Below are 57,671 nucleotides of genomic sequence, written 5' to 3'. Positions count from 1 at the left end.
CGAGAATGCCGGCGCCACCTATAGCCAGTGCGACGATTACGAGGTTGGCATTACCAGCCATCGCAGCGGCAACCGCGCGCTCAAGCCCGAAACCAGCAAGTCGATCAACGCCGGGGTGTTCTGGCAGCCCGATCGCGCGGTCGATGTTTCGGTCGATTACTTCAAGGTCACGCTGGAAAACCAGGTGCTCGATCTCAGCAAGGATGAACTGCTACGCCGCGAATCCGATTGCGTGCTGGGCGAAACCGTCTCGGGCGCGGCGGTCAATGCCAGTTCACCCACCTGCCTCGATGCCATCGCGCGGGTGCAGCGCTATGCTTCCGGCGCGTTCGCAGGGCAGCTTCAGGGGGTTTACGTCAACCCGATCAACGTGGCGCGCGAACAGACCGACGGCATCGACGTGGCGTTCCACTGGCGCGCCTCGGAAATCCAGGGGCTGGGCTTCCTCACCTTTGCGCTGGGATACACCTATGTGTTCAATCACACGTTCCGCCAGTATGCCGGCGACGCGGTGATCAACAAGCTGGCCTATGACAGCGGTTATGACATCCCGCGTGACAAGGGCACGGCCAGCCTCACCCTGGTCAACGGCAAGTTCACCACCACGCTCCAGGGCCAGATGCTCGGCCGCCTGCCCAATTATGACGAAACGGCGTTCATCAAGCCGACCACCACCTTCAACCTTTCGGCCCAGTACAAAATCACCGACCATGTCCAGGTTTCGGGCACGGTGACCAACCTGTTCGATACCAGCCCCAATGTCGATCGCACGTATGGCAGCTATCCCTATTACGACATCTCGTGGTTCGATGGCGTGGGACGCAGCTTCTATCTACAGCTGACCTGGAAGCTGGGCGGGAAGGGGCTTTAACCGGCGAGCCGCATGCAACAGCGGGCGGCGTGTTGGTACACGCCGCCCGCCTGAATGTGGTCAGGTTTGCGATCCGCGCTTAGCGGCAGATGCGCACGCGTTCGTGGTGGCGCCACACGATGCGGCAATCGCGGGCATAGCCATGGCGCTCCCAGCGGCGGTGTTCCCAGCGACGGCTTTCCCAGCCGCGGCGATCACCGCGATGGTCCCAGCCGCGGTTGTTCCAGCCCCGATTGTCCCAGCCGCGGTGATCTCCGCGGTGGCTGTGCTCCCAACCTTGCGGATGCGCCTGCGCGGCAGCGGGGGTAAGCAGCGCGGCGGCCAGGGCCACGCCAGCGATCTTGGTCAGTTTGGCTAGCATCGTGTTCTTCCTGCGTTAGGTCCTCAACGTAGGAAAAAACGTCTGCGCCTTTCAGGATGTTCCCAGTCTGAATGGATCGTATCGGGAGCGTACAGACTTCGCCTGGACCCGTTCAGCCACACTGGCCGCGATGCAGCAGCTTCTGGTCGGCCAGAACCAGCGCCATCATCGCTTCCACCACCGGCACGCCGCGAATGCCCACGCACGGGTCGTGACGGCCCTTGGTGAACAGGTCGGTCGCCTCGCCGTCGCGGGTGATCGTGGGCATGGGGGTTAGGATCGAGGACGTTGGCTTGAACGCCACGCGCACTGTCACCGGCTGGCCGGTGGAAATGCCCCCGGCAATGCCGCCGGCATGGTTGGCCAGGAATTCCGGGCCAGTCACGCGGGTGGGGTTGCCGCCATCGCTGCGCGGGCGCATCGGATCGGCATTGCCTTCGCCGGTATTGGCGGCCGCAGCAAAGCCATCGCCGATTTCTACGCCCTTGACCGCGTTGATGCCCATCATCGCATGGGCGAGTTCGGCGTCCAGCTTGGCATAGAGCGGCGCGCCCCAGCCGGCGGGCACGCCCGTGGCCACGCATTCCACCACCGCGCCCAGCGAAGAGCCGGCCTTGCGCGCCTTGTCCACCAGGGCTTCCCAGCGCGCGGCGGCCTGGGCATCGGGGCAGAAGAACGGATTCTGGCTGATCTGTGCGGCATCGAAATTGGCCATGTCGATGGCGTCGCCACCGATCGCGCTGACCCAGGCCAGGATCGTCACTTCCGGGATCACCAGCCGCGCCACGCCGCCCGCAGCCACGCGTGCGGCGGTTTCGCGTGCCGAAGACCGCCCGCCGCCGCGATAGTCGCGAAAGCCGTACTTGGCATCATAGGCATAGTCGGCATGGCCGGGGCGATAGGCTTTGGCCACCTCGGAATAGTCCTTGGAGCGCTGGTCGGTGTTCTCGATCATCAGGCTGATCGGGGTGCCGGTGGTGCGCCCTTCGAACACACCCGACAGGATCTTCACCTGGTCGGGCTCGTTGCGCTGGGTGGTAAAGCGCGACTGGCCCGGCCGGCGCGCGTCCAGATAGGGTTGGATCATCCCTTCGTCGATCGCCAGCCCCGGCGGGCAGCCATCCACCACGGCGCCCAGCGCCGGCCCATGGCTTTCCCCCCAGGTGGTGAAGCGGAACAGGTGTCCGAAGGAATTGATGCTCATGGGGCCAGCGCTCTGTCTTATGGCGCGGGAAATGTCCACTGGTCGATGGCCGCGCGGCGCACTAAGGCGCTTGGCCCATGTACCTCGTCGTCTTCCGCAACCGCAAGCATGCCGGCATCGATGCCGCCGCTTACGCCGCCGATGCCCAGGCGATGGAAGACCTGGCGCGTCGCCAGCCCGGCTTCCGCAGCTTCAAATCCTATGTCGCCGACGATGGCGAAGTGATCGCCCTGTCGGAATGGGACAGTGAAGCGGCGGCACGTGCCTGGCGCACCCAGGCCGATCACGCGCAGGTGCAAGGTCGCGGCCGGTCTGATTACTACGAAAGCTATACCCTGTTCGCCGGCACCCCCAGCCGCATCCACCATTTCGAGAGGACCAAGGCATGAGCCTGACCGTCTATGGCATCCCCAACTGCGACACCGTGAAAAAGGCGCGCACCTGGCTTGATGGGCAGGGGCTGGCCTACACCTTCCACGATTACAAGAAGCAGGGCGCCGATGCAGGCCAGGTGGCGCGCTGGGTGGCGCAGGCCGGGCTGGACAAGGTGCTCAACAAGGCCGGCACCACGTTCCGCAAGCTGCCCGAGGAAGACAAGGCCGACCTTACCACCGCCAAGGCCGTGGCCCTGATGGTGGCGCAGCCCTCGCTGATCAAGCGGCCGATCGTGGAGCATCCCGGCGGCCTGCTTGTGGGCTTCAAGCAGGCCGAATGGGAAGCTGCGCTGAGCCCTATGTGACTCAGGCCGGCGTGACCGTGACGATATAGTTGAGCGCCAGATCGTCTGACAGGTGCAGGCCCTTGGCCGGGTTCCAGGCGATGCCTTGCGGGTTGCCCATCTTGAGGCCGGCGGCGTCGAGCAGGTCGTGCAGTTCCAGCGGGGTGATGAAATCGTCCCAGTGGTGCGTGCCGCGCGGTACCATGCCCAGGCGCTCGGCCGCCTCGATCATCAACAGGCGCGAGGCGGGGGTGCGGTTGGGGGTGGACAGCACCATCAACCCGCCTTGGCTCAGCGTTGCTGCCAGCGCCGCCACGAAGGCGGGCTTGTCGGCCACATGCTCGATCACTTCCATCGAGGTGACGAGGTCGAACCCGGCCAGGCCAAGGTCCGCCAGTTCGCCATGGCGATAGTCGATCGCCAGGCCGGCTCCCTCGGCATGGGCGCGCGCGGCCGCGATGTTTTCCGCCGCTGCATCCAATGCGGTGACATCCGCGCCCATGCGGCACAGCGGCTCTGCCAAGAGGCCCGCGCCACAGCCCACATCGAGCGCGCGCTTGCCCGCCAGGGGGCGCAAGGCGCGGGGATCGGCGCCGAAATGCGTATCGATCGCGGCGCGGATGAAGGCCAGGCGCACGGGATTGAGGCGATGGAGCATGGCCGATTGGCCCTTCGGATCCCACCAGTCGGCCGCCAACTTGCCGAAATGGGCGGCTTCTTCCGGGCGGATGGTCTGGGCGTTCAAGGATGTTGCATTGCTCATGCCACCTCCCTAAAGCGCCGCATTCGCATGGTCCATGGGCCATGCGGGCAAGATTCTTTCTTTTGGCAGGTGGACAGGAGCACAAGCGTTGGCCCGGATCGTGATGAAATTCGGCGGCACCTCGATGGCCGGAACCGAGCGAATCCGCCGCGTCGCGCGGATCGTGCAGCGCCAGCAGGCCGCCGGCCATGAAGTGGCGGTGGTGGTTTCGGCCATGGCCGGGGAAACCGATCGCCTGGTCAACTTCTGCCGCGAAGCCAGCGCGCTCTATGATCCGGCGGAATACGATGTGGTGGTGGCCAGCGGCGAGCAGGTGACCTCGGGCCTTCTGGCCATGCATCTCCAGGCGCTGGGCTGCAAGGCGCGCTCGTGGCTGGGATGGCAATTGCCGGTGCGCACCGACGATGCCTTTTCCAAGGCGCGCATCGAAGGCATCGATTCGGCCGAACTGCTGGCCAGCATGGGCGCGGGCGAAATCGCCGTGATCCCCGGCTTCCAGGGGCTGACCGAGAGCAACCGCATCACCACGCTGGGCCGTGGCGGATCGGATACCTCGGCCGTGGCCGTGGCCGCCGCGATCGGCGCCGACCGCTGCGATATCTATACCGACGTGGACGGGGTCTATACCACCGACCCGCGCATCGTGGCCAAGGCGCGCAAGCTCAAGGCCGTGACCTATGAAGAAATGCTGGAACTGGCCTCGGTCGGTTCCAAGGTCCTGCAAACCCGCTCCGTCTCGCTTGCGATGAAGGAGAACGTGCGGGTGCAGGTGTTGTCATCCTTCATCGACGACGATGCGCCGGCCGCCGACACCATCCCCGGCACGATGATCGTCGCGGACGAGGAACTGGAAGGGTACGAAATGGAACGCCAGCTGATCACCGGCATCGCCGCCGACAAGAACGAGGCCAAGGTCACTCTCACGCGGATCGCGGATCGCCCCGGCGCCGTCGCCTCGATCTTTGCCCCGCTGGCCGAAGCCAACATCAACGTCGACATGATCATCCAGAACATCGCCAAGGACAAGGGCGAGACGGATGTGACTTTCACCTGCCCGCAGGCCGACCTTGCCCGCACCCAGGCCCTGCTCGAAGAGCGCAAGGACCAGATTGGCTGGTACCGCCTGATCGCCGACAGCAAGGTGGCCAAGGTTTCGGTGGTCGGCGTGGGCATGCGCAGCCACGCCGGCGTCGCCAGCACGATGTTCAAGTCGCTGGCCGATCGCGGCATCAATATCCAGGCTATCTCGACCAGCGAAATCAAGGTTTCGGTGCTGATCGACGCCGACGAGGTGGAACTGGCCGTGCGCATCCTGCACACCGCCTACGGCCTCGACGCCCAGTAACCCGCTAAAAACTAGCCCCCTCCTCTTCAGAGGAGGGGGTTGGGGGTGGTGCGAAGCCAAGCGCAACGCTGCGCGATTACGCCTTCACCTTCGCGGCAAAGCTCTTGCGCAGCTTCATCAGCTTGGGCGGGATCACTGCCAGGCAATAGGGGTTCCGCTGGCCTTCGCCTTCCCAATACTCCTGGTGGTAATCCTCGGCCGGATACCACGGAGCCACCGGCTCGATGCTGGTGACGATCGGCGCATCGCGCTCGGCCTGGGCGCGGGTGATCCCGGCCTTGGCTTCCTCTTCCTGCGCGGCATCGAGCGGAAACAGCGCCGAGCGGTATTGCGTGCCCACGTCGTTGCCTTGGCGGTTGAGCTGCGTCGGATCGTGGGTGGCAAAGAAGATGTCGAGCAGCTGGCTGTAGTCGATCACGGCGGGATCGAACGTCACGCGAATCGCTTCGGCATGGCCGGTCGTGCCGCTGCACACCTGCTTGTACGTGGGATTTTCGCTGGTGCCGCCGATATAGCCGCTTTCCACGTTGGAAACGCCGATCACGTCGCGGAACACCGCTTCGGTACACCAGAAGCAGCCACCGGCCAGAATGGCCTGGTTGGCGGCGGAGGGGGTGGCGGAGGACGTCGCCATTGCGGGGGAACCCTTTCTGCAAGATTTGCCGCCCAGATAGGAACGGGCAGGGCGCCTGTCATCCTCTGGCGCGCGAATTGCCCGCTGGGGTAACCCGCTGTCGTTGAATTGACACGCCCGAGGGCATAGATGCACGGCCATGACCCAGCTTTCCGTGGCCGCGCTCCAGCTTGCGCTCAACTCGCCCGACGCGGCAGACAACATCGCCGCCGTTTCCGCCCTGGTGGAACAGGCTGCCGCGCAAGGCGCGCAGGTGGTGCTGCCGCCCGAGCTGTTTGCCGGCCCCTATTTCTGCGTGACCGAGGACGAGGCGCGCTTTGCCCTGGCCCATCCGCTCGACCAGGACCCGTCGGTCAAGGCGATGCAGAAGCTGGCCAAGGGCCTGGGCATTGCCATCCCCACCAGCTTTTTCGAGCGGGAAGGGCCGCACTACTACAATACCCTGGCGATGATCGACGCCGATGGCGAAATCATGGGCACCTATCGCAAGAGCCATATTCCCGATGGCCCGGGTTATGAGGAAAAGTACTATTTCCGCCCCGGCAACACCGGTTTCAAGGTGTGGGACGTGTTTGGCACGCGCATTGGCGTGGGCGTCTGCTGGGACCAGTGGTATCCCGAATGCGCGCGGGCGATGGCGCTGATGGGCGCGCAGGTGCTGTTCTATCCCACCGCAATCGGCAGCGAGCCCTATGACGCCGATCTCGACACCAGCCGCGTGTGGCGCCGCGCCATGCTCGGCCATGCCGCATCCAACTGCATGCCGGTGGTCGCTGCAAACCGCATCGGCGTGGAGGAAAACGACCAGGCGTTCTACGGGCACAGCTTCATCGCCAACGAATGGGGCGATTTCCTGGCGGAATATGGCGCGGCGGAAACCGGCGTGCTGGCCGCCACGCTCGATCTTGATGCCGCCGCACGGCACCGCGCCGGCATGGGCTTCTTCCGCGATCGTCGCCCGCAGCTTTACACCCGCCTGTCGCAGGATATCTGACCGGGCATGCCCGCCACCGCGCTGCACCGCTACCTGATCGCCCTGGGCTCCAACGTGCGCCACCCGCGCCACGGGCCCCCGGCGCAGGTGCTGCGCGCGGCGGCGCGTGCGCTCGATGATGCGGGCCTGGCGCTGCAGGCCTTTTCACCGATCATCGCCAGCGCGCCGCTCGGTCCATCGCGGCGGCGCTATGCCAATGCCTGCGTGGTGATCGCCACCCGGCTCGATCCGCCACAGCTGTTGGCCCAGTTGCAGGGCCTGGAGCACCGCTTCGGCCGCGTGCGCCGCGGCGCCCCATGGCGGGCGCGCACGCTCGATCTCGATATCGTGTTGTGGTCGGGCGGGGCGCTGGCGGATATTCACGCCAACCTGGTCATTCCCCATCCCGCGTTCCGCCAGCGCCCGTTCGTGATCGGCCCGGCGCTGCACGTTGCCCCCGATTGGCGCGACCCACTCACAGGTTTGGCGACAAAACACCTGGCTTCCCGCTTGACCCGCCGCCGCCCCGCCCCTAGGTGAGCGCACCAACCAAGCGCCAAGCCGCGCCTCGGGGGCCCTTAGCTCAGTCGGTAGAGCAACTGACTTTTAATCAGTAGGTCGCTGGTTCGAATCCAGCAGGGCTCACCATTTCGGTTGCGTCGGAAAATGTGGAGATGCGGGCGAGGATCGCTCGTCGGATGATCGGCCTTTGTCGCAGGCCGACCGGCGCACAGTTCAGATCGGGAAATCCGTAGGCGCCTGCTCGAGGTCGAGCGGGGCATCAGCCAGCTTCTGGGCGTCATTGGCGGCTTTGGCCGCGGCGGTCTTGCCGGCGCGGTCGGCCAGGGCTTGCCAGGCGGCCTGGGAGCGCAGGTATTTGTCGCGCTGGTTGGCCAAGCCGCTGTCGCTGGCAGCCTTGGCGCTGAGGGCAACCTGCCTGAGGTAGAAGTCCTGTACTTCGGACATGGTCTTTTCCTTCGGGCGAGGTTGCCGGTTTGGCGTTCAGCCTACCATCTGGGCGACGATGTCGCGCAGTTGCTGCCGGCTCAACCCACAAGGGGCAGGTTGCGGGCGCTGGGCGCCGCGCGGAGAGGGCAGGGGGTAGGTGGTATGCAGATTGGAAGTAGAGAACGTATATTGCGTATTCATGATAGTCCCGGGCGCCTGTGTGGCGCCTTTTATAATTGTTGGGCGTCTACCGCCGTTTGCGCATGGCGGCCGGGCCGCCTGCAATTTTTTCACGATAGACGATACGACCCTTGGTAAGGTCGTAGGGGGTCATCTCGACCCGGACGCGGTCGCCCACGATCGAGCGGATGCGGAATTTGCGCATCTTGCCCGCGGTGTAGGCGATGATCCGGTGATCGTTTTCCAGAAGGACGCCGAAGCGTCCATCTGGAAGGATCTCGTCGATTTGGCCTTCAAGGGTCAGGAGATCCTCTTTGGCCATGGGCTTAAACCGACTGAAGGTTGACCGCTGCTTCCTTGCCGCGGCGATCGGTTTCCAGTTCGAAGCGGACGCGCTGGTCCTTGGACAGCGTGGCCATGCCCGAGCGCTCAACGGCGCTGATGTGGACGAAGCTGTCTGCGCCGCCGCCATCGGGGGCGATGAAGCCATAGCCCTTGTCGGTATTGAAGAACTTTACGGTGCCGGTCAGCATGGGTGTTTCCTTTTCACGAAACAGGGGATCCCGCCAGCAACAGCGCTGGCGGAGCTTGTAGCGAGAGAAAGGAAGGATCGGCTTGCCCGTATGAATGACGCGCTTGGCGCCAGGCGTGAGCTTCAAAATCCGTCGCAGGCGACGTTAGCAAAGCAGCATATGGCAAATGGCCGGCGATTTGTCAATGTCGGTGCCACGCCTGGCAAACTACTTGGCGCCTGCCAAGTAATACCGGCGATTTTGTCGCGGTGCCGGGCTGCATTTCATCGCGAACAGCCCGGCCCACGCCGCTCAGACGATTCGCCTGCCGGTTCAATCGGCCAGCATGCCGGCCAGGCGCGCGGTGATGATCGCCTTGGCATCGCCCATGATGCGGTCCACCAGTTCGGCCACGGTCGGCACATCGTGGATCAGGCCCTGGACCATGCCGGCGGTCCAGATGCCGTGTTCGGGATCGCCCGAGATCAGCCCCTCGCGCCCGCGCGCGCCCTTTACCAGGTGGGCAATCGCCTCGAACGGCTTGCCCTCGCGCTCGATCCGCACGGCTTCTTCGGCCACGCTGTTGCGCGCCACGCGCGCCGTATTGCGATAGCTGCGGAACAGGAGCGCGGTGGCGCGTTCGTCGTTGGCCACGATCGCCTGCTTGATGCCGTCGTGGATGGGCGCTTCCTGCGTGGCGCAGAACCGCGTGCCCATGTTGATGCCTTCGGCGCCCAGGGCCAGCGCAGCGGCGAGGCCGCGCCCATCGCCAAACCCGCCCGAGGCAATGATCGGAATCTTCACCTTGTCGGCCGTGGCGGGAATCAGGATCAGGCCAGGCACGTCGTCCTCGCCAGGATGGCCGGCGCATTCGAAGCCGTCGATCGAAATGGCGTCCACGCCCATGCGCTCGGCCGAAAGCGCGTGGCGCACTGCCGTGCACTTGTGGATCACCTTGACCCCGGCCGCCTTGAATGCGGCGACGTGTTCATCGGGGCGATAGCCGGCGGTTTCCACCGCAGTGATCCCGCTTTCGATGATTGCCTGGCGATATTCGGCATAGGGCGGCGGGGTGATCGCCGGCAGGATCGTCAGGTTCACGCCAAAGGGTTTGTCGGTCATCGTGCGGCAGCGCGCGATTTCTTTGGCCAGCGCTTCGGGCGTGGGTTGGGTCAACGCGGTGAGAAAGCCCAGCGCGCCGGCATTGGCCACCGCAGCTACCAGTTCGGCCGTGCCCACCCATTGCATGCCGCCCTGGGCGATCGGGTGTTCCACGCCGAACAGTTCGGTAAAGCGGGTCTTGATCATGGCGGCAGGCAATCCTCTTGGCATGTTTGCCGGGCAATCTGCCAGCCTTGCGGCACCCTTGTCAATTAACCAACCAACTAAAGGGGACTTGTGGAAACGGCGGCGCGCTCGGCCAATAGTCCAATATCGGCATGGCCGGCATCATGGCAGGGCTGGTGCAAACAGACTGTGGAGTGGAGGAGTTATGTCGAAACGCCTGATTGCCCCGGCACTTGCTGCCGCCTTCCTGATCGCTGGCAGCGCCCATGCTGCCCCGCCGCCGGCCCCGGCCAGTTGGGCCCGCTGCGCAATATGCCATGACAACACCAAGGGCGGCCCCAACAAGATCGGGCCCAACCTCTATGGCGTAGTGGGCAAGAAAGCCGGCACGCACGCGGCCAACTTCCGCTATTCCGATGGCCTCAAGAAATCGGGCCTGACGTGGAACGCTGCCACGCTCGACAAGTGGATCGAAAACCCCCGCGCGCTGGTGCCGGGCACGATGATGTCGTTCCCCGGCCTGAAGGACCCGGCCAAGCGGGCCGAACTGGTCGGCTATCTCACCAGCCTCAAGTAAACGTCGCCTTTCCGGGTCGCAACCGGACCGGGCCGGGTAGCAAGCCGCTACCCGGCCTTTTTCGTGCGCATCAGTTCAGCGGAAAAGGGATCGGCACAAAAAAGGCCGGACAGGCCCGGGGAACTGGGCTGTCCGGCCAATGTCCCGGCGCCTGGAGAGCAAGCGCCGGGGCGGTGATGATCGGTACCGGGTAAAGGCCGATCAGAAGAAGAGGATGCCGCCCAGGGCTACGGTGTCGGACTTGGCGCTGTTGCCATTGTGGGCCTGGGCCTTGGCCGAGACATATTCGCCGATCAGGGTGACCCAGCTGGTCAGGCCATAGCGGACCTGGCCGACATAGCTGCTGTTCTTCTTGACCAGCGTGGGCGTGGTGGCAGCGTCGACCGCGTTGGCAAAGTCGAGCCGGCTTTCGCCATAGCTGCCGCCGACCGAGACTTTGCCGAACGTGGCCAGGGCCTGCGCATAGAAGCCGTGGCTGTCGCGGGCATGGCCCAGACCATCGCTGTCGAGCAGGTTGAGCACCGTGGTGCCCAGGCCCTGCGCGGTGTAGTAATAGCCCACCGCCGTAACCGGGCCGACCGTCAGCTTGGCGCCCACGTCGAGTCCCTTGCCGGTGTAGCTATAGGCGCTGGCCACGGTATCGTGCTTTTGCGTAATGCCCGATAGCCACAGGTGCGCGCCCACGGGGCCCAGCTTGCCATCATAGGTCAGCTTGGCCTGGAAGCCGGGGCTGCCGTTCTGTTCAGCCGGTCCGGTAAGCGAGCTCAACGGCTGGAACACGCCGAATGCCGCCTTGAAGCCCGAGAAGGCGGGCGTGGTATAGGTGATCTGCGGCTGGAAATCGGTGTAGATATAGCCCGATCCGATACGGCCCAGCGTGGTGTTGGCGGGCGCCACGTTGCCACCCGGCGCGCCGGACGAGAGCAGCGTGATATCGTTGAGAATGGCGTCAGAGCCGAACAGGCCGATATCGCGGCCGATCTTGATCTCGCCAAAGCCGGCGCGGCCAAACGTGAGATAGGTCTGGCGGAAATCGATGCCCGAGGTGGCGAGCGCGGTGGGCTGGCCGCCGTTGTTGGCGCCCAGCGTGCCCCATGCAGCGCTGTTGATGCCAGGATACATGCCAAAGTGCGCGCCCACATCCCAGCCGCCCTGGTGCGTGGTGGCTTCCACCTTGAGGAAGCCCGGCAGCAGGCCGTTGCGCACCGAAGAGGTGCTGTTTCCGCCGACATTGGCGATGCCACCGGCCACTGCCGTGCGGGCCGAGGGCGACTGTGGATTGTCGTGCACGTAAAAGCCGTTGACCGAGCCCGAGAAGCTGAGCGTTACATCGCCCACCTCCAGGCCTACGCCGCTGGCGGTGCGGCGCACGAAGCGGTCGCTGTCAGGTGCGGCTGCGGCGGCTACCGGTGCCGGTGCCGCAGAAGGTGCGGGCGCGGCATTTTCGGCTTCATCTTCGCGCAGCAGCTGCTGGTATTCCTCGTCAGAGAGGATGCCTTTCTCATGCAGTCGCTTGAGCAGCGCGGCCGATGTGCCGGCCATGGCGGGCGCGGCGCCCAACGTCATCCCAAGCGCGGTCGTCGCGGCGAGCAAAACGCGCGCCAGCCCCTTTTTTCCCTTCATTGGTCCATCCCCTGCCATCGTTTTCTTGCCCCAAAGGGCAGGCGGAACGATGCGCCGGGGCGGCCCGCAGCGAAATTGGACTATGGTTCTCGTTCCAAGGAACTACGCAAGTTTGCGGTATTTGCGGTACAAGATCCTCCCCCACGCCGGTGGGGGAGGTGCCAGCCCGCAGGGCTGGCGGAGGGGGTGCTTGTAGAACCTCTGCGCTTCAGCGCCTTTGCGCGAACCCCATCCCCGTGTCAGTTGACGGGAAAGGCAGGGCCTTCAATCCCCCACCACGGCCCCCCAGGGCGCCACGCCTGCCGGCACCGTAGCAATGGTCTGCCCCGCCACCAGGTCCACCACCGAAACATCGTTCGACAGGCCGTTGGCCGTATAGGCCCGCGTGCCATCGGCATTGAGCGCGAGATGCCACACGCGCTTGCCCACCGGAATCGTGGTCTTGACCGTGTGGCTCGCCACATCGACCAAGGCGATGCGATCGGCCCGGCCGAGCGCGACCACGGCCGTCTTGCCATCGGGGGTGAAGCGGATGCCGCAGGGCATGATCTTGTAATCGGCTACGCCGGGGATCGCGAAGTGGATCGTTGCCGTGATCGCGCGCGTCTGCGGATCGGCGATCTGCACCACGCCGCCCACTTCGGCCGCGATCCACAGCTGCTTGCCATCGGCGGTAAATTCCACGTAGCGCGGGCGCTTTTCGGTTTCCATGGTGGAAACCACCGCATGGCTGGCCAGGTCGATCCAGCTCACCGCGTTGTCTTCTTCCGAGGTCACGACCAGCCATTTGCCGTCCGGGCTTTGCGCAATGCCTTCCGGCTCCTTGCCCACCGAAACCTGGAACGCCACGCGGCCGCTGGCGAGATCGATCGCGCTGACGGCGGCATCGTTTTCGTTGGCCGCGAACACGGTCTTGCCATCCTGGCTCAAGAAGAACTGTTCCGGGTCTTGCCCCGCGCCGATTTCGCGCAGGATCTTGCCGGTCTGGCGGTCGATCACCTTGACCGCGTTGTCGTTGCTCACGCAGACCAGCACGAAGCGCCCATCCTTTGACAGGGTGATGCCGCGCGGGCGTTCGCCCACTGGCCAGGTGGCAAGGGACTTGCCACTCGCGCCGTCGATCACGCTGATCGAATTGCCGCGTTCGTTGCTGACATAGACGGTCTGCGCCTGCGCGGTGGCGAGCGGCAGCAGGGCGGCGATAGCGGCGAGCGCCGCGCGAGCAGTCAAACGCATGGGGCAGGATCCTCTTCCGTCATATCCACCTTAGGCGGTGCCTGCCCGCCTGGGCATTCGACCAAAGGTCAATTTCTCCCATGGCTTGCATGGTTCATCACCATCCGCAGTGTCACGGAGCTTGCCAAGGCCAAGATTCGTGCCAGACCATAAAACTGGGAAAGGGAATGACGCGATGAAGTTCACCGGACGACTGGCGCTCTGCGCGGCAGCCGGGGTTTTTACCCTTGCCGGCGCCACGCATCTCCTGGCCCATGGCGATGTGACGCCGCAGCCCGTCGATACCACGGCGCTGCCCGATATCCAGCCCAACAACGACACCTGGTTGCAGCACAATCCCTATCGCGGCAATGCCAAGGCGATCGAGATCGGCCATCACGCCTATGCCCAGAATTGCGCGCGTTGCCACGGCATCGATGCCATTTCCGGCGGCATCGCGCCCGATCTGCGCTATCTGGAACTGGGCGATTCCGGCGATGAATGGTTTGTTCAGCGCTATCACCATGGCTCGGTGCGCGACGGCAAGGTCTATATGCCGCCAATGGGCGAGATCCTGGGCCAGAAGGCCGGCTGGGCCATCCGCGCCTGGCTTGAAACCGTGCACGAGGAATAAGCCGGTGGCTGTCACGCGCCGCACCCTGCTGGCTGGCCTTGCCGCTGCTGCCGTCCTGCCCCGCGCGGTGGAGGCAGCCCCTCTGGCCAAGGTCAAGGCCAACGGCATGCTGCGCGTGGCGATCTACCAGGACAATGCGCCATGGTCGTGGGACGAGGGCGGCCAGATCAAGGGCATCGATGCCGATCTCGGTCGCGCCCTGGCCGTAGCACTCGGCGTGAAAGCCGATCTGGCGATCTTCCCGGCCGGCGAAAGCGTCGAAGACGATCTGCGCAATGCGGTGTGGCGTGGCGGGCTGCTGGGGTTCCAGGCAGCCGATGTCATGCTGCATGTGCCGTTTGATCCCGCCTTTGCCGCCGCGCAAGACCAGGTGGCGATCGTCGCGCCCTATGCGCGGGAACGCTTCGGCCTAGCCTGCGCCACCGGCAAGGGCCTGGAATGCGAAGGCATTCCCGTCTCGTTCAAGGGGCACAAGCTGGCCGTCGAAGTGGCCACGATCCCCGATTACTATCTGATGGGCCAATTCGGCGGCGCGCTCGCCAAGGATGTGGCCCACTATCCCAATGGCGTGTCGGCGGTTTCGGCCCTGGTCAAGGGCGATGCCGATGCCGCCATGGCGACCACGGCCCAGCTCGAATACGGCCTCAAAGGCCAGGCCAGCGGCTTTGCCCGGCGCAAGGGGCCCTTGCCGATGATGACCAGCCCCGGCTGGGACGTCGGCATGGCGGTCAAGGAATCCAGCCGCACGCTGGGTGATGCCTTGGAAGAGATCGTGGGCCAGATGCAGAAAGACGGCCGCCTGGCCGCGCTGTGCCAGCCCTATGGCGTGAACTGGCAGGCGCCGCTGGCGGGTTGAGGCCCACCCCTCCGTCAGGCCTACGGCCTGCCACCTCCCCACCATGTGGGGAGGATACGAGATCCTCCCTGGCGCGCAGCGGCGGGGAGGGGGACCGCGCGCGCAGCGCGTGGTGGAGGGGCAATTGTTGCGCAGCAAACCTAGTGCCAAGGTCCAATTGTGGCCTACGCACGATGGAATAGGTTCCCAGATGTCAGGTGGGCGGGGCAGGGGGCACCGGCCGCAGCAAACCACCATCCGCCCCCCATAATCAGCGCAACGTGATCAGCCCGCACGAGAGGCTGCACGATCAATCGGAGGTGTGATGATGAAGGGATTTTTCAAGGCGACCGCAGCCTGTGTGCTGGCCATCGCCATGGCCGCTCCTGCGCTGGCCGATGGCGCGCCCGCTGCGGGCCCGGGCGATGCCGACCTGATGGCCGATGCCACCACCACAGGCGACGTGTTGACCTATGGCATGGGGCCGCAGGCGCACCGCTTCAGCCCGCTCACGCAGATCAACACCGCCAATGTCGCCAAGATGGTGCCGGCCTTTGCCGCTTCGCTCGGCGGGGAAAAGCAGCGCGGCCAGGAATCGCAGCCGATCGTCTATGACGGCATGATCTATGTCACCGGCTCCTATTCCCGCGTCTTTGCGTTCGATGCGCGCACCGGTGAAAAGCAGTGGGAATACGATGCCCGCCTGCCCGATGGCATCATGCCCTGCTGCGACGTGGTCAACCGCGGCGCGGCAATCTATGGCGACAAGATCATCTTCGGCACGCTTGATGCGCACGTCGTGGCGCTCAACCGCAAGACCGGCAAGGTCATCTGGAACAAGACCGTGGCCGATTACCAGGCCGGCTACAGCCAGACCGCTGCGCCGCTGATCGTCAAGGGCCTGGTCATCACCGGGGTATCGGGCGGTGAATTCGGCGCGGTTGGCGTGGTCGAGGCGCGCGACGTGAACACCGGTGAACTGGTGTGGAGCCGCCCGGTGATCGAAGGCCACATAGGCACTCTGCGTGGCCAGCCCAACGGCATGACCGGCAAGCTCAATGCCACCTGGCCGGGTGACTTGTGGAAGACCGGCGGCGGCGCCACCTGGCTTGGCGGCACCTATGACCCGGAAACCAACCTGATCTTCTTCGGCACCGGCAACCCGGCGCCGTGGAACAGCCACCTGCGCCAGGGCGACAATCTCTATACCGCCTCGACGCTGGCGATTAACCCCGACAACGGCCAGATCGTCTGGCATTACCAGACCACGCCGCACGATGGCTGGGACTTTGACGGGGTGAACGAATTCATTCCGTTCGACGCCACGGTCAACGGCAAGGCGATGAAGCTGGGCGCCAAGGCCGATCGCAACGGCTATTTCTTCGTGCTCGACCGCACCAACGGCAAGTTCATCAGCGCCAGCAAGTTCGTCATGCAGACGACCTGGGCCAACGGCTTCAACGCCAAGACCGGCCGCCCCAACTATATCGACGACAACCGCCCCGGCGCGCCTGACATGGCCGGCGGCAGCGAGGCCAAGGGCAAGACCGTGTTCGCCAGCCCTTCGTTCCTGGGCGGCAAGAACTGGATGCCGATGGCCTATTCCGACCAGACCGGCCTGTTCTACATCCCGTCGAACGACTGGGGCATGGACATCTGGAACACGCCGATCGCCTACAAGAAGGGCGCGGCCTATCTCGGCGCCAGCTTCACGATCAAGCCGATCGCCGAAGATCACATCGGCGCCCTGCGCGCGATGGATCCCAAGACCGGCAAGATCGTGTGGGAATACAAGAACAAGGCCCCGCTGTGGGGTGGGGTGATGAGCACCGCTGGCGGCCTGGTCTTCACGGGCACGCCCGAAGGCTATCTCAAGGCCTTTGACGCCAAGACCGGGCAGGAGCTGTGGAAGTTCAACACCGGCTCGGGCGTGGTCGGCTCGCCGATCACCTGGGAACAGGATGGCGAACAGTATGTCGCCGTGATGTCGGGCTGGGGCGGCGCCGTGCCGCTGTGGGGTGGCGAGGTCGCCAAGACCTTCAAGGAAATCAGCCAGGGCGGCGCGCTCTGGGTGTTCAAGCTGCCCAAGTCATGATGGGTCGGGGCGGAAGCTGGGGGGCTTCCCGCCCCCTGCCCTTCACCGGGGTGCTGGCAACAGCGCCCCGGGCCATCGTGGGGCCCGTTGTGGAAGGCGGCGGGTCCCGCACACCCTTGCGGGTGCGGAGCGCACCTTCCCCCTCTTGCTTTTCCGCGCGGCCGGCCGATAGTGCCGCCATGGCCAACGCCACACCCGAACGCATCCTAGTTGTCGATGATCACCCGCTGGTGCGGGACGGGCTGCGCAGCCTGCTTGCCGTTACGTTCGAGCATTGCGACATCCTGGAAGCGGCAGGTGTCGAAGAAGCCGCCACGGTGCTTGCCAGCCATGGCGATTGCGATCTGGTCCTGCTCGATCTCAACATGCCCGATGCCACGCGCCTGTCGGGCCTGGTGCAACTGCGCGAAGCATTTCCGATGGTGCCGGTGCTGATGGTCTCGGGCAGCTTTGACCGCGCCCTGGTGCAAGAAGCGCTCTCTGCCGGCGCGGCCGGTTTCCTGCCCAAGTCGATGAAGCGCGATGGCATCGTCAATGCGCTGCACATGGTCATGGCTGGCGAAATCTACATTCCCGATACCGGCCTCGAAGAAACGCCCGCCAGCGCCGAGGAAGCGCAGATTCGCACGCGGATCGACAGCCTGACCCCGCAGCAAAAGGTGGTGCTGCACCATCTCGTGCATGGCCGCCTCAACAAGCAGATCGCGCACGATCTCGATGTCTCGCTCACCACGGTCAAGGCCCACGTCTCGGCCATCCTGCAAAAGCTGGGCGTGTTCAGCCGCACCCAGGCCGTGATCCTGGCCAACCGCGTCCATTTCGATTGACGGTATGCTGTGGCTTCCACCACCCCCCGACCCCCTCCTCTGAAGAGGAGGGGGTTAAGGTATTGATCTTAAAGCCCCATCCTCTTTAGAGGAGGGGGTTGGGGGTGGTGCGAAGCCTGAAACTACGGTCCCGCGCAGGGGCTTCGACAAGCTCAGCCCGAACGGGCTTTAATGAAAAACCTCCGTTCGCCCTGAGCTTGTCGAAGGGCCTGTCCTGAGCCTGTCGAAGGGCGCCAAACTCCGCCCGTTTCAATGCATCATCGTCTGCAACAGCGCGCGCAACTGCGCCGGCTTTACCGGCTTGCCCAGCAGGGGCAGCTTCTGCCCGGCTAGGCGTTCCTTCAGTTCCTCGCTGCGATCGGCCGAAATGATGATCGCGGGCACGCTGCGGCCCAGGCTGGCGCGCACATCGTGCACGGCCTGGTCGCCGGTTTCGGCATGGTCGAGGTGAAAATCGGCGATGATCACATCGGGCGTTTCTGCGCCCAGCCGGTCGATCGCTGCCGGCCCGCTGCCGGCAACCAAGACCTGGCAACCCCAACCGGTCAACAGCGTTTCCATGCCCAGCTGGATCTGCGTTTCGTTGTCGATCACCAGAATGCGTCGGCCCTGGATGGCGCGATCCCGCACCGGCTTGGCCGTGGTGGGAGCAGTATCGGCCTGGCTTTCGCCCAAGGGCACGGTGATGGCAAAGCACGCGCCGGCGCCCGCGTCCGAGGTCAATTCCAGTGGATGCTGCAGCATGGCCGTGGCGCGGCGCACGATCGCCAGGCCCAGCCCTTTGCCGGGAATACGGTGGCTGTTGTCGAGCCGGCGGAACTCTTCGAAAATGCGCTCCTGCTGGTCCTTGGGGATGCCCGGGCCGGTATCGGCCACGCTGATCCGCACCTGCCCCGGGGTGGGGCTGTCGGTCTTCACGCGCACGTGCCCGCTGCCGGTATAGCGGATAGCGTTGGACACCAGGTTCTGCAGGATGCGGCGCAGCAGGCGCGCGTCGCTGCGCACCCATACCGGCGCGGCTTCCACGGTAAAGGTCAGGCCCGCCGCGTGTGCGGTCGGGGCAAATTCAGTCTGCAAGGTGCCGAGCAGGCCGGCCAGGTTCACGTCGGTGAGGTTTGGGGTGATGGCACCGGCATCGAGGCGCGAGATTTCGAACAGGGTTTCCAGCAGGTCTTCCACCGAATTGAGCGAGGTGGAGGCCTGGTTGACCAGCGCGCGGGTGGGCAGGGCAAGCCGCCGTTCGGTAAGCGCGGCGATGAACAGCCGCGCAGCATTGAGCGGCTGGAGCAGGTCGTGGCTGGCGGCGGCAAGAAAGCTGGTCTTTGACCGGTTGGCCATTTCGGCTGCGGTCTTGGCCTCCAGCAGCTGCGCCTCGATCGCGCGGCGTTCGGCCACTTCGGATGCCAGGCGGCGGTTGAGCGCGGTCAACTCGGTGGTGCGCTCGGCCACGCGGCGTTCCAGCGTTTCGGCGGTATTCTGCAGGATCTGCCGGGCGGTGGTCGGCTCTGTCACATCCAGGAAGCCCACCACCATGCCGCCCAGCGCCGTAGCGGTGGTGCGCACTTCCCAGATGCGATCGCCCACCGTGGCCAAGCGGTTGCGCACCGTACCCTCGGCCTCGGTGCGCCAGGCCAGTGCGTCGGCCCCGTCCATCGCCAGGGTCTGGGCGCAGAAGCGCACCAGGTCTTCGTGGTTGCCGATCGCCGCGCTCGCGTCGCCGGCCAGGCCCAGCAGGCGTTGCAGGGCGCCGTTCCACGCCGTCAGGCGGCGGCCGGCATCGAACATGCACACGCCTTCCACCAGGTTGTCGAGCAGGGCCTGCAACGCCAGGTTCTGTTCGGCCAGATCGCGGGCACGGGCGCGGGCATCCTCGGCCTTAGCCTCGGTAATGTCGGTATAGATGCCAACGATGCCGCCCTCGCTCGTGCGCAGCTCGTTGATCTGGATCCAGCGCCCATCCGACAGGGCCTGGACATGGCCGCCCGATGCCACGGCATGGCGCGCCAGCCGGTCTGACACCCAGCGATCGGGCGCCGACAGCGCGCCGGCCGGGCGGCGCTGCTGCGCCAGCAGACTGATGATTTCGTGGAACGTGGGATTTTCCGGTAGCAGCTCGGCCACTTCTGGCCAGAAGCCCATGTACGCCTCGTTGAACAGCACCAGGCGATCTTCGGCATCGAACAGGGCAAAGCCCTCGTTGATCGATTCGATCGCATCGCGCAGGCGCGTCTCGGCCGCTTCGGCCGTGGCATGGGCCTGGGCCAGCTTGGCGTTGACCGTGGCAAGCTCGCCCATGGCCTGTTCCAGCGCGCGGGTGCGATCGCGCACCAGTTGCTCCAGCGTGATCGCCCGCTCGAACATCGAAAACGCCGAATGCGACAGGTCGGTCGATCGCTCTACCCGGTCGATCAGCGTGGCGTTGATCTTGCGCAGCTTGCGCAGTTCGCCTTCCAGCCGCGCGATATGCTGCGCGGCATCTTCTGGCGCAGCCGTGGCAAAAGGCGCGCTATCCGTCATCGCCCGATCGCCAGCCCGCTGAACGTCTGGTTGACATGCAGTGCGTGGAATTGTTCGCCGTAGGTGTTGAAGCCCACCACGCCGTTGCGGCGATAGATTTCCGAAATCGGCCGGCCCAGCTGGCGCCGCTCGGCATTGATGCGGTTGAGCACGCAGTCGAACGCGATGATGTGATCGATTTCGCCCACCGCCTCGCGAATTTCCGCCATTGTCGCGTTCAGGCTTTCCAGCTGGTCGACCGGCTCGCCCAAGGTCAGCACGATGCCTTCGTCGATCGCGCAGTAAAAGGTCAGGCTGCCATCAGCGTGGGCGGTCTGCACCGCCCGCACGTGATAATCGCCCCCGGCGCGCACCATCGGCGGGCAGGCGGCAAACAGCGCCATGTCGGGCTTGCGCATGTCGATCCCGCCATAGACCGTGCTGGCCAGGCGCAGGTATTCCTCGGCCGCCGGCTCGGCATTGATCTCGGTCACGCGGCGGGCGCCGGCATCGGCGCCGGTCACCACCATCTTGACCGCGCCGGGCTTGTAGTGCTGGCGGCGGAACACGTGCAACGGCCGCGTGGTCGACACGATCGCCACCACCGCGCCGGCTGCATGAAACATGCCATCGGAATAGATGCCGGTTTCCTTGAACATCAGCCCATCGCCCGATGATCCCCCCACCAGCGGAATTTCGCCCAGCGCATCCTGCACGGTCATCGCCAGCAATTCCTCGCTGTGCGACAGGCCATCGACCAGGAACAGCGCGGCGTGGTTCACCTTGCGGCCCAAGGACTGGATCGAGAGGCGCTCGCTGCCCACTTCCGCGCGCGCCACCAGGTCGCGCACTGCCGCCCGCGCAGCGCTGGCATCAAAGTGCGCCAGATCGTCAAAGCGGTGGCTGACCATGTGGAAACTGTCGGCCGGAAACGCGATCAGGCTGATCGAATCCTCGTCATAGCCGGCCTCGGTCAACTCGCCCGAACTGGTGCAGCCGATCATCGGAAATCGTTCCATCGACCAGCCGCGCGCCGCCCGCGCCAGCATTTCCCGATCGTAGCGGTGGGAACAGAACATCACGGCCCCCGCCAGGTGTTCGGGCGCGATCGTTCGGCTGATCTGGGCAAAGGCCTCGAAAGGATCGGATGCATGGGATGAAGCCACGCCAACCTCGCAGGTGCGAATATCCAAGACCCTCTCCAATCGCCGCTATTGTCTTGTTATCGTTGCCTTCGCGCGCGCAGGGCGGCGATCAAGGCAGGGTCACAATACAATGGTTCGGCCGCTATCGGAAAGGGCGGCGATACAAAAATATGATGGCTTGCTCAGGATTCTCCGCGCGGCGGTGGCCCGCCTTCTTCCAGGGCCAGGGCCTCGGCATCGGTGAACAGCCGCGCATGGCCGAGAAAGCGAACACCTTCGGGCGTTTCCAACGACATGCCGGCGCCGCGCCCCGGCGCGACATCGATGGTAAGCTGGGTGTTCCGCGCATATTCGAACTGCGCCGCGCCGATCCACACCGGCACATCGCCGGCAATATGGCCCAGCAACACGTCCTGCCCGCCCACCTTGAACTCGCCGCGGGGATAGCACATCGGCACCGATCCATCGCAGCAGCCGCCCGACTGGTGGAACATCAGCGGTCCGTGCATGGCCGTCAGCCGGGCAATCCATGCATCGGCTGCCGGCGTTGACGTCACGCGGGGCGGAATATCTGCCATGGCATCGCTGCTCCAAGCCAAGCGGGGCGGGCGCTTGCCGCACCCGCCCCGGAAAATGCGCCCCTGTTGTCCGCCGGGGGCGCCTTTCATCGCGGCGCCTCAGAAGAAGCCGAGCGCCTTGGTGCTGTAGCTGACCAGCAGGTTCTTGGTCTGCTGATAGTGATCGAGCATCATCTTGTGGGTTTCGCGCCCGATGCCCGACTGCTTGTAGCCACCGAAGGCAGCATGGGCAGGATAGAGGTGATAGCAGTTGGTCCACACGCGCCCGGCCTGGATTTCGCGGCCGAAGCGATAGGCGCGGTTGCCATTGCGGGTCCATACACCCGCGCCCAGGCCGAACTGCGTGTCGTTGGCAATGGCCAGCGCCTCGGCTTCGTCCTTGAACGTGGTCACGGCCAGCACCGGGCCAAAGATTTCTTCCTGGAACACGCGCATCTTGTTGTGACCTTCCAGGATGGTAGGGGTCACGTAATAGCCATCGGCCAGGTCGCCCGAAAGCGTGGCGCGGCTGCCGCCGGTCAGCACCTTGGCGCCTTCGCCCCGACCGATGTCGATGTACGAGAGGATCTTTTCCATCTGCTCTTGCGAGGCCTGCGCGCCGATCATCGTGGACGGATCGAGCGGGCTGCCCTGGCGGATCTTCTGCACGCGGGCCACGGCGCGTTCCATGAACTTTTCATAGATCGATTCCTGCACCAGCGCGCGCGACGGGCAGGTGCACACTTCGCCCTGGTTCAGGCCGAACATGGCAAAGCCTTCGAGCACCTTGTCGAAATAGTCGTCGTCGGCGTCCATCACGTCGGCAAAGAAGATGTTCGGGCTCTTGCCGCCCAGTTCCAGCGTCACCGGGATCAGGTTTTCGCTGGCATACTGCATGATCAGCCGGCCGGTGGAGGTTTCGCCGGTAAACGCGATCTTGGCGATGCGCTTGCTGGTGGCGAGCGGCTTGCCGGCTTCGATGCCAAAGCCGTTGACGATGTTGAGTGTGCCTTCGGGCAGGATGTCGGCGATCAGTTCGGCAAACACCAGGATCGACATCGGGGTCTGCTCGGCGGGCTTGAGCACCACGCAGTTGCCGGCGGCAAGGGCCGGGGCCAGCTTCCACGCGGCCATCAGCAGCGGGAAGTTCCACGGAATGATCTGGCCGACCACGCCCAGCGGTTCGTGATAGTGATAGGCCACGGTGTCGTGGTCGATTTCGCCCAGGGTGCCTTCCTGGCTGCGCACGCAGGCGGCAAAATAGCGGAAGTGGTCGATTGCCAGCGGCACGTCGGCGGCGGTCGTCTCACGGATCGGCTTGCCGTTGTCGATGGTTTCGACCATTGCCAGCAGGTCGAGGTTGTCCTCCATCCGCTGCGCCACCTTGAGCAGGATATTGGCGCGATCAGCCGGCGAGGTGCGGCCCCAGGCTTCGCGTGCCTTGTGCGCGGCATCAAGCGCCAGTTCGATATCTTCGGCTGTGCCGCGCGCCACCTGGCACACCGGCTTGCCGGTTACGGGCGAGACGTTGTCGAAGTACTGGCCGCGAACCGGCGCGACCCACTTGCCTCCGATGAAGTTGTCGAACTTGGCCTTGATCGGGCTTTGGGCCGAAAACTTGGTCATGGCTTCCTGCAACATGGGGCCTCTCCTTGCATATGCTTTAAGGCGAATGACGTGTGAAACGGTGGCATGCTATGCGACCTGCCACGAAGCCCTGCGGCCCGTTCCGTGTTCTGGCCGAGAATGCGCAAAGGGGCCCCGTTCGGGCAATTGTACCTTGGGTCGAACGGGCGGATGCTGCCGCGGATTCCGCACGGTTGGCCTGTCCGAATTCGGCGTTTTTGAGCGGGGTTCCCGATTGACCGGCGCAACATCGGCGCTAGGGGGCGGATATGGGCGGACACCAACTGCAAAACGACATGACGCTGCACGGTTTTCTGGCGGCTGCGGCGGCGCGGCATCCGCAGGCGTGCGCCATCTTCGTGCCGGCCGGCAAGGGCCGCGATATCGACCAGGCGATCAGCTATGCCGATCTCGCCGCGCAAAGCGACATTCTGGCCCAGGCGATCCTGGCGCGCCTGCCGGCCGCTGCGCCCGGCGGCGAACCGGTCGTGGCGCTGCAGCTGCCGCGCACGTCGCCACTGCTCTATCTGGCGCAATTGGCCGTGCTCAAGGCCGGATGTGCGTTCACCTGCCTCGATCCCTCGTTTCCCGATGGCCGTGTCGTCGATATCCTGGAAGACGCGCAGCCCGCGCTGATCCTGGCCGAACCTGCCGCCCTGGAACGGCTGGCGGGCCTGGCCCATGGCGCCTGCGCGGTGCATGATCCGGCGCAATTGCTGGCCCAAGCGCCTGCTGGCGGTGCGGCTCTGCCCCAGGTCGGCCCGGCGCAGCTGGCCTATCTGATCTATACCTCGGGCACCACGGGCAAACCCAAGGGGGTGATGATCGAGCATCGCCAGATCGCCAATCTGGTCGCGTCCGATCTGGCCGAATTTGCGCTGGGGCCGGGAGACCGCGTGGTCCAGGGCTCGTCGGTCGCCTATGACAGTTCGATCGAGGAAATCTGGCTGGCACTGGCCAGTGGCGCCACGCTGCTGGTGATGGATGATGCGGCCGCGCGGCTGGGGCCAGACATTGTCGCCTGGCTGGCCGATCACCGCGCCAGCGTGTTCTGCCCGCCGCCAACCCTGCTGCGCAGCAGTGGCTGCAGCAATCCCCAGGCGGCGCTGCCCGATCTCAAGCTGCTCTATGTCGGTGGGGAAGCCTTGCCGGCCGATATCGCCGCGCTGTGGGCGCAGGGGCGGCGGCTGGTCAACGGCTATGGCCCGACCGAATGCGCGGTCACCTGTCTGCGCGGTGATATCGTGCCGGGTGGGCCGATCACCATCGGCCGCCCCGTGCCGGGCATGCACGCCTATGTGCTCGACGATGCGCTGGACGACGTGGCCGAGGGTGCCCAGGGCGAGTTGTGCATCGGCGGCGCCGGGGTGGCGCGCGGCTATCGCCATCGCCCCGATCTCACTGCCGAGAAGTTCATCGATCATCCGCGCCACGGGCGGCTCTATCGCACCGGCGACCTGGTGCACCGCGACGAGACCGGCAACCTGTTCTATCACGGGCGGATCGATGCCCAGGTCAAGATCCGCGGCTATCGCGTCGAACTGGGCGAGATCGAGGCGCAGCTTGCCGCGCTGCCCGGCGTGCGCGCGGCCGGAGCCACGGTGCAGGATCGCGGCGGCGTGCCCGAACTCGTCGCCTATGTCGTGCCGGTCGATCCCGCCGCACCGCCCCTGGGGGATACGTTGCGCCAGGCGCTGGCCGCCAGCCTGCCGCCCTACATGGTCCCGCGCCAGATCGGCCTGATTGCGGCACTGCCCACCACCGTGGGGGGCAAGCTTGACCGCAAGGCGCTGCCGCCGATGAACCTTGCGGCCCAGCGCAGCGGGCCGGGCCGCGAGGAAGAGGCGCTGGTCCTGCCCGAGGGCGAGCTGGAGGCATTGATCGCCCGCGCGATGGCCGATGTGCTCAAGCGCCCCGATGGCGTTTCGGTCACTGCCGATTTCTTCGAAGGGCTGGGCGGGGATTCGCTCAGCGCGGCGATGCTGGTTACTCTGCTGCGCGAAGACTGGCGCACCGATTGGGTGACGGTCAGCGACATCTATGATGCGCGCACCGTGCGGGCCCTGGCCCTGCGCGCGCCCGAACCGGCCGAAACCATTGCCGATGCGGCGCTGCCGCTGCTGCGCGAAGGCGTGGCGCGCCCGCTGCTGGCGAATCTGGTGCAGGGCGGCTGGCTGGCGATGACGGTGCTGGTGGCGGCCTGGGCTTCCTGGTTCGCCGCGTTCCGCGTGGCGCCGCTGGCCTTTGCGCACCTGGGCCTGGCCACGCTGGTGCTGGTGGCGCCGCTGATCGGCCTGGCCGGGTTCCTGGTCTATCTGCCGGTGTCGGTGGCCTTTGCCGTGGCGGTCAAGTGGCTGGCGATCGGCCGTTATCGCCCGGTGCGCGCGCCGGTGTGGAGCGCCTATTACCTGCGCCACTGGATGGTGATGCAGGCGGTGCGGCTGATCCCCTGGCCGCTGCTGGCCGGGACGGAACTCAACAACGCGATCCTGCGCCTGCTCGGCGCGCGGATTGGGCAGCGCGTGCATATTCACCGCAACGTCGATCTGCGCCGGGGCGGCTGGGATTTGCTCGACCTGGGCGATGATGTCGCGCTGGGGCAGGGCGCCCACCTGGGCCTGGTCGAACTCGATCGCGGCGATATCGTGGTGGCGCCGATCACCCTGGAGACCGGCGCTGCATTGATGGTGCGCGCCGGGGTGGAAGGCCCGGCGCGGATGGGCGCAGGCAGTGTGCTGACAGCGCTTTCCGTGCTCAATGCCGGCGGCACGGTGCCGGCGGGCGAAGTGTGGGACGGCGTACCGGCACAGCGCGTGGGCGTGGCGCCGCCGCCTCCGGTGATCACGCGCGCCGCCACGCGGCTCGGGCCCTGGCGCCATGGCCTGCTGCTGCTTCTCGGGCAGGGGCTGTTCACCGCGCTGGCCGCGCTGCCGGGGGAGTTGCTGCTGCTGGGCTTGTGCCTGGGCGGCGAAGTGAGCGCCAAGGCGATCTGGCACTGGATGGCAGCGCCCTCGCTCGATGGGCGGGTGATTGCGGCGCTGCTCGCCACCACGGTCCTTGCCGTGCCGCTCAACGTTTTCTGGTCGGCAGTCCTGCTGCGCGCGATGGGCCGCGTGCGGCCCGGCGTGATCGACCGCTGGAGCCTTGGCTATATCCGCCTGTGGATCAAGGCCGGTGCGGTCTTCGCTGCCGGCGAGTGGCTTTCGGGCACCTTGATGTACAAGCACTGGCTGCGCCTGGCGGGGATGAAGGTGGGCGACAAGTGCGAGATCAGCACGATCTTTGACGTGACGCCCGAACTGGTCAGCATCGGCGCGGAAACCTTCTTTGCCGATGGCATCTATCTCGGCGGGGCGGAACTGCGCCAGGGCACGGTGCGGGTCGCGCCGATTCGCCTTGGCCGCAATACCTTCCTGGGCAATCACGCGGTGATTCCGGCGGGCGAGACTCTGCCCGATGATATCCTGATCGGCATTTCCACCGTTGCCGATGCCACCTGCATTGCGCGCGGCCAGTCGCGTTTTGGCCATCCCAGTTTCGATCTGCCGCGCCGCCAGGTGGTAGAGGCCGATCGCAGCGTGACGCACGATCCGTCGCTGATCCGCCAGGCCAACCGCTGGTTCTGGGAACTGGCGCGCTTTTTCCTGCCGGTGGTGCCGCTGGTGCTGGGCGCCCTGTGGTTCGCCGCGATCGGTGCGGCTGCGGCGCGTGGGGCCAGCCTGGCACTGATGACCTGGGTGGTGGTGCCCGGTGCCACGCTGGTCACGATGGTGGCGCTGTGCCTGGTGGTGATGGTCCTCAAGTGGGGCCTGATCGGCCGGGTGCGGCCTGGCCAGCACGCGCTGTGGTCGTGCTGGTGCAGCCGTTGGGATTTCGTTTACGTGGCCTGGGCGCGCTATGCCAATTTTATCCTGCAACAGCTGGAAGGCACGTTCCTGCTGCTGGTCTATCTGCGGCTGATGGGCCTCAAGATCGGGCGCCGCGCCGTGCTCGGGCCGCTGTTTGCCCAGGTCGTCGATCCCGACATGATCGAGATCGGCGACGGCGCCACGGTCCATGCCAATTTCCAGGCCCACACGTTCGAGGATCGCGTGCTCAAGGTGGATAAGGTGCGGATCGGCACCGGCGCCACCGTGCATGCCGGCACCGTGCCGCTCTATGGCGCGGTGATCGATTCGGGCACCCGCGTGCTGGGCGGCAGCGTGGTGATGAAGCACGAACACCTGCGTCCTGGCCTCGCCTATCAGGGCGTTCCTGTTCGCGTAGTGGGCTGACAACCGCAGTTTGCAGGGCAGGCTTGCTGCAAGAGCCAGCTATTGGCGCGGCAACAACTACCAATTTGGATCAAATATTATTCGCGGAACTGCGCTTCGTGGGCGAATTTCATTTCGCGATCAGTTTGATAACGTAAAAGTTTACCAATTGGAAATTGGCCGCCCGTAACCTCCTGTGCGTGGAGGGTGGATATGGTCGATGATCGTACCAGCATTGCCAACGCGACATGCCATCGCGCTGCGGCCGGATCGGGCCACGGCGCTATGCCGGCGCGCAGGCTCGCTGCCATCTGGCCCGCCGCCGCCCTGATGCTGGCCGGCGTGGCTGGCTTGGCCTGGGCCTCCGTCCCGCCGATCCAGCCGGGTGACCAGGTGGTGGTCATTGCTCCGCCCGGCACTCCACAGATGCAGACTTTGGCCATGGTTGTCGGCGCGCAAGGCGCGCTGGTGGCACCGGGCCGCTTTGCCAATATCGCTATCGCCACGTCCCCCCGTGTGGATTTTCCTGCCGCACTGCGCCGAGAAGGGGCCTGGTTCGTATTCGCTTCGCCACGTTTGGCGGGCTGCCTCGGCGCTGCCAAGGAAGAAACGGCCCTATGACGATCCCCCCATCGCCGCGTTTCGTGCCCACTGCGTTATCCGCTCCCATGGTTGCGGCCGTGCCGCTACCGGCCACCGAACTTGATGACGTGCGCCGCCGCTTCGGCCATTTCCTGGTCTATCTGCTGTGGGCGCACGTGCCGCTGCTGGCGGTCGTCGCCTGGCTGGCGGGCCAGTCGCCGATCGGGGCGGGCGTTGCCGGCGGCGTTCTGGCGCTCGCCTACCACCTGATGTGGTGGCGCCACGGCATTGCCCGTTCCACCCGCTATCTTTCCGCCGTGGCGCTGGTGGGAGAGCCGGCGCTGCTGCTGTTCCTGATGCAGGGCCATGCCTGGCAGATGGACATGCATATGTACTTCTTTGCCATGCTGGCGCTGACCATTGCCTGGTGCGATCGCGGCGCCATCCTGATGGCGGCCACGGCCACGGCGCTGCATCACCTCGTGCTGCTCTATGCCTTGCCCTATGCGGTCTTTCCCGGCGAGGGCAACATTGCCCGCGTGCTGCTTCACGCCGTGATCGTTGCATTCCAGACCGCGGTGCTGGTCTGGCTCAGCGACCGGCTGGTCGAATCCGTGCAGCGTGTCACCGCCATGGGCGAGGAAATCCGCGCCAAGAACCTGGCGCTGGAAGAACGCACCCGCGAGGCCGAGGATGCCACGCGCGCCAAGAGCATGTTCCTGGCCAACATGAGCCACGAAATCCGCACGCCGATGAACGCCATCCTGGGCTTTTGCCACCTGGCGCAGCGCACCGCGCTCAATCCCCGGCAACAGGTCTATGTCGCGCGGATTGCCGATGCTGGCGCCTCGCTGCTGCGCCTGATCAACGACATTCTCGATTATTCCAAGAACGAGGCAGGCAAGCTCACGCTTGAGGCGCGGCCGTTCGATGTGCGCGCCACGGTGGAGCACCAGGCCCAGATGCTCAATCTCGATGCAGAGGCCAAGGGTGTGGCGCTGCGCGTTACCGTCGGCCCGCGCGTGCCGCAGATGGTGGTGGGCGATGAACTGCGCTTTGGCCAGGTCTTGCTCAACCTGCTCAGCAATGCGATCAAGTTCACCGAAAAGGGCGTGGTCATGGTCGGCGTCGATCTGGTGGCGACGGGAGAGGGCACCGTCACCCTGGAATGCACCGTGCGCGATACCGGCATCGGCATGACCGCCGAAGCGCGCGACGCGCTGTTCACCTCGTTCACCCAGGCCGACAGTTCGATGACCCGGCGCTTTGGTGGCACCGGGCTGGGCCTGGCCATCTCGCGCCAGATTGTTGAGCAGATGGGCGGCGGCATCACGGTGGAAAGCACGCCCGGCATGGGCAGCGTGTTTACCTTCCGCGTGGTGATGGGCGATGCCGGCACGCTGGCGCGCGCCGGGCTGCTGCCGCCGCCGGGCCTGGCGGGCCTGCGCGTGCTTGCTGCCGATGACAATGCCGCCTCGCGCCAGATCGTGCACGAATTGTTGACCGGGTGGAGCATGGCGGTCGATCTCGTTGCCTCGGGCGAGGAAGCCCTGGCAGCGATCGATGCAGCGGCCGCCGCCGGGCGTCCGTTCGATCTTGTCCTGCTCGACTGGAAGATGCCGGGCTTGAGCGGGATGGACACGGTCAAGGCCATGCGCACCCGCGTGCCGAATGGGCGCCTGCCGGCAACACTGCTGGTGACGGCCTATGGCGCCGACGAGTTCCTGGGGTCGGTCGATCGCGCCGATGTCGATGCGTTTCTGACCAAGCCGCTGCAACCACGCGCGCTGATCGAAACACTGTGCGATCTGTTCCCCGAACGGGCCGAACGTGCACCTGCCAAGGGCCTTGCTGCCACGCCTGCGCCGGCCGTAGTGGCAGACGCTGTGGCCGAAGCACCGCGCCTGCCACAGCGCTTGCGCGGCCTGCGCGTGCTTTTGGCGGAAGACAACGAGATCAACCGCGAAATCGCCATGGAACTGCTCGGCGATGCCGGGCTCGAGGTGGACTGCGCTGAAAACGGCCGCATCGCCTGCGCCATGGTGGCGGCGCAGAACGGGGCCTATGCCGCTGTGCTGATGGATGTGCAGATGCCCGAGATGGACGGCATCGAAGCCACCGCGCGCATTCGCCGCACCTGGAAAGCCGATGCCTTGCCGATCATCGCGATGACCGCGCACGCCTATGACGAAGAACGCCAGCGCTGCCTCGATGCCGGCATGAACGATCACATCGCCAAGCCGGTCGATCCCGCGCTGCTGGTGCGCACACTGGAACGCTGGCTGCGCCAGCCCGATGCCGCGCCTGCCGGCGCAGGGGCGGGCCCGGGGGCCGATGCCGCCTGGACCGGCCCTATCGCCAACGATGCTGGAGCCAACGATGCGGCCGGCGCGTCCGAGGCGGTCTTGCCCGATCACCTGCCGCCCTTCGGCATTCCTGCGGCCCTGGCGCGGGTTAATGGCAAGCGCACGCTGTTGCTCAAGCTGATCGGCGATTTCGGCGATATCTATGCCGCCACGCCCGGTGCGCTGACCAGCCTGGTGGACGAAGGCCGCCTGGCCGAGGCGCGGCGCCTGGCCCATTCGCTCAAGGGCGTGGCCGGTTCGCTCGAACTGCCGCAGGTCCAGGCCGTGGCCGCGCGCATCGAGCGCTTGCTGGCCGCCGAACAGACCTTTGGCCTCGACCGCGAGATTGCCCTGCTGGCCCGCGAACTGGCCCCGGCGATCGAGGCGGCGCGCAGCCTGGCGCCACCGCTTCCGGCTCATGTCCCGTCGATCACGGAGGCAGATGGCTCGTGCGCAGATGCCGGCGCCGTTGCCCAGGCGCGCGACGGGCTGATCGATCTGGTGCAGCGGCGCAGCCTGGCGGCGCGGGCTGCCTTTGTCGTCTATGCTGATGCGCTGGGCCTGCCCGAGCCGGCGCGCCAGGGCCATCCGGTGCGCCAGGCGCTGGAACGGCTCGACTATGGCCGCGCGCTGGCCCTGCTCGAAGCAGAAGGCAGCCTTGCCGATGATGCGCCGATACAGGGGGCCGTTGCCTAATGGGCCAGGCGCTTCCCCCCTTGTCGCGGCGCGGTCTGGTGATGATCGTCGACGATGAAATCGCCAATATCGAGATCATCAATGCCGTGCTCGAAGACGAATACGACGTCTGCTTTGCCCTGTCGGGGCAAGAGGCGCTCGATCTGGCGCGCACCGCGCAGCCCGATCTCATCCTGCTCGATGTGCTGATGCCGGGCATGGATGGCTTTGCCGTCTGTGCCGCGCTCAAGCAGGATGCCACGCTGACCGATGTGCCGGTGATCTTCACCACCGGCCTGGGGGACAGCGAGGACGAGATGCGCGGTCTGTCGCTGGGCGCGATCGACTATGTGACCAAGCCGGTGCAGCCGCCGATCCTGCGCGCGCGGGTGGCCAATCATGTTGAACTCAAGCGCCTGCGCGACCAACTGGCGCAGATGGCGGTGACCGATGCGCTCACCGGCTTGTCCAATCGCCGGCACCTGGAACGCACGCTGGAGGTGGAGACCGCGCGGCTGGCGCGGCAGCAGGAATGGCTGTCGGTGGTCATGCTCGATATCGACTTCTTCAAGCAGTTCAACGATGCCTATGGCCACCCGGCCGGCGACCGCTGCATTGCCATGGTCGCCGCCGCGCTCACCCGCGCGGTGCGCCGTGCGACCGATCTTTCGGCCCGCTATGGCGGGGAAGAGTTCGTCTGCGTGCTGCCCGGCGCAGACCTGGCCACGGCCCAATCCGTTGCGGCCGAGATCGGGCGCCAGGTGCGCCAGCTGGGTATTCCGCACGCGCGATCGGGCGTGGATGCGTTCGTCACCGTCAGCATCGGCATCGCCAGTGCGCGCAGCGTCGCCGGGGCCAAGCCGCAGGAGTGGATCGATATGGCCGATGCGCAGCTCTATCGCAGCAAGAGCGAGGGCCGCAATCGCATCACCGCGACCGTGTTCGAACATGGCCTGCCCGGGCATGGTCAACCCGCGGGCAACGATCGCGCGGCCTATCCGACCGCGCAACTTGGCCTTCGCGCCACAGGCTGATCGCCGCGGCGCGGGCGGCGCACTGTCCAGGCCGCGCTTGCCCGCTGCTTTCCCGGCAGGCTGATCTCGTTTCATTGCCCTTTGTCACGGCTGGCAACGCCGGGTGCTTGACAAAGTGAACGTTCACGCGCATGCGTCACCACAGTTGAGAACGTTCACAAGCCGGACGCAAAGCGCCGGGTGAAAACGGGGAGAGGGATCTGATGAGCACACGTTGCCATTCTTTGCGCGCGCGCCTGGTACTGGGGGCTTCGGTCATGGCCGTGGGCCTGGCAGCCAATCCGGCCTGGGCGCAGGACGCCGCCAGCGCGGCATCGGCCGCCCAGCCGGCCGCCAATCCGCAAGCTGCCACCGAAACGCCGGAAAACGCCATCGTCGTCACCGGCATTCGCGCGAGCCTTTCGGCCGCTGCCAATATCAAGCGCAGCGCCCAGGGCGTGGTCGATGCGATTTCGGCCGAAGACATGGGCAAGTTCCCCGACACCAACCTGGCCGAATCGCTTCAGCGCATCACCGGCGTGTCGATCGACCGTTCCAACGGTGAAGGCTCTACCGTTACCGTTCGTGGCTTTGGCCCCGAATTCAACCTGGTGCTGCTCAACGGCCGGCAGATGCCCACGTCCAGCCTGGGCGATGGCGCCAGCGCGCCGTCGACGCGCAGCTTCGATTTTGCCAACCTGGCGTCCGAAGGCGTGGCTGGGGTCGAAGTCTACAAGTCCGGCCGGGCCACGCTGCCCACCGGCGGCATCGGTTCGACGATCAATATCAAGACCCCGCGCCCGCTCGATCGGCCCGGCCTGCATGGCAGCCTGGCGATCAAGGGCATGATCGATACCTCGCGCAACGAAGGCAGCCCGATCACGCCCGAAGTGTCGGGTATCATCAGCGACACCTTTGCCGATGGCAAGGTGGGCGTGCTGGTCACCGGCGTGTGGCAAAAGCGCAAGGCGAGCAACAACCAGGCCAATGTCGGCTGGCGCGATGGCTATCTGGGCTCGGAAAACAACTGGGGCTCGCTGCCGCAGCAGGGCGATCCGCGCTATGCCAACATCGTCAACCGGCCCGGCCCCAATGATGTCTATCAGGTGCCGCAGAACGCCAGCTATGACATTACCGACATCGATCGCGAGCGCATCAACGGCCAGCTCGTGCTGCAATTGCGCCCCACCGATACGCTGACCGCCACGTTCGACTATACCTATTCCCAGAACACCGTGCGCGCGCGCACCAACAGCGTGGGCATCTGGTTCAACTTCAACGACGTTTCCAGCCAGTGGACCGATGGCCCGGTGGCCGGCCCGGTGTTCTATGCCGAACACTTCGGCGCCAACGAAGGCAAGGACCTGTCGTATAGCGCGGCGCTTACCGAAAACCGCTCGATCAACCGCTCGATCGGCGGCAACCTCAAGTGGGATGGCATCGACCGCCTAACGCTGGAGTTGGACGCGCACCATTCGACGGCCGAATCCAAGCCCAATAACCCCTATGGCACCAGCGTGTCGGTGGGCTCGGCGGTGTTCGGCATCGCCAACCAGAAGATCGATTTCACCCACGATCTGCCGGTAATCTCGGTGGGCATGAACCCGGGCATCGATGCGCTCGATCCGGCCAATATCACGCCCACGGGCAATGCCTTCCGCAACGCCTATTTCCGCGACGAGATCAACGAGGCGCGGCTTTCGGGCCAGTTCAAGTTCGACAGCGGGGTGATCGACAGCCTCGATTTCGGCGCGGACTACACCGAGAACAAGGTGCGTTCGGCCTATGGCTATATCCAGCATGATACCTGGGGTGGCTCGCTGCCGGCCAGCCAGACGCCTGATGACCTGTTCAGCCTGGTTTCGGTGCCGGACAAGTTCAAGGGCGTTTCGGGCGCCAACGATCCCAACATCATCAAGCAGTTCTACAGCTTCAACTTCGAGAAGATGGTGAGCCTGCTCGATAGCAAGAACCAGATCTGCGGCGGCACCGGCAACTGCCTGGCGCCCTACACCGTCGATCGCCGCATCAAGGAACGCACGATCGCGCCTTATGTGCAGCTGAACACCAAGTTCGACCTGCTCGGCCGCGAGGCGCATTTCCGTGCTGGCCTGCGCTATGAAAACACCCGCGTCACCTCGTCGGCGCTGGTGCCGGTGCCCACCGGCACGCAGTGGGTCTCGGCCAACGAATTCGGCCTGATCTATGGCGGTGACAGCGCGTTCACCACCTTTGCCGGCAGCTATGACAACTTCCTGCCCGCGTTCGACTTTGACATGCAGCCCGCGCGCAACGTCAAGTTCCGTGCGTCCTACAGCCACACCATCACGCGGGCCGATTATGCCAGCCTCCAGGGTGGCCGCACGCTGGACCAGCTGTTCCGCATCGGCGGTGGCACCGGCAGCCAGGGCAATCCGGGCCTGATGCCCTACAAGTCGAAGAACATCGATGTCAGCCTCGAATGGTATTACGCGCCGACGAGCTATGTCTCGGTGGGCTTCTTCCACAAGGGCGTGTCGAACTTCATCTCGTCGGCCCGCGTCGACAGCCCGGCCTTCGGCCTGACCAACCCGGCCAATGGCCCGCGCTATCAGGCGGCGATTTCCGCGCTGGGGGCTGATGCCAGCACGGCGGCGATCCGCAACTACATCTTCACCCACTATCCCGAAAGCTCGCAGATCACCGGCACCGATGCCACCGGCAACCTGACGGGCAACATCTTTGGCACGGCCCAGGATGCGGCGGTCAATTTCCAGATCGCCACGCCGGTCAATTCCTCGCAGACCGCCACGCTCTATGGCTGGGAATTTGCCATCCAGCACTCGTTCTGGAACACCGGTTTCGGCGCGATCCTGAACTATACGATCGTGCGCGGCGATGCGACCTACGACAACACCAAGCCGTCGAGCGTCACGCAGTTCGCGCTGACCGGGCTGTCCGACAGCGCCAACGCGGTGCTGTTCTATGACAAGCACGGGCTGCAGGCGCGCGTTGCCTACAACTGGCGCGCGCAGTTCCTCTCGGGCACGGGGCCCAACCCCTATTATGTCGAGCCTTATGGCCAGGTCGATGCCAGCGCCAGCTGGGAATTCCGCAAGGGCTTCACCGTCTTTGCCGATGCCATCAACCTGACCAACCAGGGCCGGCGTGGGCACCTGCGGTCTGACAACAACGTGTCCTTCGCCTCCAGCGGCTATGCCCGCTATTCGGCCGGTTTCCGCGTCAACTTCTGACGCGGCCCTCCCCATCCGGCCGGGCGACACTGCCCGTCAGCCCGGCCGGATGGCCCTCTTTTCAACGCACTTGCCTGTGGCAGTGGGCGATGAAACAAGGGGGCAGGATTGGAAGAGCCACAAGAGAGAGGACGCCCGTACCGTGACCAGCAGCAGCCGCCACGCCCTGCTCGACAATGCCAGCCATCGCGATCTTGCCGTGGTCACCACCGCCGGGGCGCAATGGGGCGACGGGGTAATGGGATGCCTGGTCGTCCCTTCGGAATTTCGCGCAGTTGCGGCGCACTATCCCATCGTCTTTCGCCGCGACGGGCAGAGCGGGCGTTTTGCCGCGCTGGCCCTGTTCGGTTTTGACCAGGGCGAAAACCTGTTCCTGGCCGGCGATCGCTGGGACGCGGCCTACGTGCCTTTGGCCCACGCCGTGCAGCCGTTCCTGATCGGCCGCACCCGCGATGCCGATGAAGTGCCCCAGGTGCATATCGATCTTGCCCATGCCCGCGTGGGAGCGCCCGGTGGGCAGCGCCTGTTCGATGATGCCGGCGCCCCCACGCCCTATCTCGCTGCCAAGGCAGAGCAACTGGGCGCGCTCGACGCTGGCTGGCGCGCCACGCCGGCGTTTCTCGCCGCGCTCGAACACCATGGCCTGCTCGAACCCTTCACGCTCGATGTGCCCCTGGCCGAAGGCTCCACCCGCAGCCTGGTGGGCTATCACATCATTGCCGAAGATCGCCTGGCCGCGCTCGACGGCGCGGCGCTGGGCGAACTCAACGCCCAGGGCTATCTGCTGCCGATCTACATGGCCGTGGCCGCGCTTGGCCGCTTTGCCGATCTGATGGCGCGCCGTGGCCGTGCCTGAAGGTCTTCCTTGCGTGGCAGAGGTGGCGCTGGCCGATCATGGCGGCGCTCTCGATGCCGTGCTGGTCGCCGCCACGACGCCATGCGTCGTGCGCGGCCTGGCGGCGCATTGGCCGCTGGTGCGGGCCGGGCGCGACAGCGCCACGGCGGCGCGCGCCCACCTTGCCAGCCATGCCCGGCCACGCGCCTTCACCGTGTCGCTGGCCCCGCCGCAAGCCGGCGGGCGCCTGTTCTATGACCAGGCGATGCAGGTCAATTTCCAGACCGTGCAGGAACCGCTCGATGCCATCTGGGCGCGCTTTGGCGCGGCTGAACAGGCGGCAGACGGGCGCGCGATCTACATGGGATCGATCGATATTCCCGGCTGGTTCGAAGGATTGGACGAGGCCAATCCGATGCCGCTGGAGGCAGGGCTGCCGGCTGCACAGAATGCGCTGGCCAGCGTGTGGATCGGCACCGCCAGCCGCGTTGCCGCGCACAACGATTTTCCCCACAACCTGGCGGTCTGCGCCGTGGGGCAGCGGCGCTTTACGCTGTTTCCGCCCGACCAGTTCGCCAATCTCTATCTCGGCCCGTTGGACAACACCCCGGCCGGCCGCGCCGTCAGCATGGTCGATCCCGATGCGCCCGATCTGCTGCGCCATCCCGGCTATGCCACCGCGCTGGCCCATGCCCAGGTGGCCGATCTGGCGCCGGGCGATGCACTGTTCATTCCCAGTGGCTGGTATCACGCGGTCGATGCGCTGGCGCCGTTCAACGTGCTGGTCAACTATTGGTGGCGCGACACGCCGCGCTGGCTGGGCCAGCCGCAGGATGCCCTGATCCATGCGATCCTGGCCATCCGCGATCTGCCAGCGGCAGAGCGCGCGCAGTGGCACGCCCTGTTCGATCACTATGCCTTTTCCGGTGGAGAGGCCGCGCGGGCCCATCTGCCGCCCGCCGGGCAGGGCATTCTCGCCGCGCTCGATGCCGCTGCCGCCGGGCGCATCCGTGCCTTCCTGCTCAGGAGTCTCAGCCGATGACCGATAGACCCTTGCGTATCGTCGTGGCCGGTGGCGGCACCGCCGGATGGATGACCGCCGCCGCGCTGGCGCGTACGCTGGGCCCGGTCGCAACGGTCACACTGGTGGAAAGCGAGGCGATCGGCACGGTGGGCGTGGGCGAAAGCACCATTCCGCCGCTGGTCGCCTACAACCGCCTGCTGGGCATTGCCGAGGCTGATTTCATGCGTGCCACCTCGGCCACGTTCAAGCTGGGCATCGCGTTCGAAAACTGGAAGGCGCCGGGCGAAAGCTATTTCCATTCGTTTGGCGGCACCGGGCGCGATCACTGGAGCGCCGGGTTCCAGCATTTCTGGCTGCACGGGCGCGCGCGCGGGCATGCCGCCCCCTATGGCGACTATTGCCTGGAACTGATGGCGGCCCAGGCCGGGCGCTTTGCTCATTTGCCCGATGGGCGGATGAACTATGCCTATCAGCTCGATTCCGGGCGCTATGCCGCGTTCCTGCGCCGCCTGGCCGAGGGCGACGGCGCCACCCGGATCGAAGGACGCATCGCCCGTGTCGAACTGGACGGCGACAGCGGGGAAATCGCTGCGCTGCACCTGGACGGTGATCGCCGCGTGGACGGCGATCTCTTTGTCGATTGCACCGGTTTCCGCGCGCTGCTGATCGAAGGCGCGCTGCACGCCGGCTTTGACGATTGGACGCATTGGCTGCCATGCGATCGCGCCATCGCCGTGCAAACCGCCAGTGTGCGCCCGCCCGTGCCCTATACCCGCGCCATCGCTCACGATGCCGGCTGGCAATGGCGCATCCCGTTGCAGCATCGCCAGGGCAACGGCATCGTCTGGTGCAGCCGCTATCTCGATGAAGACCAGGCGCTCGACCGCCTGCTGTCGAGCGTGGAAGGGCAGGTCCTGACCGAGCCCAACCGCATCCGCTTCACCACCGGGGCACGGCGCCGGCAGTGGGTGAAGAACTGCGTGGCGGTGGGCCTGTCGGGCGGGTTCATGGAGCCGCTCGAATCCACCTCGATCCACCTGATCCAGCGCGCCGTGCTGCGCCTGTTGCGGCTGCTGCCGGTGAGCGCGCGGCCCGATCCCGCCGATATCGCCGAATTCAACGAACAGCAGTGGGCCGACATGGTCCAGATCCGCGATTTCCTGATCCTGCACTACAAGGCCACCGAGCGGCGCGACAGCCCGTTCTGGCGCCACTGCGCGGGGATGGAGGTGCCCGAAAGCCTGTCGCACCGGATGGACCTGTTCGCCCGCACCGGCCGCGTGTTCCGCAAGAACGAGGAACTCTTTGCCGAAAACAGCTGGGTGCAGGTGATGATGGGGCAGGGCATCACGCCGGCCGCCTATCATCCCGTCGCGGCCAAGCTGCGCGATGATGAACTGGAACGGCTGCTCGCCGGCCTCCGCCGCGAAGTGGCCGATACCGTACAGGGCCTGCCCGGGCACGCCGCCTATGTCGATCACTATTGCGGCGCGCGCACCGGGGCTGCAGCATGAGCCTGGCGCTGGTCCTGCTGGCCGCCGGTGCTGCCGCCACCACGCCGGCAAACGCCGCACCATCGCCACCGGGGCCCGGCTGGCACCTGGTCTGGGCTGACGAGTTTGACGGCCCCGGCATCGATCCCACGCGCTGGACGCTGGCCGATGATTGCTGGGGCGGCGGCAACCAGGAACGGCAGTGCTATACGCCGCGCGCCACCAATGCCCATGTCGCCCACGGCCAACTGGTGATTACCGCGCGCAAGCAGGCCTGGCGCGGCCCCACCTATCCGCAAGACTTGCGCGACAGCGCGGAAAAGGCGGCGGCGCGGTCGGAAAAGCCCTTCACCTCGGCCCGGCTCAGCACCAAGGGCAAGGCGGCATGGCGCTATGGCCGGGTAGAGGTCCGCGCCAAGCTGCCTGGCGGGCAGGGCAGCTGGCCGGCGATCTGGATGCTGCCGGCCCACGATCGCTATGGCCATTGGGCCGCCTCGGGCGAGATCGACATTCTGGAAACCGTCAACCTCGGCGTGCCTTGCGCAGGCTGTACCTCAGGGCGCGAAGACCGTGCCCTGGGCACGATCCATTTCGGCGGCGTGCCCCCGGCCAATCGCCATGTCGGATCGGAAACCCCGATCCCGGCCCCGGTCGATGGCTATCATGTCTATGCCGTGGATTGGGCGCCTGGCGCCATCACCTGGAGCATCGATGGCGTGCCCTATGAAACGCGCCATGCCGGCGAATGGTCCACCACCGGCAGCGCCGATCCCCTGGCGCCGTTTGATCAGCCGTTCTACCTCGTGCTCAACCTTGCCATTGGCGGCGGCCTGCCCGAAAGCCGCAACGGCGGCGGGGTGGACAGCAGCGGCTTTCCGCGCACGATGATGGTGGATTGGGTTCATGTCTGGCAAAGCGATGCCGCTGCGGCTGCCCCCGCCGCCGCGCAGTAAAGGATAGCAGCAGGATGGCGCGCCGCCGTCAGACCGTGACGATCAAGCATGTCGCCGCCGATGCCGGGGTCTCGCTGCAGACCGTCAGCCGGGTGATCAACAACGAGCCCAACGTGCGCCCCGAAATGCAGGAGCGCGTGCGCGAGGCGATTGCCCGCCTGGGCTATGTCCCCTCGATCGCGGCCCAGCGCATGAGCGGCTCGCGCTCGTACCTGATCCTGGCGCTCAACGATCGCACGCGCACCATCGCCGATTGGCGCGCACGCCAGGGCAGCGACTGGGTGGACCAGATGCTGCTGGGCGGCATGCTCAAGTGTGCCGAACACGGCTATCGCATGATCTTCGAACTGGTCGATACCCACAACGACCATGTCGAGCGCGAACTGCTGGCCGCGATCGCCGCGTTGCAGCCCGATGGCGTGGTCCTGACCCCGCCCCATTCCGACAATCCGCTGATCGTGGGCGTGCTGACGCGCCAGGGCATCCCGTTTGCCCGCATCGGTTCGCTGGGGCAGGGCGGGGGCATCCCGTTGATCATGGATGACGAAGGCTCGGCACGAAAGGCCACGCAGGCGCTGATCGATCTGGGCCATCGCCGTATCGGCTTCATCGCTGGCGACGCGGAATACAGCCTCAGCCACTGGCGCGTGGAAGGTTGGCGCGCGGCGATGGCCGAGGCCGGCCTGCCCACGCAGGGTCTTTTGGCGCAAAGCGATTTCAGCTTTGCCATGGGCGCACAGGCGGCGCGCGACCTGCTGGGCCAGGCGCAGGCGCCCACCGCGATCATCGCCAGCAACGACCAGACCGCGCTGGCCAGCCTCGATGTCGCCCATGCGCTGGGCCTGTCCGTGCCCGATGACCTCTCACTGATCAGCTTCGACAATACCCCGGTGGTGCGCTTTGCCCGCCCGGCATTGAGCGCGGTGGATCAACCGGTGGCGGAGACGGTGGCGCGCGCGGTCGATCTGATCATCGCCGCGCAGCGCGATGGCACGGTGCCCGATGGCCCGGTGGTCGTGCCCGCAGGCCTGGTGATGCGCGAATCCGTGGCGGTGGCGCCGCGTGGCTGAGGCGGCCATCCCGGTGGCCGGCCAACACCCCGGCCCGGGCCACGGCGATTGGCCGTTCCTGCTGTGTTATGCCCTGGCCTGGGCCGGGGCGGTGGCCGGCTATGGCCCGCTGCTCACGCTGCTGCTGCCGCTGCGCGTGGCAGAGCTGGCTGGGCCAGCGGCCGTGCCGTGGCTCGCCACGCTGACGTTCATCGGCGCGGTCTCGGCCAGCCTCACCAATATCGCCTGGGGCTGGGCCAGCGATCGCACCGCCAATCGCCGGGGCTGGGTGGCGGCCGGGTTGGTGCTGTCGTGCGCGTTGCTGCTCGCCATGCCGCTGGCGACCACGCTGCCGGCGCTGATCATGGTCGTGGTGGCGTGGCAGGCAGCGCTTAACATGGTGCTGGGTCCGTTGGCCGCCTGGGCGGGCGATTGCGTGCCCGATCGCCACAAGGGGGTGCTCGGTGGCCTGCTGGCCTTTGCCCCGGCCTGGTCGGGCACGATGGGTGCGCTGGTGACCTTGCCCGGCCTCCATTCCGGGCCGGGCGTGGGGTTTGCCACCCGCGTGAGCGTGCTGGCGGTGATCGTTGCGCTGTCCATCCTGCCGCTGCTGCTGATCAGCCCACGGCTCACCCCGCTGCCGGAACCGGCGGCGCTGCCCGATCCCGGCGCGGCGCCGCGTGCGCTGCCGGTGCGGCGCATGTGGCTGGCGCGGCTGCTGGTGCAACTGGCCGAAGCCACGCTGTTTGCTTTCATTGCCTATTGGTTCCTGGCGATCGATCCCACCATGCATGCGGCCACCATGGCGCGCATCTATGGCCTGCTGCTGGCGCTGTCGGTGCCGCTGGCGCTGGTGGTCGGGCATTGGGCCGATCGCCGCGCCCGTCCCTGGCGCCCGCTGGCCGCGTTGGCGGGCCTGGTCGCAGTGGGGCTGGTGATCATGGCGCTGGCGCCGGGCAGGGGGGTGGCGCTGGCCGGCTATGCCCTGTTCGCCCTGGCCATGGCCGTGTTCCTGGCGCTCCATGCGGGGCAGACGCTGCGTGTACTGCCCCGGCCGGATCGGCGTGGCCGCGATCTTGGGCTGTTCAACCTGACCAACACGTTTCCCTCGCTGATCGTGCCGTGGCTGGCGGTGGGCCTGGTGCCCACGCTCGGCTTTGGCGCGCTGTTCCTGGTCCTGGCGGCTTGCGCTGGGCTGGCGGCACTTTTGCTGCTGTCCATCCGCCAGGCCTGACGCACCACACAAGCAGTTGATCTGGCCGGCCTGCCGTGTCAGAAACCGAAATTGAGAACGTTCACAAGTAATCTGCCCGAGAGGATAAGACATGACCCTGCGCCGCCTGTTGCTGGCCGCATCCGGCCTGATGGCCCTGACCCAGCCGGTGCTGGCCGCCGATGGTCCGGGCGCGGCCCAGGCCGATCGCGCCACGGCCCATCCCGCGCAATGGCCCGCCGCGCACAGCCCGGCCGCGATCACCGATCCGGCGACAGAGGCGCAGATCACCGCGCTCATGGCGCGGATGACGCTGGCGCAAAAGGTTGGCCAGATGATCCAGGCCGATATCAGCGCGATCACCCCGGCCGATCTCCAGCGCTATCCGCTCGGCTCGATCCTCGCCGGTGGCAACAGCGGGCCTTACGGCAACGAGCGTGCGGGCGGGGCAGACTGGGCGCGCCTGGTGGGCGAATATCGCGCGGCGTCGGCCAAGTCCGGGGCGGGCATCCCGATCATCTTTGGCGTCGATGCCGTCCATGGGCACAGCAATTTGCCCGGCGCCACGATCTTTCCACACAACATCGGCCTGGGCGCGATGCACGATCCTGCCCTGGTGCAGAAGATCGGCGCCGCCACCGCCGCCGAAATTGCCGCCACCGGCATCGAATGGACGTTTGCCCCCACGCTCGCCGTGCCGCAGGATCTGCGCTGGGGCCGCAGCTATGAAGGTTATGCCGCCGATCCCGCACTGGTTGCGGCCTATGCCCGGGCGATGGTGCTGGGCCTGCAAGGCCCGCTGCATGCCGGGCAGGCGGTGGACGCCACCCATGTGGCGGCCACGGCCAAGCACTTCCTGGCCGATGGCGGCACGTTCGAGGGCAAGGACCAGGGCGACGCGCGCATCACCGAGGCGCAACTGGTGGCCACCCATGCCCAGGGCTATCCCGCCGCGATCGATGCCGGCGCGCTCACCGTCATGGCCAGCTTTTCCAGCTGGAACGGGGTGAAGAACCACGGCAACCGCTCGCTGCTGACCGGCGTGCTCAAGGGCCGCATGGGCTTTGGCGGGTTCGTGGTCGGCGATTGGAACGGCCATGGCCAGGTCGAAGGCTGCACGGTCACGGCCTGCGCGGCCAGCTTCAACGCCGGGCTGGACATGGCGATGGCGCCCGACAGCTGGAAGGGCCTGTTCGACAGTACCCTGGCCCAGGCCCAGCAGGGCACGATTTCGCAGGCGCGCATCGATGATGCCGTGCGCCGCATCCTGCGCGTCAAGTTCAAGCTCGGCCTGATGGGCCCGGCGCCGGTGGCGCGGGGCGATGCCGCCGGTCTGGGCGCCCCCGCGCATCTTGCCATCGCGCGCGAGGCGGTGGCCAAGTCTTTGGTGCTGCTTAAGAACAATGGTGGGCTGCTGCCGCTCAAGCCCGGTGCGCGGGTTCTGGTGGCAGGGCCGGGGGCAGACAGCATGGCGATGCAGGCCGGCGGCTGGACCATCACCTGGCAGGGCACCGATACCACGGCGGCCGATTTCCCGCATGGACAGACCATCGGTCGCGCCCTGGTCGATGCGCTGGGGCAGGCCGGTGGCCAGGCCACGCTGGCGCCCGATGGCCAGTTTGCGCAAAAGCCCGACGTTGCCGTGGTCGTCTATGGCGAGAGCCCTTATGCCGAATTCCAGGGGGACGTGGCCAACCTCGCGTTCCGGCCGCGCAATGGCGAGGATGCCCTGATCGCCCGGCTCAAGGCGCAGGGCATTCCGGTGGTTTCGGTGTTCCTCTCGGGCCGCCCGCTGTTTGCCGGGCCGCTGATCAATGCCTCTGACGCGTTTGTCGCGGCCTGGCTGCCGGGCACCCAGGGCGCCGGCGTGGCCGATGTGCTGGTCGCCGGGCGCGATGGCAGGCCGGTGCGCGATTTTGCCGGCACGCTGCCGTTTCCCTGGCCCGCCGATGCCCGTTCGCCGGTGACCAAGCCGCTGTTTCCGGCAGGCTTTGGTCTGACCTATGCCCATCCCGCGCCGCTGGGCCGGGTGAACGAAGATCCGCGCGTCGATCTTTCGGCCGCGGCCAGCGACAACCTGTGGTTCAACCGCGGGCAGGCGCCATCGCCCTGGCACCTCGGCCTCGACAATGCTGTCACTTCGCGCTCGATTGATCTGACGGCGCAGGAAGACGCGCGCCAGTTCACCTGGGCCGCACCCGGTGCCCTGGTGATCGACGGTCCGCCGGTCGATCTCACCCGCCAGGCCGACGAAGGCTTTGAAGTTCGGCTTGATTGGCGAATCGATGCGCTGCCGGCCGGGCCGATCAAGGTTTCCGTTGGCACGGGCAGCCTGGATGTGGCATCGCTCCTGCGTCTTGCGCCGCAGGGGGCCGTCACCCAGACACGAATTCCGTTGCGCTGTTTTGCTCAGGCCGGGGCCGATCTCAAGAAGGTTGGAACGCCGCTTCGCATCACGGCGCCGCAGGGATTTGTCGTGACGCTCCGCAATGCGCGCGTCGAGGCAACTGGAAGCGTCGCTGCCTGTCCGACCCAAGGATAACGCAGCGTTAGGAGAGAAATCACAATGGCCCTTGCCCCCGATCTTGCTGCGGGCACCCATCCCGATGGCCCCGACGGAGCCGCCCATATCGATGCCCCGCAGCTGCAGGTCTTCGTCATTGGGCTGTTCTTCATCTTCGGCGGGATCACGTCGCTCAACGACGTGATCATTCCCAAGCTCAAGGAGCTTTTCACGCTGAACTACACCCAGGCCATGCTGGTGCAGTTCTGCTTCTTTACCGCTTATGCCGTGATCGGCATTCCCGGTGCCCGCCTGGTCAAGCGCATCGGCTATATGCGCGGCGCGGTGGTCGGCCTCTTGACGATGATGGCCGGCTGCCTGCTGTTCATCCCGGCCTCGCAAAGCGCCACCTATGGCGTGTTCCTGCTGGCGCTGTTCGTGCTGGCGAGCGGCGTGGTGGTGGTCCAGGTCGTGGCCAACCCGCTGATTTCGCTGCTTGGCCCCGCACGCACCGCGTCCAGCCGTCTGACCTTTGCGCAAGGCTTCAACTCGCTGGGCACCACGCTGTTTCCCTGGTTCGGCGCCGCGCTGATCCTGGGCAGCCTGGCCAAGGTTTCGGCCGCCGATCTCACCGGCCCGGCGCTCGATGCCTATCGCACGGCGGAAAGCGGCGCGATCGTGAAGGGCTACATCGGCCTGGCCGTCGCCCTTGCCGTGGTCGCCGCCGTGGTGTGGTCGTTCCGCAACCGCCTGCCTGCCGAAAAGCATGCCGAAAGCGCCGGCCTTGCCGGGCTCGACCTGCTCAAGCGTCCGCGCTTCGGCTTTGGCGCGCTGTGCATCTTCCTCTATGTCGGTGCCGAAGTCTCGATCGGCTCGCTGATCGTCAACTATCTGCGCCAGGCGCATGTCATGGGCCTGGAAGAAGCTGCCGCCGGCAAGCTGATCAGCGTCTACTGGGGCGGGGCGATGATCGGCCGCTTCATCGGCTCTGCCGTGCTGCGCAAGGTTTCGCCGGGCAAGGCGCTCGCCTGCAACGCTATCCTTGCCATCGCGTTGATAGCGCTGTCTACCCACACCAATGGCCTGCTTTCGGGCTACAGCCTGCTCGCCATCGGCCTGATGAACTCGATCATGTTCCCCACGATCTTCAGCCTCGCCTGCGAAAAGCTGGGATCGCGCGCGGCCGATGGTTCGGGCATTATCAACGTGGCGATCTTTGGCGGCGCGGTGCTGCCGCTGCTGACCGGCGGCGTTGCCGACGTGACGCACAGCCTGGCGCTGGCCCTGGTCATTCCGGCGGTCTGCTATGCCGTGATCGCCAGCTATGGCTGGTACGCGCGGCGCCCGGTGGCGTAATCACGCCTGATAAACCTGCCAGTTGCATGCACTGCCAAGGGGCGCGACCATCAGGTCGTGCCCCTTTTTTTGCACAACCGATGCGACCAAAAAGGCATTTGTGCCGCTACCGGCGCTGGGCCATGGTGCCCGCCAAACAGAAACACCGCGTTTAGATGCGGGAGCAGGAGCGCCCTTGATGTCTCAGGCTTTTGCCCTGACCGAAGACCAGCTTGCCATCCAGGACATGACACGCCGGTTCACCGCCGATGAGATTACCCCCCATGCCGCGCGCTGGGATGAAGAGCATATTTTCCCGCGCGAGGTGATCCGCGCCACTGGCGAACTGGGCCTGGGCGGCATCTATGTGTCCGAAGCCGGCGGCGGGGTGGGCCTCGGCCGCCTCGAAGCGGCCTTGGTGTTCGAGGCGATGTCCTATGGCTGCCCCACCACGGCCGCGTTCCTGTCGATCCACAACATGGCCGCCTGGATGCTCGACAGCTATGGGCCAGACGCGCTCAAGGCCCAGCACCTGCCTGGCCTCTTGGCGATGGACAAGTTGGGCTCCTATTGCCTGACCGAGCCTGGCTCCGGGTCCGATGCCGCAGCGCTCGCCACCACGGCGCGGCGCGATGGCGATGACTATGTGATCAATGGAACGAAGCAGTTCATTTCCGGCGGCGGGGTGAACGATATCTACCTGATCATGGTGCGCACCGGCGAGGATGGCCCGCGCGGCATTTCCTGCGTGCTGGTGGAAAAGGACACGCCGGGCCTCTCGTTCGGCGCGCCGGAACGCAAGCTGGGCTGGAATGCCTCGCCCACCGCGCAAGTGATCCTGGAAAACGTGCGCGTGCCGGTCACCAACCGTTTGGGCGCCGAGGGCGAAGGCTTCCGCATCGCCATGGCCGGGCTCGACGGCGGGCGGCTCAACATCGGCGCCTGCTCGCTGGGCGGGGCGCAGCGCTGCCTGGATGAAGCCATCGCCTATGTGAAGGAACGCCGCCAGTTCGGCCGCGCCGTGGCCGAATTCCAGAATACCCAGTTCGTGCTGGCCGACATGGCCACCGAACTGGAAGCCGCGCGCGCACTGCTCTATCTGGCTGCTGCCAAGGTCACCGCCGGCGCGCCCGACAAGACGCGCTTTTCCGCCATGGCCAAGCGCTTTGCCTCCGATACCGGCTCGGCCGTGGTCGATCGCGCGCTGCAACTGTTTGGCGGCTATGGCTATCTGCGCGATTATCCGATCGAGCGGTTCTGGCGCGACCTGCGCGTGCACCGCATCCTGGAAGGAACCAACGAAGTCATGCGCCTGATCGTCGGCCGGGATCTGCTGCAATGACCCCTGATGTGATCGTGCGCCGCGATGGCGCGGCCGGCATTCTTTCGCTCAACCGCCCGCGCGCCATCCATGCGCTGACCCTGCCGATGGTCAAGGCGATGACCGATGCCTTGCTCGCCTGGCAGGATGATCCGGCGATCACCGCCGTGATCATCGATCACGCCGCGGCCCCCGATGGCGATCCCAAGCTGTCGCGCGGGTTCTGTGCCGGGGGTGACATTGCCCTGCTGCGCGGCTCTGCGCTGGAAGATGGCGGCGCGGCTGGGCGCGATTTCTTCTTTCACGAATACCGTCTCAACCATCTGCTGTTCACCTATGCCAAGCCGGTGGTGGCTTTCATGGATGGCATTACCATGGGCGGGGGCGTGGGCATCTCGCAGCCGGCGCGCTGGCGCGTGGCCACGGCCAAGACGCGGCTGGCCATGCCCGAAACCGGGATCGGCCTGTTTCCCGACGTAGGCGGCGGCTGGTATCTTTCGCGCCTGCAAGGGCGGCTGGGCCAATACCTGGCGCTGACCGGGGCGCGGCTCGATGGCGCGGAATGCCTGTGGGCCGGGCTTGCCACGCACTATCTGGATGACAGCGCGCTGGCCAAGGCCAAGGCGCAGATCGCGGCTGGCGAGAGCGTCGGGGCTGCGCTCGATGCGCTGTCGGCCACGCCCGGGCCGGCGCCGATTGCGGCCCATGCCGACGATATCGCGCGCCATTTCATCCATGACAGCCTGGCTGAAACGCTGGCTTCGCTGGCCCGCGATCCCGGCAGTTTCGCCCAGGCGACGCTAGCCACACTCGCCACGCGGTCGCCGTTTTCCTCCGCGGTGTCGCTGCGGCAGCTGGCCACCAGCCTGGCGCTGCCCGATTTTGCCGCCAACATGGCGATGGAATACCGCATCGGCGGGCGCATGATCGTGCGGCCCGATTTTGCCGAGGGCGTGCGCGCGGTGATCGTTGACAAGGACAATGCCCCGCGCTGGAACCCGGCCAGCGCCGCTGACGTGGCGCCCGCCGAACTCGACGCGATCTTTGCGCCCCTGCCGCATCAAGAGGAATGGACCCCGCTATGAGCTTTGAAACGATCCTGGTCGAAACCCAGGGGCCGGTCACGCTGATCACGCTCAACCGCCCGCAGGCCCTTAATGCGTTGAGCAGCCAGGTCCTGGCCGATCTGATCGCTGCCTTCGCCGCGTTCGAGGCCGACCCGGCCCAGCGCTGCGCGGTGCTGACCGGCAGCGGCGACAAGGCCTTTGCCGCCGGAGCCGATATCAAGGAAATGGCCGACAAGCCGGCAGCGGCGTTCTATGCCGAAGACTTTTTCGAAGGCTGGACAAGCAAGCTGGTCAAGGCCACCCGCAAGCCGTGGATCGCGGCGGTCAACGGCTTTGCCTTGGGCGGCGGTTGCGAACTGGCAATGATGGCCGATTTCATCATCGCCAGCGACAATGCCAAGTTCGGCCAGCCGGAAATCAAGCTGGGTGTGGCGCCGGGCATGGGCGGTTCGCAGCGCCTAGCCCGCGCCGTGGGCAAGGCCAAGGCGATGGACATGTGCCTGACCGGGCGCATGATGGACGCGGCCGAGGCTGAACGCGGCGGCCTGGTCAGCCGCGTGGTGCCCCATGCCGATCTCATGACCGAAGCGCTCAAGACCGCGCAGGCGATTGCTGGCATGCCCCCGCTGGCGGCGATGATGAACAAGGAAATGGTCAACCTGGCGTTCGAAACCACGCTCGACCAGGGTCTCCTGGCTGAACGCCGCATGTTCCAGGTGCTCACCGCCACGCAGGACAAGGCCGAAGGCATGGCCGCCTTCGTCGGAAAGCGCCCCGCCAACTGGCAGGGCCGCTGAACCTAACGAAACCATAACGGGAGAGGCTGCCATGGCGGCAATTGCATTCATTGGCCTGGGCAACATGGGCGGCGGCATGGCCGCCAACCTGGCAAAGGCCGGGCACGCCGTGCGCGCGTTCGATCTTTCGGCGCCCGCGCTGGCCGCCGCGCAGGACGCGGGCTGCACGCCCTGTTCCACCGTGGCCGATGCCGTGACCGGCGCCGATGTGGTGGTGACGATGCTGCCCAACGGGGCGATCGTGGGTGACGTGATCGAAAACCAGGTGATCGGCACGGCGCCTGCCGGCGCGCTGCTGATCGATTGCTCCACCATCGATGTTGCCACCGCGCGCCGCCTGGCCGAGGTGGCCAGCGCGGCAGGCCATCCCATTGTCGATGCGCCGGTTTCGGGCGGCATCGCGGCGGCGCGGGGCGGCACGCTGACTTTCATGGTCGGCGGCACCGACCAGGCCTTTGCCGCCGCGCAGCCGATCTTGGCGGCAATGGGCAAGGCGGTGATCCATGCCGGGGCGGACGGCGCGGGGCAGGCGGCCAAGATCTGCAACAACATGCTGCTGGGCGCGACCATGGTGGCGACGTGCGAAAGCTTCCGCCTGGCCGAGCGGCTGGGGCTGGACCTGCAGACCTTTTACGACATCGCGTCAAAGGCGTCGGGCCAGTCGTGGTCGATGACCAGCTATTGCCCGGTGCCGGGCGTGGGGCCGCAGACCCCGGCGGACAATGGCTACCAGGGCGGCTTTGCCACGGCGCTGATGCTCAAGGACCTGCGCCTGGCGATGGGCGCGGCGCAGGAAGCCGGCGCGCCGGTGCCGATGGGGCACCTGGCGGAAAAGCTCTATGCCGCGTTTGCCGCCGATGGCCATGCCGACCGCGATTTTTCGGCGATCATCAAGACGCTTTGACCTCTGAGCGGGGAGCTTGGCCGCCACCACCCCCCGGCCCCCTCCTCTGAAGAGGAGGGGGAGGTAAGGCACTGATTTGAAAGCCCCCTCCTCTTCAGAGGAGGGGGTTGGGGGTGGTGCAAAGCAATCAACCCGCCGGCAAGGTCACCTTGGCCTGGGGGGCATCGCGCAGGCGCAGATGCAGGGCGCCATCTGCTGGACGCGGCACTTTCAGGCTTGAGCCGGTAAAGCCGGGCTGCACGGTGGCGGCGCGGGTGAAATCGCCATCGGCGCCCACGGCATCAAGCAGGAACAGGTTGCGCCCGGTCAGCGTGCAGGGCAGCGAGCCGCCACTGTCGCAGGCAAAGCCGGTGATGCGCGGCAGGCGCGCCAGCGTGGCAAGCGGCTGCCATGCACCCAACTGGCCATCGGCCTTGACCAGGCGATAGCGCAGCGGGCCAAAGCTGGCCGCCGGCAGATCGCTGGCGCGCATCGTGGCGACCAGCACCGTGGGGTCGGTGGCCATCAGGCCCTTGGCCGTGGTCAGGCGCAACCCGCTCTGGCTGCCGGCCGGGGCCACCTCGATCGCATCGCCGCTGCCCAGCACGGTATTGGCGCCAGCGCGCACCGAGAAAACCAGCTCGGCGTCTTCGGGCAGCAGGTCGTCAGAGGCAAAGCGCAGGGGCCGCGTGCCGGGTGGCACGGGCGCGGCGTTGACCGTGCGGCTGATCAGGTCGATGCGCGGCCGCGCGGGGCCGATCTTGATCGACACGGTCTGGGTGCGGCCATCGTCCAGCTTGATCTGTGCCTTGGCCGCCGTGCCGGCGTCACCGGCGCGGGTGTTGCCGCTCGTCGCCAGATGCAGGCGGTCGATCCGCCCGTCGCGCACCAGGCCATCGGGGCGGAACTCAACATCGCCCAGCGTCAGCGCCACCACCTGTTCCAGGCGCTGGCCGGTGATCATCGCCTCGCTGTCGCCGGCGCGGATATCGACCGAATCGATCCGGCTGCTTTCCGCCCGCGCGCGCAGCGTGACATTGGCGGGCGTGCCCAGGCTCTGCTGGTGAATGTCCAGGCGCACTTCGCCGGTTTCACCCTCGGCCAAGGGCACGGTGACGGCCAGGTGCGTGGCATCGATCGCGCGATAGGTCACGCTGCGGCCGGTGGCGCTATTGCCGATGCGCAGGCTGACATCATCGACGCAGCCCGGTGCAGCGCCCTCCAGGATCACTTCGTTGTCGCGCCCGGCCACCAGCGGCCCGGTGGCATTGGCAGCGCGCGACCAGGCCCCGCCATCGGGGCGTTGCACCACGTAATCGGGCCCGTCGAACGTGTCGAAGCCCCAGCGGCCGTGCATGTGCATGGTCAGCGTGGCACCCGGCGGCAGGCTATCGGCGACCACGGCATAGCCGCCAAGGTCTGCCCGCGGGGCCAGGGGGTATTCGCGCGTCGATCCGTCGGTGGCGGTCACTTTCACCGCCATGTCGTGGGCAAAGCCGGTGGCAAAGACCAGCGGTGCTCCTTCCACCGGCAGGACCAGGGCATTGCCCGGCGCGCAGATCGGCCCCTTGGTGGGATTGCGCAACTGCGGCGGGCTGTCTGCCCCGATCGCCGGCATGGCCATGACCATCACCGACTTGGGCTTGTTGAACGAGGGCGCGCTGTTGAGCTTGAGCGAGGCGGTCTCACCCTTGAGTTCGGACAGCGTCGGCAGATAGTTGAACTGCGGGTTGCTGAACGCGCCGAACAGCTTGGCCAGATCGCGCACCACGCCGATATAGGGGCTGTAGAGGCCGGCACCGCCCTGCTGCGTGGTGCTGAGCGAGAGCGCCAGCGTGGTCGGCGCGCCGGTCAGCGTGTCGGTCAGCGAATTGGTGTGGATGTCGCTGAGCACCAGGGTGTCGCGATCTTCCACCAGGCAAGAGGCCTGCTGGTCGACCACCTTGGTCAGGCATTCCTCGTTCAGCTTGATCGACAGGCTGCGCGCCAGTGTCGGCGCCATGCGCTGAAGGTCTTCGGGGTGGGTGGCATTGTCGCCGTTGATCGCGTTGATGAAGGCGATCAGGCGCGCATGATCGAGCGAGGCCTGGTTGAGATCCTGGCTGGCGCGCACGAACTCACCCGGCTTGCCGCGCACCGCATCCACCAGCGTGCCTTGCGCACCGCTGGTTTCCGGCACGATCAGCACCACCATCTGGCGCGCGCCCTTGGGCACGGTCAGGTTGAGCGAATGCTCGTTCGCCTTGTCCTTCCACGTGCGCGCCACGCCGATCCATTCGCGTGGCGGCGGGTTGGTGGCGCCGCGCAGGAACGCCGAAACCACCATCAGGTGCGCGCCCTGGTCACCGGGCAGCGCGGCCGAGATGCGCAGGGTATCGCCTTCGGCCAGGCTGGGCACGCTGCTGATCGGCAGGTCCTGGCCATTGCGGGTGACCATCACCTTGATGTCCGGCCCGATCAGCTCAAAGCGGGAATCGGCGGCCCTGGCGCCGTTCATCGGCACGGCAGCGGCCAAACCGGCCAGTGCCAGTGCCGAAGCGGCAGTGCGGAAACGAGAAAGGCCCGGTGCAAAGGATCTGGCAAACATCATCTGCGATTGTGTCCGCTATGCCATGAAGGTCAAGGAATTATGGTCCGGTCCATTGCCCATCGCAGCGGATCTGCGCTGAACGGGGGATGAGCCAGGTTTCGGCCACCTGCTGGCCACGCCCGCCTCCGCCGGCACCGACCTGCCCGGCAAACGCCAGCGCCAGGCGGCCCTGCCGCGTCAGGGCAGCGGGGATCGCCACTTCGACAAAGGCGGGATTGCTGGGGCGCTGCCGGGGCGGCAGGATCATCTGCCCGTTGGCATAGACCGCCATGGCGCGCCAGTAATCCTCGCCCGCCCAGGTAAAGCGCAGGCACCAGGCGCGCCCGCGCGGCAGGCGATAGGCCAGCCGCAGCGGATTTTCATAGAGCGTTTCGGCATAGGTCAGCGTGGCCAGCGGCCAGCCATCGGCCGGCAGGTGGTCGGCCACACCGATGATGCTGCTGTGGCGGCCTTGCGGATCGGCCAGTTCGCCCCACCCGCGCAGCAGGTGCGCCTGCGCGCCGGGCATGCCCAGGTCATCATAGAGCGCGCCGTGGCGCCGGTCGGCGCGGTCGGCCAGGGCGATGAGTGCAGCCTGCCGCGCTGCTTCGCCGGGGGCGGCCATGGCACTGGCCAGGCGCGGCAGCAGCGCGGCGCGATCGGTCAGATCGGCCATGGCGCGATCGAGGTTGGCGCCACGCTCCCAGTTGGACGCGCCATAGCGCGGGACGCTCAATTGCATGCGCGCCTTGTCCCACAGCCGCGCTGCCAGGCCTTCGAGCTGGCGATAGAGCGCCAGGGTGGCGCGCGGTTCCGCCCGATCGAGCGCGGCACGAGCGCGGGCCACAGCCACTGCACTGCCCGTGGTATCGGCCTTGGCCAGCGCCGCGCGGGCGGCGCGATCAGCCGCTTGCGCCGCGGCCCAGCGCCGGGCGACCAGCGCATCATAGACCGCGCGATAGCGATAGAGATCGATCCGCCAATCTGCCCATGGCGCCGGGTGCAGCGCGCGCGTGGCCGCCAGCGTGGCGGCAATGCCGGGGTTGAGTGCCGGATCGCCGCGCCAATTGCGCTCCAGCGCCTGGGGCAGGGTGGCAAAGCGATCATCACCGATGAAGCGGCGGGCGTGCGCCAGGGCGATGGCCCGTGTGCTGGCATGGGGGTTCCACGCCAGGGCGAGCCACTGCGCCAGGTTCCAATCGTCGTTCACCCCTTCGGAATAGGCGATGAACCCGCGCGTGCCGGGCGCCTGATCGGCAAAGGCGGCAGCCATCGCGCGCGGGCGCGGGTTCACCGGTTCGCGCCCTTCGGTCAGGGCAAAGGCCGGGTGCCAGCGTTGCAGCGGCAGCTGCGCGTGCATGGCATGGGCGGTGTCGGGATAAAGTTCCAGCGGCACCACCCCGGCAAACAGCGCGCGGTGCGCGGCAATCGGGCTGCGCGTCTGCGGGCCGACGAATACGGCTGACAGCCAGGGCGGGCGCTGGCGCACTTGCGCCACGAAGGCGTCAAACCCGGCAGCATCGAACCCTTGCGTTGACACCAGCATTTCGGCGGCGGGAAAGCGCGCGTGCAGCGGCGCGGCGAGCTGCCCCAGCAGGGAAAACAGCGGCGCGGGCGCCGTATGGCCAGGGTCGCCGCCGGGGAAATAGACCGCATCCAGCGCGGGAAAATCCGCCACCAGCGCGGCAAAGTCTTTCTGTTCGGCCGTGACATCGCCCAGCCGCGTGTAATCGCGCAGCAGCGGATAATAGAGCGCCACTTGCAGACCCAGCGCCTGCGCCGCCCGCGCCGTGGCCAGGATCGCCGTGCGGGCCGGCACCGGGGCGAGGGGGGATGCGGTGGCATCGTCGGACACCGGCGCCACCAGCTGCACGCGGTTGGCACCCATCAGCGCGAGGTCTTCCACCTGGCGCGTCAGCATTGCCGGGGTCCAGGCGTCAAAGCTGTTGTTCTTGGCGCGAATGCCGATCTGGTCACCGCGCACGGCCATGGCCGGGGCGCTGTGCACCGGCCCGGTCAGCGTGAGCCGCGTCCCGCGCAGATGGCCTAGCACCCAGCCGGCGGCATAGGCCGCGCTGCGGGGCTGACCTACGCCGATGGCAATAGTGCGGCCATGCTGCTCCAGCACGAAGCCTTCGCCCAGCGCGGGCCTGGTGATGAACTGCAGGGTCAGCGGGCAGGCGGGCGCCGGATCGATCCCCCGCTCGTGCAGGCGGCGCGCCAGCAGGTCTGCCCCGGCGCGGGCCGGGGCATCAGCCTGGATGCAGGCGCCGGCAAGATCGGGCGCCGCCAGCGCTGCCGCTGGCCCGGCCAGGACCAGGGCCGGCGCCAGCAGAGCCTGCACCACACGTGCCGGCAGCGGCATCAGGCCGAAGCCTGGGGCCGGTCTGCCGGGGTGCGGGCAAAGCTCTTGTCCGGCTCTGCCTGCATGTGGAACACCAATGTGCCGCCGGCGGCCAGTTCGGCATGGCGCAGCCATGACCGCGTCAGCGGCTGGCCGTTCCATTCCACCTTGCCGTAATAGGGGCGATCCGGCCCCTGGCCACGCGCCTCGATCACCAGTTCGCGGCCCCCTCCCACGCGCACCCGCGCGCTGTCGAACAGCGGGCTGCCCAGCACATAGACCGCGCTGACCGGATCGACCGGATAGAAGCCGAGCGCCGAGAGGATGAACCACGCGCTCATCTGCCCGCAATCGTCGTTGCCGATGATGCCGTCGGGCTTGGCGGTATACATCGTCGTCAGCAGGCGGCGCACCAGCCGTTGCGTTTTCCAGTGTGCGCCGCACCAGGCATAGAGATAGGCCACGTGGTGCGAAGGTTCGTTGCCGTGGGCATATTGGCCTAGCATGCCCGAGATATCGGGCGGCGCGCCCTTGGGCAGGGTGGACGGCGCGGAAAACAGCGCGTCGAGCTTGGCCTCGAACGCGCCGTCGCCACCCATCGCCGCCATCAGGCCGGGCACGTCATGCTGGTTGAGGAACGTCGCCTGCCAGCCGTTGCTTTCGGTATAGTCGCGCCACTTGGACGAATGGCCCAGTTGCACCGGGTCATAGGGGCTGGTCCAGGTGCCATCGGCCAGGCGCGGGCGGGCAAAGCCCACACTGGCATCGAACACGTTGCGCCAGTTGCCGCTGCGCTTTTCGAGGTGGGCGGCATCCTGCGTGGCACCGGCCGCGCGCGCGATCTTGGCGGCGGCGTAATCGTCATAGCTATATTCCAGCGTGCGGCTGACGCTTTCAAACACCAGGTCTGCCGGCACATAGCCCAGCTGATCATAAAAAGGGATGCCCAGCGAATTGTCGAGCGTGGGCGTGGTGAAATCCAGCGCGCGGCGGCGGATGCCCGGCCAGGCGGCGGCATAATCGGCGGGGATGCCCTTGGCCATCGCCTCGGCCAGCACCGGCACGGCGTGCCAGCCGATCATGCAGCCGGTTTCCACGCCCTGCAGCGGCCAGACCGGCGGGCCATAGGGGCTCTGCTGCGTCTGGCGGATGAGATCGGCCATCATCACCGCAGCATGATCGGGGCGGATCAGCGTCTGCAACGGGTGGAACGCGCGATAGGTATCCCACAGCGAATAGGCGCTATAGGCCGCCTCGCCTTTCGCCAGGGTGTGGACCTGGCGATCGAGGCCGATCGTGCGCCCGTCCACATCGCTCAGCAGCGTGGGGCCCAGCGCGGCATGGTATTGCGCGGTGGCCATGATGGTCTGCTGCGCGGGGGTGCCGCCGCGCACGGCGATGCGCGCCAGTTCGCCATCCCAGGCGGCCTGGGCGGCGCGGGCATAGGTGTCGAAATCGAAATGCGGCGCTTCGGCTGCCAGGTTGGCGCGGGCGCCGGCCACGTCCACCGCCGAAATGCCGGTGCGGATCACGATCGGCGCGCTCCCGGCGTCGGGGAACCAGGCCACGGCCTTGAGCCGCTTGCCGCTGATGGCATGGGTGGCGCCCGCCACTGCGGCAGGGGCCGGGGCGTTGTCGTCGCCATAGAAGTCGACGCGTGCGGGCGGCCGGGAGAACTGCATCGCGAAAAAGATCTCGCGCCCCTTGGCCCAGCGCCACACCCGGCGCCGACCCACCAGCGTGCCATCGGGCAGCCATTCCAGCGCAGCGGCATCGATCAGCGGCGGATAGTCGGAACTGTCGAGCACCAGATGCGACAGGTCGATCAGCACATGGCCTTCGCCCGCTGGAAAGGCATGGCGCTGCACGCCGGTGCGCAAGGTGGCGGTCAGTTCGCTGGTGACGCCGTTTTCCAGCGCCACGCGGTAATAGCCGGGCCGCGCTTCCTCCTGGGTATAGCGCAGGCGATAGCCGGGCGCGGCAGGGTTCTGCTTGGCCGGATCGAGCGGGCCGGGATCGAGCCGCACCGGCCCACGCGCCGGCAGCACCAGCACGTCGAGCATGTCACCAATGCCGGTGCCCGACAGATGGGTGTGCGAAAAGCCCAGCAGCGAGGGATCGCCGTGGTGATAGCCCGAACAGGTATCCCAGCGCGCGGTGTCGGTATCCGGGCTCACCTGCACCATGCCGAACGGCATGCTGGCGCCGGGGAAAGTGTGGCCATCGCCGCCCGTGCCGATGAACAGATCGGGCTGTCCTGCCGTGGTGCGCCCAGGGCTGCGGCGTGTGGCGGCCAGGGCTGGCGTGCCGGCAGCTGCGGCCAGGGCCATGTGGCAGGAGGCGCGAAGAAGACTGCGGCGGGCAAGTGCGATCATGGCTGGCTCCTGGCTGGGCGGTGCCGTCTGGACATGACAACGCCTGCCGGAGCGGTGCATCCGGCAGGCATTGCGGTTGGCGCATGGCAAGGGAGGAAACATGCCATGCGCCGATAGGGTTTGCCGTGTCCGCTCAATAGGCGAACTGCAGGGTAGCGGCAAACACGCGACCGTTCTTGTAGAAGGCGGTGGGCGCGTTCTTGGTGCCGCTGTAGGAGTAGTAGGTGGAGTCCAGCAGGTTCTGGGCATTGGCCTGAACCGTCAGGTTTTCGGTGATCTTGTACCCGATCGAGGCGTCGAGCTGGTGATAGCCAGCGGTCTTGTCCACCGAGTTCAGACGGCCGATCCCGGTGAAGTAGTCGCTGCGCCAGTTCCAGCTGATG

Annotated in this window: 46 protein-coding genes and 1 tRNA gene (2 of these 47 cut by a window edge); 28 read left to right on the top strand and 19 right to left on the bottom strand. The window is 66.6% G+C overall.

Annotation, left to right across the window (positions count from 1 at the left end):
* Nucleotides 1–871: the final stretch of a TonB-dependent siderophore receptor gene (locus IP65_RS03980; protein WP_156306379.1), read on the top strand. The gene continues 1,925 nt to the left of window position 1, outside the view; the window shows 871 of its 2,796 coding nt (coding positions 1,926–2,796); its start codon lies off the left edge, out of view; the stop codon is at nt 869–871.
* 79 nt (nt 872–950) lie between these two features.
* Here the strand turns inward: IP65_RS03980 and IP65_RS03975 are convergent, their stop codons facing one another.
* Nucleotides 951–1,232 carry a hypothetical protein gene (locus tag IP65_RS03975; RefSeq protein ID WP_054130826.1) on the bottom strand — a complete coding sequence of 94 codons (282 nt, stop codon included), beginning with the start codon at nt 1,230–1,232 and terminating at the stop codon, nt 951–953.
* A gap of 112 nt (nt 1,233–1,344) precedes the next feature.
* On the bottom strand, nt 1,345–2,436 hold the full coding sequence (gene aroC / locus IP65_RS03970) for a chorismate synthase (RefSeq protein ID WP_022676642.1): 1,092 nt from the start codon (nt 2,434–2,436) through the stop codon (nt 1,345–1,347).
* A gap of 77 nt (nt 2,437–2,513) precedes the next feature.
* Here aroC and IP65_RS03965 point away from each other — a divergent pair, with 77 nt between their 5' ends.
* Both IP65_RS03965 and IP65_RS03960 read left to right on the top strand, forming a co-directional pair.
* Nucleotides 2,514–2,825: an antibiotic biosynthesis monooxygenase gene (locus IP65_RS03965; RefSeq protein WP_054130825.1), complete on the top strand. Its 312-nt coding sequence runs from the start codon at nt 2,514–2,516 to the stop codon at nt 2,823–2,825.
* Nucleotides 2,822–3,175, top strand: coding sequence for an arsenate reductase (locus tag IP65_RS03960; protein WP_022676640.1), 354 nt, complete (start codon nt 2,822–2,824; stop codon nt 3,173–3,175). Before IP65_RS03965 ends, IP65_RS03960 begins: the two co-directional genes overlap by 4 nt.
* Nucleotide 3,176: 1 nt before the next feature.
* Here IP65_RS03960 and ubiG read toward each other — a convergent pair whose 3' ends face one another.
* Nucleotides 3,177–3,917 (bottom strand): bifunctional 2-polyprenyl-6-hydroxyphenol methylase/3-demethylubiquinol 3-O-methyltransferase UbiG, encoded by a 741-nt coding sequence (gene ubiG, locus IP65_RS03955; RefSeq protein ID WP_054130824.1) that lies wholly within the window; start codon nt 3,915–3,917, stop codon nt 3,177–3,179.
* A gap of 103 nt (nt 3,918–4,020) precedes the next feature.
* Between ubiG and IP65_RS03950 the strand changes: the two genes are divergently transcribed.
* A complete protein-coding gene (locus tag IP65_RS03950) occupies nt 4,021–5,262 on the top strand; it encodes an aspartate kinase (protein WP_171792895.1) in 1,242 nt (413 codons plus the stop codon).
* A gap of 76 nt (nt 5,263–5,338) precedes the next feature.
* On the opposite strand, the gene msrA is transcribed toward IP65_RS03950, so the two are convergent.
* The gene (gene msrA, locus IP65_RS03945; RefSeq protein WP_054130823.1) at nt 5,339–5,896 is read right to left on the bottom strand and encodes a peptide-methionine (S)-S-oxide reductase MsrA; all 558 of its coding nucleotides are present in this window, start codon (nt 5,894–5,896) and stop codon (nt 5,339–5,341) included.
* Between the two features lie 139 nt (nt 5,897–6,035).
* On the opposite strand from msrA, the gene aguB reads away from it, so the two are divergent.
* The 3 genes from aguB to IP65_RS03930 all read left to right on the top strand — a co-directional run bounded on the left by aguB (nt 6,036) and on the right by IP65_RS03930 (nt 7,517).
* The gene (aguB, locus tag IP65_RS03940) at nt 6,036–6,890 is read left to right on the top strand and encodes an N-carbamoylputrescine amidase (RefSeq protein WP_054130822.1); all 855 of its coding nucleotides are present in this window, start codon (nt 6,036–6,038) and stop codon (nt 6,888–6,890) included.
* Between the two features lie 6 nt (nt 6,891–6,896).
* Complete coding sequence (gene folK / locus IP65_RS03935) at nt 6,897–7,409, top strand: 2-amino-4-hydroxy-6-hydroxymethyldihydropteridine diphosphokinase (RefSeq protein WP_054130821.1); 513 nt, start codon at nt 6,897–6,899, stop codon at nt 7,407–7,409.
* 32 nt (nt 7,410–7,441) lie between these two features.
* Nucleotides 7,442–7,517, top strand: a tRNA-Lys gene (locus IP65_RS03930).
* Between the two features lie 87 nt (nt 7,518–7,604).
* On the opposite strand, the gene IP65_RS03925 is transcribed toward IP65_RS03930, so the two are convergent.
* The 4 genes from IP65_RS03925 to IP65_RS03910 all read right to left on the bottom strand — a co-directional run bounded on the left by IP65_RS03925 (nt 7,605) and on the right by IP65_RS03910 (nt 9,817).
* Nucleotides 7,605–7,835 carry a hypothetical protein gene (locus IP65_RS03925; protein ID WP_022676634.1) on the bottom strand — a complete coding sequence of 77 codons (231 nt, stop codon included), beginning with the start codon at nt 7,833–7,835 and terminating at the stop codon, nt 7,605–7,607.
* A 229-nt stretch (nt 7,836–8,064) separates the two neighbouring features.
* Nucleotides 8,065–8,319, bottom strand: coding sequence for a translation initiation factor IF-1 (gene infA, locus IP65_RS03920; RefSeq protein ID WP_022676633.1), 255 nt, complete (start codon nt 8,317–8,319; stop codon nt 8,065–8,067).
* A gap of 4 nt (nt 8,320–8,323) precedes the next feature.
* Nucleotides 8,324–8,530 (bottom strand): cold-shock protein, encoded by a 207-nt coding sequence (locus tag IP65_RS03915; protein ID WP_028657943.1) that lies wholly within the window; start codon nt 8,528–8,530, stop codon nt 8,324–8,326.
* 312 nt (nt 8,531–8,842) lie between these two features.
* Nucleotides 8,843–9,817, bottom strand: a complete 975-nt coding sequence (locus IP65_RS03910; RefSeq protein WP_054130820.1) for a nitronate monooxygenase family protein — start codon at nt 9,815–9,817, stop codon at nt 8,843–8,845.
* Between the two features lie 184 nt (nt 9,818–10,001).
* Between IP65_RS03910 and IP65_RS03905 the strand changes: the two genes are divergently transcribed.
* Nucleotides 10,002–10,373, top strand: a complete 372-nt coding sequence (locus IP65_RS03905; RefSeq protein WP_054130819.1) for a cytochrome c family protein — start codon at nt 10,002–10,004, stop codon at nt 10,371–10,373.
* Between the two features lie 201 nt (nt 10,374–10,574).
* Here IP65_RS03905 and IP65_RS03900 read toward each other — a convergent pair whose 3' ends face one another.
* Together IP65_RS03900 and IP65_RS03895 are read right to left on the bottom strand one after the other, a co-directional pair.
* Entirely contained in the window at nt 10,575–11,996 is a 1,422-nt protein-coding gene (locus IP65_RS03900; protein ID WP_369801222.1) for a porin, read from the bottom strand.
* A 264-nt stretch (nt 11,997–12,260) separates the two neighbouring features.
* Entirely contained in the window at nt 12,261–13,232 is a 972-nt protein-coding gene (locus IP65_RS03895; protein ID WP_054130818.1) for a PQQ-dependent catabolism-associated beta-propeller protein, read from the bottom strand.
* A gap of 175 nt (nt 13,233–13,407) precedes the next feature.
* Here IP65_RS03895 and pedF point away from each other — a divergent pair, with 175 nt between their 5' ends.
* The 4 genes from pedF to IP65_RS03875 all read left to right on the top strand — a co-directional run bounded on the left by pedF (nt 13,408) and on the right by IP65_RS03875 (nt 17,602).
* Nucleotides 13,408–13,845, top strand: a complete 438-nt coding sequence (gene pedF, locus IP65_RS03890) for a cytochrome c-550 PedF (protein WP_022676627.1) — start codon at nt 13,408–13,410, stop codon at nt 13,843–13,845.
* A gap of 4 nt (nt 13,846–13,849) precedes the next feature.
* Nucleotides 13,850–14,701, top strand: coding sequence for an ABC transporter substrate-binding protein (locus IP65_RS03885; RefSeq protein WP_028657939.1), 852 nt, complete (start codon nt 13,850–13,852; stop codon nt 14,699–14,701).
* A 307-nt stretch (nt 14,702–15,008) separates the two neighbouring features.
* Nucleotides 15,009–16,775, top strand: coding sequence for a methanol/ethanol family PQQ-dependent dehydrogenase (locus IP65_RS03880; RefSeq protein ID WP_054130817.1), 1,767 nt, complete (start codon nt 15,009–15,011; stop codon nt 16,773–16,775).
* A gap of 179 nt (nt 16,776–16,954) precedes the next feature.
* Nucleotides 16,955–17,602 (top strand): response regulator transcription factor, encoded by a 648-nt coding sequence (locus IP65_RS03875; RefSeq protein ID WP_054130816.1) that lies wholly within the window; start codon nt 16,955–16,957, stop codon nt 17,600–17,602.
* Nucleotides 17,603–17,851: 249 nt separating this feature from the next.
* On the opposite strand, the gene IP65_RS03870 is transcribed toward IP65_RS03875, so the two are convergent.
* The 4 genes from IP65_RS03870 to adh form a co-directional block, all read right to left on the bottom strand.
* Nucleotides 17,852–20,119, bottom strand: a complete 2,268-nt coding sequence (locus IP65_RS03870; RefSeq protein ID WP_082349745.1) for a NahK/ErcS family hybrid sensor histidine kinase/response regulator — start codon at nt 20,117–20,119, stop codon at nt 17,852–17,854.
* Nucleotides 20,116–21,291, bottom strand: coding sequence for an FIST N-terminal domain-containing protein (locus IP65_RS03865; RefSeq protein WP_054130815.1), 1,176 nt, complete (start codon nt 21,289–21,291; stop codon nt 20,116–20,118). The genes IP65_RS03870 and IP65_RS03865 overlap by 4 nt, the downstream gene beginning before the upstream one ends.
* Before the next feature lie 134 nt (nt 21,292–21,425).
* Complete coding sequence (locus tag IP65_RS03860) at nt 21,426–21,821, bottom strand: DUF779 domain-containing protein (RefSeq protein ID WP_054130935.1); 396 nt, start codon at nt 21,819–21,821, stop codon at nt 21,426–21,428.
* 99 nt (nt 21,822–21,920) lie between these two features.
* The gene (gene adh / locus IP65_RS03855; RefSeq protein ID WP_054130814.1) at nt 21,921–23,441 is read right to left on the bottom strand and encodes an aldehyde dehydrogenase; all 1,521 of its coding nucleotides are present in this window, start codon (nt 23,439–23,441) and stop codon (nt 21,921–21,923) included.
* A gap of 254 nt (nt 23,442–23,695) precedes the next feature.
* On the opposite strand from adh, the gene IP65_RS22155 reads away from it, so the two are divergent.
* The gene (locus IP65_RS22155; protein WP_054130813.1) at nt 23,696–27,700 is read left to right on the top strand and encodes a non-ribosomal peptide synthetase; all 4,005 of its coding nucleotides are present in this window, start codon (nt 23,696–23,698) and stop codon (nt 27,698–27,700) included.
* Between the two features lie 77 nt (nt 27,701–27,777).
* On the opposite strand, the gene IP65_RS21655 is transcribed toward IP65_RS22155, so the two are convergent.
* Nucleotides 27,778–28,083 (bottom strand): hypothetical protein, encoded by a 306-nt coding sequence (locus IP65_RS21655; protein WP_197279204.1) that lies wholly within the window; start codon nt 28,081–28,083, stop codon nt 27,778–27,780.
* 213 nt (nt 28,084–28,296) lie between these two features.
* Between IP65_RS21655 and IP65_RS03840 the strand changes: the two genes are divergently transcribed.
* The 15 genes from IP65_RS03840 (at nt 28,297) to mmsB (ending at nt 50,021) form a co-directional block, all read left to right on the top strand.
* On the top strand, nt 28,297–31,302 hold the full coding sequence (locus IP65_RS03840; RefSeq protein ID WP_231627542.1) for a hybrid sensor histidine kinase/response regulator: 3,006 nt from the start codon (nt 28,297–28,299) through the stop codon (nt 31,300–31,302).
* A gap of 20 nt (nt 31,303–31,322) precedes the next feature.
* A complete protein-coding gene (locus IP65_RS03835; RefSeq protein ID WP_231627541.1) occupies nt 31,323–32,315 on the top strand; it encodes a diguanylate cyclase in 993 nt (330 codons plus the stop codon).
* 203 nt (nt 32,316–32,518) lie between these two features.
* On the top strand, nt 32,519–35,527 hold the full coding sequence (locus IP65_RS03830; protein ID WP_054130810.1) for a TonB-dependent receptor: 3,009 nt from the start codon (nt 32,519–32,521) through the stop codon (nt 35,525–35,527).
* Between the two features lie 142 nt (nt 35,528–35,669).
* Complete coding sequence (locus tag IP65_RS03825) at nt 35,670–36,383, top strand: SapC family protein (RefSeq protein ID WP_054130809.1); 714 nt, start codon at nt 35,670–35,672, stop codon at nt 36,381–36,383.
* Nucleotides 36,376–37,404, top strand: coding sequence for a cupin-like domain-containing protein (locus tag IP65_RS03820; protein WP_054130934.1), 1,029 nt, complete (start codon nt 36,376–36,378; stop codon nt 37,402–37,404). Before IP65_RS03825 ends, IP65_RS03820 begins: the two co-directional genes overlap by 8 nt.
* Nucleotides 37,401–38,900 carry a tryptophan halogenase family protein gene (locus IP65_RS03815; RefSeq protein WP_054130808.1) on the top strand — a complete coding sequence of 500 codons (1,500 nt, stop codon included), beginning with the start codon at nt 37,401–37,403 and terminating at the stop codon, nt 38,898–38,900. The genes IP65_RS03820 and IP65_RS03815 overlap by 4 nt, the downstream gene beginning before the upstream one ends.
* Nucleotides 38,897–39,832 carry a family 16 glycosylhydrolase gene (locus IP65_RS03810; protein ID WP_054130807.1) on the top strand — a complete coding sequence of 312 codons (936 nt, stop codon included), beginning with the start codon at nt 38,897–38,899 and terminating at the stop codon, nt 39,830–39,832. Before IP65_RS03815 ends, IP65_RS03810 begins: the two co-directional genes overlap by 4 nt.
* A 14-nt stretch (nt 39,833–39,846) precedes the next feature.
* Nucleotides 39,847–40,902, top strand: a complete 1,056-nt coding sequence (locus tag IP65_RS03805) for a LacI family DNA-binding transcriptional regulator (RefSeq protein ID WP_054130806.1) — start codon at nt 39,847–39,849, stop codon at nt 40,900–40,902.
* On the top strand, nt 40,895–42,115 hold the full coding sequence (locus IP65_RS03800) for an MFS transporter (protein ID WP_231627540.1): 1,221 nt from the start codon (nt 40,895–40,897) through the stop codon (nt 42,113–42,115). The genes IP65_RS03805 and IP65_RS03800 overlap by 8 nt, the downstream gene beginning before the upstream one ends.
* Before the next feature lie 91 nt (nt 42,116–42,206).
* A complete protein-coding gene (locus IP65_RS03795) occupies nt 42,207–44,636 on the top strand; it encodes a glycoside hydrolase family 3 protein (protein ID WP_054130805.1) in 2,430 nt (809 codons plus the stop codon).
* A gap of 24 nt (nt 44,637–44,660) precedes the next feature.
* Nucleotides 44,661–45,953 carry a sugar MFS transporter gene (locus IP65_RS03790; RefSeq protein WP_022674925.1) on the top strand — a complete coding sequence of 431 codons (1,293 nt, stop codon included), beginning with the start codon at nt 44,661–44,663 and terminating at the stop codon, nt 45,951–45,953.
* A 178-nt stretch (nt 45,954–46,131) separates the two neighbouring features.
* On the top strand, nt 46,132–47,274 hold the full coding sequence (locus IP65_RS03785; RefSeq protein WP_054130804.1) for an acyl-CoA dehydrogenase family protein: 1,143 nt from the start codon (nt 46,132–46,134) through the stop codon (nt 47,272–47,274).
* On the top strand, nt 47,271–48,338 hold the full coding sequence (locus tag IP65_RS03780; protein WP_054130803.1) for an enoyl-CoA hydratase/isomerase family protein: 1,068 nt from the start codon (nt 47,271–47,273) through the stop codon (nt 48,336–48,338). The genes IP65_RS03785 and IP65_RS03780 overlap by 4 nt, the downstream gene beginning before the upstream one ends.
* Nucleotides 48,335–49,117, top strand: a complete 783-nt coding sequence (locus IP65_RS03775) for an enoyl-CoA hydratase-related protein (RefSeq protein ID WP_054130802.1) — start codon at nt 48,335–48,337, stop codon at nt 49,115–49,117. The genes IP65_RS03780 and IP65_RS03775 overlap by 4 nt, the downstream gene beginning before the upstream one ends.
* Nucleotides 49,118–49,130: 13 nt before the next feature.
* Entirely contained in the window at nt 49,131–50,021 is an 891-nt protein-coding gene (gene mmsB, locus IP65_RS03770) for a 3-hydroxyisobutyrate dehydrogenase (RefSeq protein WP_255352172.1), read from the top strand.
* 127 nt (nt 50,022–50,148) lie between these two features.
* Here mmsB and IP65_RS03765 read toward each other — a convergent pair whose 3' ends face one another.
* The 4 genes from IP65_RS03765 to IP65_RS03750 form a co-directional block, all read right to left on the bottom strand.
* Nucleotides 50,149–52,590, bottom strand: coding sequence for a hypothetical protein (locus tag IP65_RS03765; RefSeq protein ID WP_231627539.1), 2,442 nt, complete (start codon nt 52,588–52,590; stop codon nt 50,149–50,151).
* Nucleotides 52,591–52,627: 37 nt separating this feature from the next.
* Nucleotides 52,628–54,934: a hypothetical protein gene (locus IP65_RS03760; protein ID WP_231627538.1), complete on the bottom strand. Its 2,307-nt coding sequence runs from the start codon at nt 54,932–54,934 to the stop codon at nt 52,628–52,630.
* Nucleotides 54,934–57,288, bottom strand: a complete 2,355-nt coding sequence (locus IP65_RS03755) for a GH92 family glycosyl hydrolase (protein WP_054130800.1) — start codon at nt 57,286–57,288, stop codon at nt 54,934–54,936. The genes IP65_RS03760 and IP65_RS03755 overlap by 1 nt, the downstream gene beginning before the upstream one ends.
* 133 nt (nt 57,289–57,421) lie before the next feature.
* Nucleotides 57,422–57,671, bottom strand: the 3' portion of a protein-coding gene (locus IP65_RS03750) for a TonB-dependent receptor (protein ID WP_082349740.1). Its footprint extends 2,489 nt past the window's final position; the window shows 250 of its 2,739 coding nt (coding positions 2,490–2,739); its start codon lies off the right edge, out of view; it ends in the stop codon at nt 57,422–57,424.

The organism is Novosphingobium sp. AAP1 (genome assembly GCF_001295765.1).
GTDB lineage: Bacteria > Pseudomonadota > Alphaproteobacteria > Sphingomonadales > Sphingomonadaceae > Novosphingobium > Novosphingobium capsulatum.
This window is presented reverse-complemented; position numbering and strand designations above follow the sequence as displayed.

Excerpts from the sequence above, each read along its gene's own strand:
- IP65_RS03975 (WP_054130826.1), bottom strand. The coding sequence starts at position 1,232 with ATGCTAGCCAAACTGACCAAGATCGCTGGCGTGGCCCTGGCCGCCGCG.
- aroC (WP_022676642.1), bottom strand. The coding sequence starts at position 2,436 with ATGAGCATCAATTCCTTCGGACACCTGTTCCGCTTCACCACCTGGGGG.
- IP65_RS03965 (WP_054130825.1), top strand. The coding sequence starts at position 2,514 with ATGTACCTCGTCGTCTTCCGCAACCGCAAGCATGCCGGCATCGATGCC.
- IP65_RS03960 (WP_022676640.1), top strand. The coding sequence starts at position 2,822 with ATGAGCCTGACCGTCTATGGCATCCCCAACTGCGACACCGTGAAAAAG.
- ubiG (WP_054130824.1), bottom strand. The coding sequence starts at position 3,917 with ATGAGCAATGCAACATCCTTGAACGCCCAGACCATCCGCCCGGAAGAA.
- IP65_RS03950 (WP_171792895.1), top strand. The coding sequence starts at position 4,021 with ATGAAATTCGGCGGCACCTCGATGGCCGGAACCGAGCGAATCCGCCGC.
- msrA (WP_054130823.1), bottom strand. The coding sequence starts at position 5,896 with ATGGCGACGTCCTCCGCCACCCCCTCCGCCGCCAACCAGGCCATTCTG.
- aguB (WP_054130822.1), top strand. The coding sequence starts at position 6,036 with ATGACCCAGCTTTCCGTGGCCGCGCTCCAGCTTGCGCTCAACTCGCCC.
- folK (WP_054130821.1), top strand. The coding sequence starts at position 6,897 with ATGCCCGCCACCGCGCTGCACCGCTACCTGATCGCCCTGGGCTCCAAC.
- IP65_RS03925 (WP_022676634.1), bottom strand. The coding sequence starts at position 7,835 with ATGTCCGAAGTACAGGACTTCTACCTCAGGCAGGTTGCCCTCAGCGCC.
- infA (WP_022676633.1), bottom strand. The coding sequence starts at position 8,319 with ATGGCCAAAGAGGATCTCCTGACCCTTGAAGGCCAAATCGACGAGATC.
- IP65_RS03915 (WP_028657943.1), bottom strand. The coding sequence starts at position 8,530 with ATGCTGACCGGCACCGTAAAGTTCTTCAATACCGACAAGGGCTATGGC.
- IP65_RS03910 (WP_054130820.1), bottom strand. The coding sequence starts at position 9,817 with ATGATCAAGACCCGCTTTACCGAACTGTTCGGCGTGGAACACCCGATC.
- IP65_RS03905 (WP_054130819.1), top strand. The coding sequence starts at position 10,002 with ATGTCGAAACGCCTGATTGCCCCGGCACTTGCTGCCGCCTTCCTGATC.
- IP65_RS03900 (WP_369801222.1), bottom strand. The coding sequence starts at position 11,996 with ATGAAGGGAAAAAAGGGGCTGGCGCGCGTTTTGCTCGCCGCGACGACC.
- IP65_RS03895 (WP_054130818.1), bottom strand. The coding sequence starts at position 13,232 with ATGCGTTTGACTGCTCGCGCGGCGCTCGCCGCTATCGCCGCCCTGCTG.
- pedF (WP_022676627.1), top strand. The coding sequence starts at position 13,408 with ATGAAGTTCACCGGACGACTGGCGCTCTGCGCGGCAGCCGGGGTTTTT.
- IP65_RS03880 (WP_054130817.1), top strand. The coding sequence starts at position 15,009 with ATGAAGGGATTTTTCAAGGCGACCGCAGCCTGTGTGCTGGCCATCGCC.
- IP65_RS03875 (WP_054130816.1), top strand. The coding sequence starts at position 16,955 with ATGGCCAACGCCACACCCGAACGCATCCTAGTTGTCGATGATCACCCG.
- IP65_RS03870 (WP_082349745.1), bottom strand. The coding sequence starts at position 20,119 with ATGACGGATAGCGCGCCTTTTGCCACGGCTGCGCCAGAAGATGCCGCG.
- IP65_RS03860 (WP_054130935.1), bottom strand. The coding sequence starts at position 21,821 with ATGGCAGATATTCCGCCCCGCGTGACGTCAACGCCGGCAGCCGATGCA.
- adh (WP_054130814.1), bottom strand. The coding sequence starts at position 23,441 with ATGTTGCAGGAAGCCATGACCAAGTTTTCGGCCCAAAGCCCGATCAAG.
- IP65_RS22155 (WP_054130813.1), top strand. The coding sequence starts at position 23,696 with ATGGGCGGACACCAACTGCAAAACGACATGACGCTGCACGGTTTTCTG.
- IP65_RS21655 (WP_197279204.1), bottom strand. The coding sequence starts at position 28,083 with ATGACCACCACCTGGTCACCCGGCTGGATCGGCGGGACGGAGGCCCAG.
- IP65_RS03840 (WP_231627542.1), top strand. The coding sequence starts at position 28,297 with ATGACGATCCCCCCATCGCCGCGTTTCGTGCCCACTGCGTTATCCGCT.
- IP65_RS03830 (WP_054130810.1), top strand. The coding sequence starts at position 32,519 with ATGAGCACACGTTGCCATTCTTTGCGCGCGCGCCTGGTACTGGGGGCT.
- IP65_RS03815 (WP_054130808.1), top strand. The coding sequence starts at position 37,401 with ATGACCGATAGACCCTTGCGTATCGTCGTGGCCGGTGGCGGCACCGCC.
- IP65_RS03810 (WP_054130807.1), top strand. The coding sequence starts at position 38,897 with ATGAGCCTGGCGCTGGTCCTGCTGGCCGCCGGTGCTGCCGCCACCACG.
- IP65_RS03805 (WP_054130806.1), top strand. The coding sequence starts at position 39,847 with ATGGCGCGCCGCCGTCAGACCGTGACGATCAAGCATGTCGCCGCCGAT.
- IP65_RS03795 (WP_054130805.1), top strand. The coding sequence starts at position 42,207 with ATGACCCTGCGCCGCCTGTTGCTGGCCGCATCCGGCCTGATGGCCCTG.
- IP65_RS03790 (WP_022674925.1), top strand. The coding sequence starts at position 44,661 with ATGGCCCTTGCCCCCGATCTTGCTGCGGGCACCCATCCCGATGGCCCC.
- IP65_RS03785 (WP_054130804.1), top strand. The coding sequence starts at position 46,132 with ATGTCTCAGGCTTTTGCCCTGACCGAAGACCAGCTTGCCATCCAGGAC.
- IP65_RS03780 (WP_054130803.1), top strand. The coding sequence starts at position 47,271 with ATGACCCCTGATGTGATCGTGCGCCGCGATGGCGCGGCCGGCATTCTT.
- IP65_RS03775 (WP_054130802.1), top strand. The coding sequence starts at position 48,335 with ATGAGCTTTGAAACGATCCTGGTCGAAACCCAGGGGCCGGTCACGCTG.
- IP65_RS03765 (WP_231627539.1), bottom strand. The coding sequence starts at position 52,590 with ATGATGTTTGCCAGATCCTTTGCACCGGGCCTTTCTCGTTTCCGCACT.
- IP65_RS03760 (WP_231627538.1), bottom strand. The coding sequence starts at position 54,934 with ATGCCGCTGCCGGCACGTGTGGTGCAGGCTCTGCTGGCGCCGGCCCTG.
- IP65_RS03755 (WP_054130800.1), bottom strand. The coding sequence starts at position 57,288 with ATGATCGCACTTGCCCGCCGCAGTCTTCTTCGCGCCTCCTGCCACATG.